Source organism: Weissella sp. ESL1156 (assembly GCF_058505625.1).
In genome coordinates, this window is the sequence record NZ_CP196372.1 from 1787816 (window position 1) to 1845486 (window position 57671).

The window sequence follows — 57671 nt, forward strand, 5'->3', positions numbered from 1 at the left end:
ATGCATCCTTTGAATAAATGAGATTTCATATAAAAAGGCTTGCAAACGATTATTGAAGCTGATATGATTATTTATGTTGTTGAAGCAACGAAGTAATCATTGTGGCTCATTGGTCAAGCGGTTAAGACTCCGGTTTTTCACACCGGCATCCAGGGTTCGACTCCCTGATGAGCTATTTTTTAAAGAACTGACAGAGATGCCAGTTCTTTTTTTTGCGACTAGCTCATAATTACTATCAATTTGTGTCAGGTCATTCTTTTTTATGAGCAGATCCTTAAGACAAAATAACGTTACATCAGACACTATGATAAAATAAGGTCAGATGGAATTTATTACTTAATTTATATTAAGAGATGTTTAAAAAGGGGATTTTGAATTTATGACAGAAGGACAGCGCTTGATAAATGTATTTCGGCCAACCCATTATGATATCTATTTAGATATTAATCGGGAAACCAAAGTTATTGCTGGTCAGACCACGATTAAGGGGACGGCAATGCAAACGGCAATTCGCTTAAATCAAAAGTTTATGTCAATTAATAATGTGACTGTTAATGGTCAAACAGTTATCGCGACGACTGATGATGATGCAGAAACATTGAATTTTATGGCACCACAAACGGGTGATTTAACAATTGTGGTTGATTATACAGCACCGTTAACTGATACGATGATGGGTATTTATCCGTCATATTATCAATTACATGGCCAAACAAAGCAATTGATTGGCACACAATTTGAAACAACAGCTGCTCGACAAGCCTTTCCTGGCATTGATGAGCCTGCAGCTAAAGCGACATTTTCATTAGCAATAAAATTTGATGAACAAGCGGGTGAAACGATTATTGCTAACATGCCTGAGAAAAAAGTGGTTGATGGTGTTCATTATTTTGATGAAACTGTAAAGATGTCAACATATCTTGTTGCTTTTGCATTTGGTGATATGCAGCGTAAACTGACCCAGACAAAAAGTGGTGTTCAAGTTGGTGTTTTTGCAACCAAGGCACATCAAGCGTCTGAACTTGATTTTGCGCTTGATATTGCGAAACGATCAATTGAATTTTATGAAGACTATTATCAAACACCATACCCATTACCACATTCATGGCAACTAGCATTACCTGATTTCTCAGCAGGAGCAATGGAAAATTGGGGCTTGGTGACTTATCGTGAAGCTTACCTAGCAATTGATGAAAACAATGCTTCTATTGAAATGAAGCAACAAGTGGCAACGGTGATTGCTCATGAATTAGCCCATCAATGGTTTGGTGATTTAGTCACGATGCAATGGTGGGATGATTTATGGCTTAATGAAAGTTTTGCCAACATGATGGAGTACGTGGCAATTGATGCGCTAGAACCCGATTGGCATATTTGGGAAACTTTCCAGACTTCAGAAGCGGCAGCTGCATTACAGCGTGATGCAACTGATGGCGTCCAACCGGTGCATGTTCAAGTAGAAAAACCCGCTGAAATTGATGCTATTTTTGATGCGGCTATCGTCTATGCGAAAGGGGCTCGCATGTTAGTGATGGTGCGAGCATTGATTGGTGATGATGCATTACGTCAAGGATTGAAGGATTATTTTGAAGCCCATAAATTTGCTAACGCAACTGGATCTGATTTATGGGCTGCTTTGGGCAAAGCGTCAGGTATTGATTTGACAGCAATGATGAATACTTGGTTAGAACAACCAGGTTACCCTGTTGTTAATGTGAAAGTTGTTGACGGTCATTTGACAATAATGCAAGAACAGTTCTTTATTGGAGATGGCGTTGATCAACAACGAAAGTGGCAAATACCGTTGCATAGTAATTATTCAGATTTACCAGAATTGTTAGTGACTAAAGAATTGAATTTGGGAGATTATGAGATTTTACGTCAAACAGCTGGGACACCATTCCGCTTGAATGTTGATAATACAGCTCACTTTATTGTTAATTATGAGCCAGCATTATTAGCAGATATTTTAGAGGATATTGATAATCTAAATCCAGTAACACAATTACAATTACTCCAAGATTTACGTTTATTAGCTGAAGGTCGTCATATATCTTATGCAATCGTCGTACCACTATTGAAAAAATTTGCGACAAGTCATTCAAGTGTTGTTAATACAGCACTTTATCAAGTCATTGAAAACTTGAAAAAGTTTATTGTGCCAGATACACTTGCAGAAAAACAGTTTAAGCACTTAGTGGCAACTTTGAGTGCAGAGCAATTTAATCGTTTGGGGTGGTATAAGCAGGCAAATGAAGATAACGATGATCAAGTCAGTCGACCAGTTATTGTTGATGCGGCATTATTTGCTGATAATACAGTTGCAGTGACATCCGCACACGAGTTAGTTGTTGCAAATCAACCTAATCTTATTAACTTACCTGCTGATATTCGCGCAAGTGTCTTAGCTAATGAAGTCAAGCACCATGGCAATGCTGTCTTGTTTGAGCAATTGTTAACAGATTATCGGACAACAGCTGATGGTGGTTATCAACGCGATATCATGAAGGCGTTAACGAAAATCTTGGACACGAATTTTATACAACAACTCATCAGTTATTTCAAAGATAGTCAAACGATTAAACCACAAGATTTACGTGGGTGGTACCAAGGTATTTTGGCAAATGAACGTGGTCAGCAAATGGCGTGGGATTGGCTAAGAACAGAATGGTCTTGGCTTGAACAAACAGTGGGTGGTGACATGGAGTTCACAACGTTCATTACAGTGACTGCGAAAGTCTTTAAAACGGCTGAGCGATTAGCAGAATTTAAAGCATTCTTTGAGCCAAAATTAGATACGCCAGGTTTGACTCGTGAGATTAAAATGGATATTAATGTGATTGCTGGCCGGGTTGCTTTAATTACTGATGAACAAACGGTTATTAACGAAGCTATTGCCACATCGTTGTAATAATTGATGGGATAAGGAGAAATCATATGACACGTTTATTCGTGACCGACTTAGATAAAACTTTTTTAAATTCAGAACGAGAATTTAATGTGCCACGTTTTACATCTATTTTAGATAAGTTAGATGAAAAACGAGATAAATTTGCCATTGCGACTGGTCGTGATGAAAATTGGGTGCGTAATAAGTTTGGCAAATTAGCAGATCGTGTTCATTTAGTAACGGGTAATGGTGCAACTTGGCGTGTGAATGGGTCTAATCACCTGCACATTCGTAATATTGATGCAACTGCATTACCTAAATTAGAGGAAATTCTAATTGATGATACTTTCGAAACAATTGGCGTGATTGCTTTTTCCGTAAATAATATGTACAATTTAGCAGGATTGCAAGACTTACCTGATAATATGCAAGATTATATGGCTCAAGTTTATCCAAATATGGCCACAGTTCAGCATTTAGCAGATATTCCAGAATTATTAACAAGTATCACGGGTATTTTTACACCATCGCATTCTGAAGAAGCCATTGCATTAATTGATGATAATCATTTACCATTACATGCAACAACGTCTGGTTATGGCACAGTTGATATTTTAGCGGCTGGTGTGAATAAAGCGACTAGTTTGGAAATGTTGATTGATGAAATTGATTTGGCACCTGAAGATTTAACTGTTTTTGGTGATGGCATGAACGATTTAGAAATGATGCAATTAGCGGGTAACGTCTATATCATGCCAAATTCTGACGAACGGTTATTTGGTCGAGGATATCATGTTGTCGCAAAGGATAGCGATCATGATGGTGTTTTAGAAACACTTGAAAAAATAATTTAAAATGTATACAACCTAATCAGGCCTAGCACCTAGCCATATTATTTTGGTCGTTGCTAGACCTTTTTATATGTAGTCAAATCATTATCTGATATAATTATTTATTTTTTATTGACTTTGAAATAGTGACAATAATACTATCCTTGACGGTGCTTGATGTAAAAGGTTAAACTAATTAAAATAAATTGCACTGAAAATAGGAAGCCGGAGGAGAGTTAATGGCATACTTAGAGTTACGAGACATTCATAAATCGTACTATCTTGGTAAAGAAGAATTTCCAGTACTAAAAGGGATTGATCTTGATTTTGAATTGGGGGAGTTTGTTTCAATTTTAGGAGAATCAGGTGGTGGTAAGTCAACCTTGATGAATATTATTGGTGGACTAGATCGTGAATTTGAAGGTTCGGTGACAATTGATGGTCAAGTTTTAGATCATAAACAAGAAAAACAACTCGATGAATATCGTCGGGGAACCATTGGTTACATTTATCAATCTTACAATTTGATCAGTCATTTGACCGTTCTTGAAAATGTTATGGTCTCACTTGAAATGACAGTTTTATCACAGTCGGAAAAAGTTGACCATGCGACAGCTTTGCTAGAGCGTGTCGGGTTAGCAGAACAAATTAAAAAACATCCGAATCAATTGTCTGGTGGTCAAAAGCAACGTGTTGCCATTGCGCGAGCATTAGCTTCTGATCCGCGCATTATTATTGCTGATGAGCCTACGGGGGCTTTAGATTCAGAAAACACAGCCGATGTTTTGAAAATTTTGGATGAAATTGCAGCTGAAGGCCGTTTGGTTATTGCAGTGACACATTCACAAGAAGTTGCTGACCACGGGACACGTATTGTGCATTTAGCAGATGGTCAAATTGATAATGATCAACGGTTACGAGAGGCTTATCCGGTCAATAAAAATGCTGAACATATGCAAGACCGACCACTACCAGCAACGGCTTCTTATCGAAATGCGTACAAACATTTAACTTTCAGCTTTTGGCGTAATTCATTGATTATGTTGGGAACCGCCATTGGTTTGTTTGCTGTGATGTTATTTACGGGTCTTGGAAATGGTGTCAAAGCCTATATTAATGATCAAGTGAATTCTCTTGCAAATCCAACTGCGATTACAGTTACTCGTTATCAGGATGAAGATAATGACAATTCTGGTATTGGTCAAACAACTGCCGGTGGTAGTGCCACTGATATTGCAAAAACGACCATTTCTGATAAACAAATGAAACAGATTAAGCATCTAAAAGGAGCTAAAGCTGTGCAGCCGGGCTATCAAATTGCTGGTGTGAAAGCGAAATTGCAAAACAAAGATTACAATCTGGGAACGGTGCAGACGTGGTCAGCAACTTATCAAAAGAAACTTGTTAAAGCCGGGCATTTGCCAGGTAAAAATGAAATTTTGGTTGATAAAAAGACGGTTGCAAAGAAATTTAATACCAAAAATTGGCAATCAGTCGTTGGCAAAACCATGACGGCAACTTGGACCACAGTGAAAGCAGATGGTCGAACACCAGTGACAATTACAAAAGATTTGAAAATTTCTGGTGTGATCGATGCAGGTAAGGCTGGAACAGCCAATGTCGTTAGTTATCAAACTGTACATGCAGCTAATAAAGAAGCCGGGGCTGTCACAAATGCCTTATTTGCCACTGTTCGAGTAGCAACACCAGATGATGTTAAACCTTTCCAAAAAGCAATTAATAAATTGAAGGATTCTGATAATAAGCGGTTATATACAGCGATTACGGTTGGGTCTATTTTGGATACCATTAATACCATCGTGACATTAGCAACAAATGTTTTGGCAGCGATTGCCGCTATTTCTCTAGTTGTGTCAGCACTGATGATTATTGTGACAATGTTTATGTCTGTTTCAGAACGAACAAAAGAAATTGGTATTTTACGTGCCTTAGGTGAAAGTAAAAAAGACGTTCGTCGTTTGTTTACATCAGAGTCACTACTGATTGGTATGGCAAGTTTTGTGTTGTCATTAGTACTAGCCTTTGGTATTGGTGCGATACTTAATTCGGCATTATACAAGATTGCAAAGTTTAATATGATTCAAATTTCAGTTGGTAACGTCATCACAACCCTTATTTTGGCGTTAGTGATTTCATTCCTTGCTGCACTATTACCAGCTCGTCGTGCCGCAAAGTTGAATCCAATCGATGCCTTGGCAGCTGATTAATTAATTGATAAAAGATATAAGAAAGCCAAAGATGACCGTTAATTAACGGCATAGTCTTTGGCTTTTTGTTTTTCAGGACATTTGTGTTAGATGTCTGACTAGAAAAATCGGTCTAGACCGTGTAAACTTGAAGACGATTAGAAATGAATGTCAAATGGTGGTTATCCACTTGTAACATTGAAAAAATAAGGGGAACATATCATGAGCAAAGTTTTAACGCACGCAACGATTTATACTGGTGAAGATGAACAACCGGAAATCAAGGACGCTTATATTCGATTTGATAAACAAATTGAAGCAATTGGACCAATGTCAGCCTTAAAAATTAAGGCAACAGATGATGTTATTCGTGCTGACCGTCAAGTCATTGTACCCGGATTTATTGATGTCCATACACATGGTGCGTATGGTTTTGATACAATGGATGGCCAAGCAACTGATATCGTTAAAATGGTCCATGGTCAAATTTCTGAAGGAATTACCTCTGTTTTTCCAACGACGATGACACAATCCGTTGATAATATTTCAAAAGCGATGGTTGCAGTCAATGAAGCTGCGCAACAAGAACCAGCGATTATGGGTGTTCATTTAGAGGGACCGTTTATTAATCCACATTTTAAGGGTGCGCAACCAGAACAATATATTATTGCTCCTAGTAAGGAATTAGTTCAAAAATGGCATGAGTTATCTGGCAATCGTGTCCGTTTAATTACGTATGCACCCGAACAAGCAGATAATGTCGCAGAATTTGAAGATTATTTAATTGAAAATCACATTGTTGGTTCAATTGGTCATTCAAATGCAACACGTGAATTTTTGCAAACGAATTCTAAAGCTAGTCACATTACGCATTTGTATAATGCACAACGGCCAATGGCCCATCGTGAACCTGGTGTCACTGGACATGCTATGTTAGAAGATAATATTCATACCGAATTAATTGTGGATGGTTTCCACGTGTATCCTGATATGGTCAATTTAGCTTATAAATTAAAGACTGCTCATCGAATTGATTTGATTACTGATTCAATGCGTGCAAAGGGTCTTGGTGATGGTGAATCTGAATTAGGTGGGCAAAAAGTTTGGGTAAAAGATAAGCAAGCTCGCTTAGCAGATGGCACATTGGCTGGTTCTGTTCTAGAATTCGATGATGCCTTTCGTAATATGATGGCCTTTACAGGTGCATCAATTCATGAAGCCATTCAAATGGCATCAGTTAATCAAGCCCTTGAATTTAATCTTGATCAAAAGGGGACGTTGACGGTCGGCAAAGATGCCGATCTGAATATCTTTAGTGCTGATTTAACAAGCTTAGAAGCGACCTATAGCTTGGGTCGTCGCTTTTCTAAGCAAGATGGCATTGAAACAAAGGAGTAAGGATGATGGGATCGCCAGTATATATTCAAATTCATGATGAGATTCACGAAGCAATTGCAGCTGGTCGGTGGGTTCCTGGTGATAGGATCCCAGCAGAACGCGAATTAGCTGAACAATTTGGTGTTTCCCGTATGACATTAAGACAAGCGATTATGTTGCTCGTTGATGAAGGTATTTTAGAGCGTCGCGTGGGTTCAGGCACGTTTGTATCTGAACAAAAAGTGCAAGAACATTTAAATGGTATTACTTCGTTTACAGATTTGATGGCGGATGCTGGTAAGAAAGCCACGTCCAAAACAGTTAGTTTTCATGTGGGTCGGGCGTCAAATTCAGAACAAGAACAATTACAACTCACGCCAGATGAGCGTGTATTGCGAATGGAACGTGTCAGATATGGGGATGGTGAACCAATTGCATTTGAAGTAGCAGCAATTCCGGAAACTTTAGTCACTGGGTTATCACGGCAGGCATTAACTGATTCTTTATATCGAACATTAGCAACAGAACGTGGTTTAAAAATAGGACGCGCACAACAAACAGTCACGGCAGCAGCGGTTAAAGAAAGGATTTCAGAATATTTAGCCATTAAACGTGGAGATCCTGTATTAGTATTACGTCAAATCACTTATGATACAAAAGGTGTCCCGTTTGAGTATGTGCAAACACAGTATGTTGGTGCAAGATTCGAATTTTATATGGAAAAGTCATAAACGTTAGTTCGATTAATGCTATGTTATGAGACGGTTAATGATAAATGCTTGTCTATTTACAAATATTTTGGTATGATATTCAAAGTGTTGAAAACTGCAGCGGATTGTCCGCAAGCTCGTCAACAATTTATCGACCTGTTTCAATGATGGCAGAGAACACGCTAGTAACTGCGCTGCAGCGGTGAACGTTTGGATAAAATGCACGAATGTGAGGCAATTCTCTAGAATTCAACAAAATAAAAATTCTGGAGGACATTTAAATATGTCACGTTATACTGGTCCTAAGTACCGTTTGTCACGTCGTCTGGGTGTTTCATTATCAGGTACTGGTAAGGAACTTGCTCGTCGTAATTATGCACCTGGTGATCACGGTGCCGGCCGTCGTTCAAAGCCATCAGATTATGGTATTCAACTAGCAGAAAAGCAAAAGGTGCGCTTCACTTACGGTATGACTGAACGTCAATTCCATAACTTGTTCTTGAAGGCAGGTAAGATTCGTAAGGGTACTCACGGTGATAACTTTATGTCATTACTAGAACGTCGTTTGGACAACATTGTTTACCGTCTAGGTTTGGCAACAACTCGTCAACAAGCACGTCAACTTGTTAACCATGGTCACATTTTAGTTGATGGTAAGCGTGTTGATATTCCTTCATACGAAGTTTCTGTTGGACAAGAAATCTCAGTTCGTGAGAAGTCACAAAAGAATGTTTACATCCAAGCTGCTGTAGAAGCACAAGCTGGTACGTTACCATTCGTTGAATTTGATAAAGATACATTAAAGGGAACTTTGGTTCACGAACCAGAGCGTGCAGAGTTAGATCATGAATATAACGAAGCCCTAATCGTTGAGTACTACAACCGTATTGGATAATTTTTTATTATTCAATGGAGTTTGTGGCACACAATGTCAAAAAGCCAAGACAATTGTCTTGGCTTTTTTTGCAGTTTTTTATATGAGAAAGACACGATAATAAGTTAAAAATTTTTAAAGAACGCCAAATAAACACTAAACAACATAAAAAAATTAGCATGATTGTAATTGACGTGGTACGCTAATCTTATTAGAATTCCCGATAGTTAGGAGTATGGTGAGTATCATTCACCAGATAAAAAGAGTATGACACAGATTGGACATATCGTTATTGGCTTAATTGTTGTTGTCGCAGCCATTTATTTGATTATCTTTGTCTCTCAACGGTTGACTGCACGAAAAGTTAATAAATTAGTCCAAAAGAAAAACGAGTTGGCTGAAATTCCGATGCGTGATCGGTTAGTAAAAGGACGCCAATTGAGTTTGACGGGACAATCTTTGAAGCAATTCCAATTGTTAGAAGCAAAATATAATCAGTTAGAAAAAAACGAATTTAATAACATTGATTTAAAAGCAAATACAGTGTTGTTTGATTCACAAGGATTAAATTTCGTAAAGACGGCGCAAGGATTAAAAAGTTTACAACAGCAAATACGTGATGCAAAAACAATTATTGACGTCGTTAATCAAGGATTAAATGATTTAGAACAGTTAGATGCTGCACATAAACAAGCGGTTAAAGATTTAGAAACGAAATATCAAGACTTACGTAAAGTGTTGCTTTCACAAAATTTTTCGTTCGGACCAGCTATTGATAAATTAGAAGAAATATTAGGCTCTCTTGAAGATGATTTTGCTGAATTTGCTCGTTTAACTGAGGCAGGCGATCACGCGACGGCTACTGGTATATATGAAACATTAAGTATGGAAACGAATCAATTAGAACAACGAATTGATCAAATACCTGGTATTTTTCATCAGTTGCATGATACAATTCCTGGGCAGTTGGCCGAATTACAAGAAGCATACGACAAAATGACAGCAGAAGGTTTTAAGTTTGAAACGAACGTTGATAAAGAATTAACAAATATTCAAGAAGAGTTACAAGAAGCGTTGACATTATTGCAAGAGTTGACACTTAAAAAGATTGCTGAATTAATTCAACGTATGGAAAGTCAAACGGAAGTTTTGTATGAAACTTTTGATAAAGAAGCAAAAGCAGCACAGACAGTTTGGGAAAATAATGAAAATCTAACAGGCTATCTTGCTCATAATAAACGACAAAACCACGAATTATACGCGAGATTAGATCGTTTAAATCAAGATTTTGTCTTCTCAAAGGATGAAACTGGTCAAATTCGTAGCTGGGAAATTCAATTGTCAAATAATACGGTTACTTTTGAAGAGTTAAAGCATCAAATTGCACGTCATGAGGTTGTCTTTTCTAATTTAATTGCTGAACAAACGGCCATTCGTAGAGATCTAGAGAGAATTGAACGTGAACAAATTGCGCAATGGAAAGCTTTCCAAGAATTACCAGGACAGTTAGAACAATCAAAAAAGCGTGTAGCACTGTTGGCAGACAAATTAAGATTAATTCAACGGTCATTCGAACGTCAGGGCTTACCAGGCTTACCAGAAACATACTTATCAATTTTCTATTCGGTTAGTGATGAATTAGAACGTGTTAAGCAGCAGATAGGTATGTCACGAGTTAATGTTGATGATGTCTTACGACAACTAAGTATTGTGACAGCTGATTTAGATACACTTCATGAAAGAACGGAAAGTCTCATTGAGGCAGCAACGGTTACTGAACGATTGGTACGTAAAGCATCAAGGTATCGTGATAATCCTGCAGTTGTTCAAGCAACTCAACAAGCACGATATTATTATGAAACAGGTTATGATTATGAGCAGTCTATGAAAACTTTGGGTGTTATTCTTGATCAAGTGGAACCTGGGCTAACGGATCGAATTGTGAAGCAGTATCGACAAGAATTGGCAACATTACAAGCAGAATTTTCAGAACAACAATGAATACCTTGTTTAGACAGATTTTAAAATCACATTACTAGTAGAAAAGAGCGTCAATCTACCAATTGAAGTGCCCCATAATTGTTAGACATAAAAATCTAACGATTATGGGGTATTTTTTATGACTAAATATTCAACTGATTTTTATTAATACTGGGCAAAGTGGTCGATAAAGAATTGTCAATGGTCGTATTAACAGCTACAAAATTGATTATGATAATATTTTAGATTAATATGCATACCTAAAATCGTAGAGAGATATTTTTGGTGGCAGGTCTTTGTCTTATTTTTTGCACGCTTAAAAAGTTACGATTTATAATAAATATTTACAAATTGTCGTAAATTTGTTAAAATTTAAACATAAGATAAATATTTTTTTGCGAAACAAAGGAGAGTTGTATGGAAGAAAATAGACAAAGAGATCATAGCCCGACAAATGTGCAACATGGATTATCAGAATTAGAAGTGCAACAATCTCGGCAAGAATATGGTGAAAATGTGTTCAAAGAAGCACCTAAGGAATCACTGTTCTCTAAAATAAAGCGGAGTTTAAGTGATGTTGCAACCATTATTTTGATTATTGCCGCAGTTATCTCTTTGATCACTTCGATTATGCAGAATAATGGTCACTATTTTGAAAGTGTCTTGATCATTGCAATCGTTATTATTAATTCAGTATTGGCTATCTATCAAGAGGGACGTGCGGAAGCAGCTTTAGACTCCTTAAAAGATTTAGAGCAAGCTGAGGCGACAGTCAGACGTGATGGACAAGTTGTGACCATACCCATTACTGAAATCGTTGTTGGTGATATCTTAATATTAGAAAATGGTAAGCGTATTTCTGCTGATGCCAGATTAATTGAAACAAGTGAATTAAGGGTTGAAGAATCAGCACTAACCGGTGAAAGTGAAGCCATCGAAAAAGATGAAACGAAACACTCAAAGCCAGAGGACTCGTTAGGGGATCGGTTAGATGTTGTCTATCGTGGCACAGTGATTGTTAATGGACGTGGAACCGCAGAAGTCACTGCTGTTGGTATGCAAACTGAAATGGGTAAAATTGCTGGTTTGCTGGGCAATGAACAACGTGAGAAGACCCCATTACAAAACCGGTTAACGAATTTAGGTAAACGATTAAGCATCATTGCCATTTTGTCAGCGCTGATTGTGATTGGATTGGGTATTGCTTATAACGAGCCGTTGTTAACACTGTTTATGACCGCCGTTTCTTTGGCGGTGGCAGTTGTGCCAGAAACATTAATGATTATTGTGACGATTACACTTGCCTTGGGTGTTCAAAAAATGGCCAAAAGACATGCCATTGTGCGTCGTCTACCAGCAGTTGAAACTTTAGGTGCTGCTACAGTGATTGCCTCGGATAAAACGGGGACATTGACGCAAAATAAAATGACAGTACGTCGTATTTGGGATGCACAAGCTAATCAAGTGTATGATGATAAACAAATTAAAAATCAATTGTCTGACGTTTTAAAGTTTGGTGCGTTGTCAACTAATGTGACAAACCCCAATCATCAAGTCACTGGTTTGCCAACTGAAGTTGCTATGGTCAACGCATTGGGACGATATGGTGACTACGAACAGTTACAGAAAGATTATCCAAAAGTATTTGAGATACCATTTAATTCAACAAGAAAAAGAATGACAACAGTTCATCAAATTGATGATGGCTATTTAGCAGTAACAAAGGGTGCTTTTGATGTCTTGTTGCCTAAATTTCCAGAAACAATGCATCAAGCAGCAAAACAAATTAATGAACAATTTGGTGCAGATGCATTACGCGTCATTGCAGTGGGAATTGTTAAGTTACCTGAAATCAGTGACGAACCAACTGAAGAAGAACTTGAATCACATATGACATTGTTAGGGTTGATTGGTATCATTGATCCACCACGACCTGAGTCAGCAGCTGCGGTAGCTGAAGCTAGAGCTGCGGGAATTAAACCAGTAATGATTACTGGTGATCATGTTGTTACAGCAAGTGCTATTGCACGTGAAATTGGTATTCTACAAGCAGATGATCTTGCACTTTCTGGTGCAGAACTACATGAAATGTCTGATGTAGAACTTGAGAAAAATGTGACACGGTATGCAGTGTATGCACGAGTCACACCAGAAGATAAAATTCGAATTGTCAAAGCTTGGCAAAGGCGTGGTGATGTGGTTGCCATGACTGGGGATGGCGTCAATGATGCACCAGCTTTACGGAGTGCCGATGTTGGGATTGCAATGGGGGAGACTGGAACCGATGTTGCGCGTGAAGCAGCTGCAATTGTTTTAACTGATGATAATTTTGCAACAATTGTACACGCTGTTGAAACGGGACGTGGCATTTACAATAATATCCGAAAGACAATTAATTTCTTGATTAGTGCTAATATTTCAGAAATTGTTATTATTGTCGCAGCAATGCTCTTTGGTTGGGGGTCACCATTAATTGCGACACAACTACTATTTATTAATTTGGTCGCTGATGGGTTACCTGGTTTTGCGTTAAGCCGGGAACCAATTCATGATAGTGTCATGAATCAAAAACCAGTTAGTCCGAAAGCAAGTATTTTTGCCAATGGGCTGGCAAGACAGATCGTTGTTAATGTATTGCTATTTGCAGTTGTCAGTTTATTGGCACAAGGATATGGTATCTATATTGGTCAACCAGAAATTGGTAACACGATGGCGTTTATTGTCTTATCAGCAACATCAATTCTACACGTGTTTAATATTCGTAGTGATCAGTCAATGTTTAAAATTAAATTCAATGCTAATCCAATGCTAGTCATTATGGCAATCATTGCCTTGGCATTATCACTATTATTGGTTATCTTACCAGTAACACAAACACTGTTTAGCTTTGTACCACTACCAGGAACAGCATGGTTGGTGACAATTGTGTTGGCATTAGTTCCGAATATTTATTGGGAAATTGTGAAAGCAATACGTCATAAAAAATAGATTTTATTGTGTAAGAAGTTCGCCTCTTACACTTTTTTTGTTTTTTAAAAAATATAAAGGTCGTTTTTTAATAGCGATATTTCGAATATATTGCTATAAAATTAACTAAAAGTCGAACTTTTATAGAATGAATATTGAAACAAGTAACGTTTGTTGATAAAATTAATTAGGTGTTGAAAATGTATATATAGTTCGTGTTAGAGCGAATTTTTAAAAATAGGAGGCCATTATGGCAGGGATTGTAGTTGTTGGTAGTCAGTGGGGAGACGAAGGAAAAGGTAAAATTACAAATTTCATCTCACAAAATTCAGATATGGTTGTTCGTTATCAAGGTGGTAACAATGCAGGTCACACCATCTATGTGGACGGTCAAAAATTTGAATTATCTTCAGTACCATCAGGTATCTTTAATCCTAATCGATTGGCAGTTATTGGTAATGGTACGGTGGTTAATCCAAAAGCTTTACTAAGTGAACTGCGTGATATCCAAAAAAAGGGTGTTACCACTAAAAATTTGCGAATTTCTGATCGGGCTCACGTTATTTTCCCGTATCATATGCTCATTGACCAATTGGCAGATGCTAAGAAGGGGGATGGCAAGATTGGTACAACTGGTCGTGGTATTGGTCCAACGTATATGGATAAAGCAGCGCGCGTCGGAATTCGCATGATTGATTTATTAGATAAAGAAGTTCTTCATGAACGTCTAGCAAATGTATTAGCTGAAAAAAATGAATTACTAGAAAAAATCTATGATCATGAACCATATGATCTTGAAAAATTAGTGGATGAATATTATGGATACGGTCAAAAGTTACGGCCATTTATTGTTGATACAACAGTCTTAATCAATGAATATATTGATGACCACAAGCGGGTGCTCTTTGAAGGGGCGCAAGGTGCTATGCTTGATATTGATCAGGGAACGTATCCCTATGTGACATCATCATCACCAGTTGGTGGTGGTGCAACAGTGGGTGCAGGTGTCGGACCAACAAAGATTACACGGGTTGTCGGTGTTGCGAAGGCTTATACATCACGTGTCGGAGATGGCCCATTCCCAACAGAATTATTTGATGAAGTTGGGGACCGTATTCGTGAAATTGGTCATGAATATGGCGTTGTGACAAAACGACCACGGCGTATTGGGTGGTTAGATACGGTTGTACTACGCCACGCTGCAAGGATTGGTGGCTTTACACATCTTTCATTGAATAGTTTAGATGTCTTATCAGGGCTTGATACAGTAAAGTTGGCAGTTGCTTACGAATTAGATGGTAAGCAAATTTCACATTATCCAGCCAGTTTAAAGGATGTCCAACGCGTCACGCCAATTTATGAGGAATTACCAGGATGGCAAGAAGATATTACTGGCGTTAAGTCACGCGATGAGCTACCCCAAAATGCTGAAAATTATTTGAAGCGTGTGGAAGAACTGATTGGTGTACCACTATATACTTTTGCTGTTGGACCTTCAAATGAACAAACAATCATCTTATTTGATATTTGGAATGAGGACTAAGGATGACCGAAATGAGATTAGCACGCACAATTTTATCTGTTAGTGACATTGCACAAATGGTGCAACGTGTTGCAGATGAATTAAATGAAGTACTAGTTGATGTTGAACGGCCAGTATTTATCGGTGTGATGAAGGGGGCTTACATGTGGATGGCCGATTTAATGAGAGCCATGCATCGTGAGGTTGAACTTGATTATATTGACGTTTCAAGTTATGTTGGCGATCAATCAACCGGACATATTACAATTCAACGTGATTTAAAAGTTAATTTGCAAGATCGGACAGTCGTCATATTGGATGAAGTCGTTGATTCCGGTTTGACATTACGTTATCTAAAAGCTGATTTTGAAGCACGAGGAGCTAAAAAAGTCTATGTAGCGGTTGCGACAGATAAAAGACAATCGGCATCTGCTGGTGGAATCACACCTGATTTTATTGGCACGCAGGTACCCGATGAATTTTTGGTTGGTTATGGTATGGATTATAATGAATATTATCGTGCCTTACCATATGTTGCAGTACTTGAACTAACTGAATAAAAAAGTTGCTGAATAAATGTCATCATAAGATTTCAAATTTTTGAAGCAAAAGCGGTGTCCAACTAATCGTGACGTTGGACACCGCTTATTTTTTATATTTTTATCATTAAATATCGTTACAAGGTTCATCGGGCATATTCCGTTCAAGCTGAATGGTTGTATGCTGAATGTGTAAGTCATCTTGTAACATATGACCCAGGTGAGATAGTAATACCATGTCACCTGGGTCATTAACAACGAGATGAACTGTTAATGCTGTCTCAGTTGTTGAAATTCCCCAAATGTGTAAATCGTGTAAACTGATAACTTGTGGATTATCTAAGATTGCCTGTTTAACGACTTCTTCATCGATATTTTCTGGTACACCATTGAAAATCAATAAGATTGATTGTTTAAAAATATCCCAAGATGAGATAATAATGACAAAGCCGATAATGATTGAAATCATTGGATCGATCCAATACCAATTTAATAGCATGGTTAATAATCCAGCAATAACGACACCCAGTGAAACACCTGCATCAGCCATTAAGTGAACATAGGCGCCCTTGGCATTAATATCATCTTTGTGATCGCCAGCCATCGCAAAAAACTTTGCAGCCAAAAAATTAATAAGGATACCAACAGCTGACACGATCATAATAAGATTTCCAGCTGGTTCCGTGCCACCATTAACGAGTTTCACAATGGCTTCATACCAAATAACAAAAACAGCCATTAACAAAAAGAGAGCATTAATGAAACTTGCCAAAATGGTTGCATTATGCCAGCCGTATGTGTGTGTCGATGTGGCACGCAACCCAAAAACGGCCACGGCTGCCCATGCTAAAATTAATGAAGCAACATCACTGATACTATGTAAAGCATCAGCAAAAAGGGCAGTTGAATGGGCATAGTGTGCAAATATCATTTCAACAATGATGAAGAGCGTATTGAGAATAATACCTGTTAGATAAGGTAATTGCCTTTTTGGAACGCCTGCATGCTCATGGTGATTATGCATATTATAATTTTTCCTCCAAGTGTTTTGTTGCTAAAGCAATAATTAACCGAATATGATCATCTTTTAAAGCATAAAAGACTTGCTTACCATGTTTATGAGAATCAACAATGTCGGCCTGTTTCAACATTTTTAATTGTTGCGATATATTTGATTGCGAATAGCCAGTTGCGTTAACGAAATCTGAGACGTTTTGTTCATGATTGACTAATATTTTTAGTATCTTCAATCGTAGAACATTCGAAAATAATTTAAAAAATTCTGATAATTGTTCATCCATAAATATATTATAAATCGTTAATATGTTTTTGAAAAGTCATTCTGTTATTAAATTTTAAATTAGTTGATTAGTCAATTTTTTATCAATATAGTTCATATGATGAAAGTATGTTGGTTGAAAAGTAATGATATAATGAAATTTTAATATATTAATTAGATAATAAAAAAGCACAAACAAAACGGAAGAAATCGTTTGTCTGTGACTGGATTGTATTTATATTTGCTGTAAGAAAATGACCATAATGGTGATAGTCTGTAGCACTGTAAAAAATATCATGCGATAACGTTGTTTCAAATTGAAATTAATCAGCACCATCCAAGTAAAGACGATAATGATTGTTGTTAGAATTGTCCAAAAATTCCAAGGTAATGCTAAAACATTCAACAATAAAATAAAACCAAATATTAAAGAAGTTAGTCGTTTATTGCGGCCTTCTGTCACAAATAGACTACTCATGAAATAGAGATAACTAAAAAATAGTGGCAATAAACTCAGGATAAAAGGCTCAGTTAAATACGTATTCTGTTGATAAAAAATGACCACAGGCATGACAAGGGTTGCAACACCAGAATATAATATTAGGCCAAGAATATTTTGCAAGTTTAATAATGGTATGTTGATTAATAGTAACGAGATTGGGAGTAACGCGAGCAACATGACCTGTTGTCCGGTAAATTGTTTATATAGAAAATATAAAAATAAGAGCGGAATTAAGATAACGATATAATTGATCCAACGAGAGAAACCATGGTTAAAAGTTAAAAAGATTGCAATAGCTAAGATAAGACTATAAGTCATTAGTAGCGGGTTGTGTTGCCATTGACCACCAGCAAGATTGTTTGAATAAATTAACGGGTATACCCACCAAACGATATTTTGAGCAATGACGCTGACAATTAAGGCAATCCATTGCATTTCTTTTAAACGCGATGATGTTTTTAGACGGCGTTGACGAGTCATTGGCTGATTATTAACAGGCGCCTCTTTAAGCTGGTTTAAACGAGATACATTATCATGAGAATCTATATTCATAAGAATGCCTTTCTAAAAAAATTGTAAGAACTCACTACATTATTGTAGCAAACTAACCGTTTACTTGGGAGTTTGATATAATATTTTGAGTATTATTTTGTCGAATTAGTGAAATGGAGTAATAACATGCAGACAATCATCGAATTAATAAACAAGTATCGAATGCAAATTATGTATTTGATATTTGGTGGTTTAACCACATTAGTCAGTATCATTGTGTATGCTGGTGCACGCTGGGCACATTTATCAATAAATGGCGCCTACCTTTTAGCCTGGCTACTGAGTGTATTGTTTGCTTATTTAACAAATCGAAAATGGGTATTTGATAGTCAAACATCAGGCTTTATTAATATTTTACTGGAAATGTTTAAATTTTTCTTTGCTCGAATAGCAACTGGTGTGATAGGATACATCATCTTGCAATTTGGTGTACAGATGTTGCATCAAAACGATATGCTTTGGAATATTATTCAGAATATTTTTGTGATAGTTTCCAATTATGTTTTAAGTAAAGTAATGATATTTAGGTTAAAGGAGAAGATTAAAAAATGACAATTAAATTAATTGCAACAGATATGGATGGTACATTATTACGAGATGATCGAACGTTTGATTACGCACGTATGGAAGATTTATTGGACGAATTAGATTCAAAAGGCATTCGTTTTGTTGCAGCAAGTGGTAACCAATATAAGCAATTACGTTCATATTTTAATCCGATTAATCCTGATCGTGTTACTTACGTTTCTGATAATGGTGCGTTAGTCATGAATCATGACGAAGTGATTGCTGAATCAAGTATTACTCGTGAACAAATTGATCGGGTCATCGATTGGAATAATAGTGTCAATCCTGATATGGCTAACCTGATTGTTTTATCAGGGCACAATGGCGCCTATGTCTCTAATCATGCGACACCTGAAATTATTAGTATGGTAAAACAATTTTATCCAGTTGTTCATCAAGTTGAAAAATTTAAAGATATTGATGATAATATTTTTCGTTTCACATTTGTTTGGGAACAAGGGATTGATGTGCATCAACATATTCAACAGTTACGAGCAGCATTTGGTGAGGAATTGCACACAACGGGGTCTGGCTTTGGTACGGTTGATATTTTAGCACCAGGTGTGAATAAACGAACAGGTCTTGAAGAATTAGGGGAAATATGGGGCATTAAACCTGAAGAAATGGCAGCGTTTGGTGATAATGGTAATGATTTAGAGATGTTAAGATATGTTAAATATCCATTTGTCATGCCAAATGCAGAAGATTTTATGAAGGTGCGTGTCAATAATCTTGCCGTTAATGATAATAATCATAATGGTGTGTTGGATACCATTGAGGCATTGTTAGCTGGTGCTTTTGATGATAATACAAACAAAATTTTTGATAAATAATGGCTAATGCCTAAATCTAAAGACACAAACTGGTATAATGTATAAGGTTATGATGTGGTTTATATTTTCATATTCATAGTGATTATTTGTCAAATAGCGGAGGAAAAATCGTGTTTTTTAATGATCGACATGAGGAAGATACTGATGAGCAAACCATTATGCTTAATCAGCAACAGATTCCAAATCATATTGCAATTATCATGGATGGTAACGGCCGATGGGCGAAACGTCGAAACTTACCACGAGTTGCTGGACATCAACGTGGTATGGAAGTTGTAAAAGATATAACAAAAGTTGCCAGTGATTTAGGCGTTAAAGTGCTCACATTGTACGCATTTTCAACTGAAAACTGGAAACGACCAGAAACTGAAGTGGGTTTTTTGATGAAGTTACCTGGTAAATTTTTTGACACATTTGTACCTGAGCTTGTGGCAAATAATGTTCGTGTAAATGTGATTGGCTATGTTGATCAGTTACCTAGTTTCACGCAAAAAGCAGTTAATAATGCAATTGCGCAGACTGCAAATAATACAGGCATGGTATTGAATTTTGCTCTTAACTATGGTGGACGCTCTGAAATTGTCTCGGGTGTGCAAAAAATTGCTAAACAAGTCGCCAGTGGTGCATTAGCACCTGATGCAATTGATGAAGACATGATGAGTCGAGCCATGATGACGGCAAGTTTAAAGGATTACGCTGATCCCGATTTATTGATTCGAACAAGTGGTGAAGAGCGTTTATCAAATTTCTTGTTATGGCAAGTTGCCTATGCTGAATTTGTTTTTGTTAATGAACATTGGCCTGATTTTACACCAACCGTATTCAAACGCGCGATTTTAACATATCAATCACGTCACCGTCGATTTGGTGGCTTGACAGAAAATAAGAGTGATAAAAAATAGGAGAAAAAGATCATGAAGACACGAGTCATTACGGCAGTGGTTGCGTTAGCCATTTTTGTTCCGATTTTGATTGCAGGTGGTATTTGGATTCAGATCGCAGCATCAGTACTAGCTGTCGTTGCCGCATCAGAAGTTGTTTTGATGCGCCGCACATTGTTAGTTGATTTTGGGGCGATCCTAACGATGTTAGGGGCCTTGATTATGACGTTACCAACAGGTATCTGGCAAAAAATTGAGTTACCAGTGACGTTACAACGGTCGTCAATGCTTTATATATTCGTTATATTAATGTTATTGCATACGGTTATTGCACGTAATAAATTTAATTTTGAAGATGCGGGCGTATTTACACTTACAATGATGTATGTTGGTATGGGCTTTGGTATGATGGTAACTGCCAGAGCTGCTGGGTTTGCTACGTTGATGTATGCTTTTTTAATCGTTTGGATTACCGATTCAGGTGCTTACCTAGTTGGTCGTAAACTTGGTAAACATAAATTAACGGCCATTTCCCCAAATAAAACATGGGAGGGTTCAATTGGCGGTAGTGTTATCGCCGTGGTTGTCGCTGCGATTTATACATACTTTTTCCCACAAACTTACAATTGGGGAATCATGCTAGTCATTAGTGTTATTTTGTCAGTCGCAGGTCAATTCGGTGACTTGATTGAATCAGCATTAAAACGTTTTTACCATGTGAAAGATTCTGGTACAGTATTGCCGGGACATGGTGGCATTTTAGATAGATTTGACTCAATGTTGATTGTGTTACCATTAATGTATTTGTTAGGTGTATTTTAATTATAAGGTCAAAGAGCGTGTGACAAAAGACGGTTTGAAGCCGATTGTTACAGTAAGACTTCAGTCTTTTGGAACATGTTTAAAGGCGCTAATCTATCAATCAAAATTGATAGATTAGCGCCTTTTTCAGCTGATCATAACGACTTATGTCTCAGCCCCTTACCAGTTTTAACCATAAATTATAGAACAAATTATCCTTTCGCCCTGTTTTTATTGTATACTAGCCCTACTTAGACTAGGGACGGAGAAAAGAATGACAGCGATTATTACATTTATTATTGTTTTTGGTGTTATCGTCATTGTTCACGAATTTGGCCATTTTTATTTTGCGAAGAAATCAGGTGTTCGTGTACGAGAATTTGCGATAGGAATGGGACCAAAATTACTACAGACGCAGCATAATGGGACAACTTATACTTGGCGAATTCTCCCAGTTGGTGGTTATGTGCGTATGGCTGGCCGTGGCGATACAGATGAAGAACCAATTCAACCAGGAATGTCAGTAACGGTTGTCGTTGTTGACGAAGTGATTACTCGTATTAATTTATCTGAGCAAGAAGAATTGGTCGGTGGTCGTACAATCACGGTCAATCGAGTTGATTTGGTAGATGATATGTTCATTGAAGGCTATTGGTCGGATAGTGATGAACTTGTTCGGGTACCTGTAGATCATGATGCGTCAATTATTGAGGCAGATGGCACGAAGGTATTGGTTGCGCCACGAGATACGCACATTGAATCCGCAAAATTATGGCAACGTGCTCTGATAAATTTTGCCGGACCAATGAATAATTTTATCTTGACATTATTGTTATTTATTGGATTAGCTTTCATGTTACCTGGTGTTTCAACAACAACAATTGATCAAGTTGCAAAAGATTCACCAGCTGCCATGGTTGGTTTACGTCATAATGATACGATTACTGAAATTAATGGTAAGCGGGTGACTTCATGGCAAAACATGCAGAATACCATTCAATTGTTACCAGATCAACGCGTGGTACTAACTTATGAACGTCAAGGACACACAAAACAAGCCATTCTAGAGCCACATGGTATTAAAAATGGGGGGATGGTCATTGGTCAAATTGGTGTGACTTCAAAACAAACAACAGCCATTAGTGCTCGGTTACGTTATGGGTTCCAAGCAACAGGCCAATCAATGACTCAAATTTTTAGAGCGATTAAAAATCTTGTACAAGGTTTCTCGTTAAATAAATTAGGCGGACCGGTGGCAATATATAAAAATACTTCTGAAGTAAGTCGGATGGGAATTTTAGCAATTATTTCATTTATGGCATGGTTATCAGTGAACCTTGGCATGATGAATTTACTACCAATTCCTGGCCTAGATGGTGGCAAGTTATTGTTAAATGCAGTTGAAGCAATCATTAGACGACCAGTACCAGAAAAAGCGGAATTGACAGTGACTTTGATTGGTGTTGGGTTATTGTTTATTTTAATGATTGCTGTGACAGGTAACGATATTTTGCGGTATTTTATTAAGTGACCCTGTGCTGGAAAATGCTGTTGGTAGACAAATGTGGTAAGATAGAAAAAGAATTTTAATGTGCTTTTAAGCACAAAGATTAGGAATGGGTATAATTCATGAAACAATCAAAAGTTTTTATTCCAACGTTACGTGAAACACCAGCTGATGCCGAAGTTATTTCACACCAAATGATGTTACGTGCCGGCTATGTACGTCAAGTAACTGCCGGTGTATATGCATATCTACCATTAGCACAGCGTGTACTAAATAAAATTAATACAATTATTCGTGAAGAAATGGCAAAAATTGATGCTGTTGAAATGACTGCACCAGTTCTTTTGCCTGCTGAATTGTGGCAAGAATCAGGCCGTTATGAAACTTATGGACCAAATTTATTTAAATTAAGGAATCGTCATGGTCGTGATATGATTTTAGGCCCAACACATGAAGAGACAATGACAACCTTGATTCGTGACGATATTAAATCTTATAAACGATTACCACTAACGTTATATCAAATTCAAACCAAATTGCGTGATGAGGATCGACCACGTTTTGGTGTTTTACGTGGTCGTGAGTTTATTATGAAGGATGCGTATTCATTTTCTATAGATGAAGCTGGTCTAGATGAAGCTTACAAGAAAATGGAATCTGCATATGTTAATATTTTTAATCGGGTTGGTTTAAATTATCGTGTTATTGTTGGTGATGCGGGTGCCATGGGTGGTTCTGATTCAAAAGAATTTTCTGCACCAGCAGCTGCTGGTGAAGATACAATTGCATATTCTGATGAATCAGATTATGCAGCTAATTTGGAAATGGCAAAAGATTTATATACACCTAATAAGTCACATGCACCATTAGCTGAATTACAAAAAATTGCAACGCCTGAAGTGGCAACGATTGCTGAATTAGCCAATTACTTACAGACGTCAGCTGACCAATTGGTTAAGACGTTGTTTATGATGGCTGATAATCAACCTGTTATGATTTTGGTACGTGGGGATTATGAAGTTAACGAAGTAAAGGTTCAAAATTATTTACATGCTAATGAGCTCCGCTTGGCAACAGAAGATGAAGCACAACAATATTTAGGCGCACCATTTGGCTCATTGGGTCCTGTTGGTGTTGGTGAAGATGTCAAAATCATTGCTGATGAGTGGGTAACTGATATGGTTAATCTGGTTGTTGGTGGTAATGAAGCTGGCTTCCATTATCTTAATGCAAATGTTGATCGAGATTTCCGAATAGATGAAGTTGCCGACGTGCGTATTGCACGTGAGGGTGATCCTGCAATTGATAACAAAGGTCATTTACAGTTTACTAAGGGAATTGAAATTGGACACATTTTTAAATTGGGTACACGGTACTCTAAAACAATGGGTGCACAAGTATTGGACGCAAATGGACGTCAAGCTGATATTATTATGGGATCATACGGTATAGGTGTTTCACGCTTGCTAGCGGCGATTGCTGAACAGAACGCTGATGAAAACGGTTTGTCATGGCCAGCAGCTGTTGCACCATGGGATGTGCATTTGGTACCAATTAAGTATAAAAATGAAGCGCAAGCACAATTAACGGATGAATTAAATGATCGTTTAACGGCTGCTGGTTATGAAGTGCTGTTAGATGACCGTAATGAACGTCCGGGAGTAAAATTTGCAGATTCAGATCTTATTGGTTTGCCAGTACGAGTAACAGTTGGTAAGAAAGCTAGTGAAGGTATCGTTGAAGTGAAACTTCGTCAAGCAGATGAGGCAATTGAAGTGCGAGCTGAAGAACTTGTACCAACGCTTCAAGTATTTTTGAATGGCCATAAAGATTAAATCAATTGAATGACTTTATATTTGTTTTAAGATTTTAGCTTTATAGTATAACTATCGATGAGGGATACAGAGATGTCCTATCGATGCCCATAATGATTACTCATAACCTAGCAGGAATGCCCGTTCCTGCAACTACTCCTTAAATTGGTATATGTGAGTATACCTTTTGATAATAAAGTTGGAAGCCCATCCAGTTTTATTAGTGATAATGACGCAGCATGATGTGTTGTTTATTATCTTAAGAGGAAGCAACTAGCCCGTTGCTTCCTCTTTTTTGTATTTGTCTAATCAATTAATCGTTTTGATATTTTCATGACGCCTGGACAATGTATAATAGCAATAGATTGTAAAAGTAACGAAAGGGGCTATAAGTGATGGCGTTGAACCCGCAAGAACAATTTCAAGTATTGTTACAACAGTTGCAATATGAGGAGGTGCCCAGCACTTTCCAAGCAGCAGCTTTAACGAAACTAACGATCCATAAGAAATCACGAATTTGGCAATTTCACCTATCATTACCAAAATTACCAGATGTGACAACTTTAGCAACGTTAATTAATAAACTACAAACGACATTTGCAAATATTGCAAGCATTCAATATGAGATTAATCTCGTAAAACAACCTGAATTGACCCAAATTGTTGATTATTGGCGTTGGATTTTACAACAACATCAAAATGAACCAGGTGCTTTCCAACGAGCATTTGATCAAATCATGCCAGAAATACATGATAATCAATTGATATTACGTTTTGATTCACAAGCTTGGGCTAATTATGCCCAACAAACTGGATTGACGTTAATTCAACAAAGTTATCAACAAATTGGTGTGAGCGGTCAACTACCATTTCAAATTCATGTTGATGATGAGTTGGTTGCTCAGTCACAAGCAGAAGCCATGGCACAACGGGCATCACAAGATGAACAATTAGCACAATTAGCCCAAGTGCAATTAGAGCAGGCTGCAAAGCATCGACAGACAAGTAATCACGGGCATACTAGTCATGGTGGTAATAATTTAGGCCGCAAGATTGCGAATGATGCTGAAATTACTGAGATGGTCGACATTATTGATGAAGAACGTTCAGTAATTGTCGAAGGCTATGTGTTTGATGCTGAAGTAAAAATTTTAAAATCTGAACGCCAATTACTAACGATGAAGGTCACGGACTATACGAGTTCATTTATCTTGAAAAAATTTTCACGTGATGAAAATGATGAAGCATTTTTTGCTAATATTAAAGCAGGCATGTGGATTCGTGCCCGTGGACCAGTGCAACAGGATGATTTTTTACACGACCTAACGATGATGGCGTACGATATTCAAATAGTTAGTCATGAACCACGTCATGAAAATTATGAAGGTGATCGTAAACGAATTGAATTACATACACATTCATTAATGTCGACGATGGATGCGACAAACGGCATTAAAGATTATGTAAAACAAGCTAGTGACTGGGGAATGGATGCAATTGCCATCACAGATACTGCTGGAGCTCAGGCTTTTCCAGAAGCAGCTTCATCTGCAGCAACGAATAATATTAAAATGATTTATGGTGTTGAAATAAATCTCGTTGAAGATGGTGAACCAATTATCTTTAACCCGGCACATATTGAGTTGGCTGATGCAGAATATGTGGTATTTGATGTGGAAACAACGGGTTTGTCAGCAGCATATGATAAAGTTATCGAATTATCAGCTGTTAAAATGGTAAAGGGTAACGTTACGGCTGAATTTTCAGAATTTATTGATCCAGGTTTTCCGTTGAGTGAAACAACGGTTAATTTGACATCAATTACTGATGATATGGTGCATGGTTCTAAATCAGAAAAGGACGTTTTTACGGCCTTTCGAGAGTTTTATGGTGATGCAATTTTAGTTGGTCACAATGTGACATTTGATATGGGCTTTATGAACGAAGGATATGAGCGTCATGGTATGGGGGTTATTACTAATCCTGTGATTGATACCCTGACATTAGCGCGTTTCTTATATCCAAATATGCGTTCATATCGTTTAAATACTCTGGCAAAGCATTTTGGGGTAGTACTAGAACAACATCACCGGGCGATTTTTGACTCTGAGACAACGGGGCATTTAAATCGGATATTTTTGGAAGAAGCTCGCAAGTCTTACGGTATTACGCATGCAGACCAATTAAATGATCATATGACAGATAATGATGCCTGGCGACACGGCCGGCCAAATCACGCTGTAATCTTGATTAAAAACCAAACTGGCGTTAAAAATTTATATAAATTAATTTCTGAATCTAATGTTCATTATCTTTATCGTAATCCACGAGTACCACGTTCTGTGTTAAATAAATATCGTGATGGGTTATTATTGGGAACTGGTGATAGTTCAGGAGAATTCTGGGAAGCCCTCATGCAAAAAGGGTATGCAGCAGCAAAAGCAAAAGCAAAGTATTACGATTATATTGAAATTCAGCCTTCACCTAATTACGCACCTCAAATTGAAGGTGAACTCATTAAGGATGAGGCGAGATTACGTGAATTAATGATGCAGGCTGTTAAAATTGGTAATGAGTTGAATAAGCCAGTTGTCGTCACGGGAGATGTGCACTATCTTAATCCAGAAGATGCCATTTATCGTAAAATTTTGGTAAGTTCACAAGGTGGTGCTAATCCATTAAATCGTTATGCTTTACCTGAACTACATTTTAGGACAACACAAGAAATCTTAGATGATTTTAGTTGGATGGACGCTGAACTTGCTAAGCAGTTGGTGATTGATAATACTCATGTTGTTGCGGATATGATTGATGATGTTGAAGCAATCAAAACAGGTAATTATCCACCTAATATGCCAACCGCTAATGATGAAATTCGTCAAAAATCTTACGAAACGGCTTATCGCATGTATGGTAATCCTTTACCAGAAATTGTTGAAGCAAGAATCGAGCAAGAACTTAATTCAATTATTAAAAACGGGTTCGCAGTTATTTATTTAGTTGCACAGCGATTAGTTGCGAAATCAAATAAAGATGGATATTTGGTAGGCTCTCGTGGGTCAGTTGGTTCATCTTTGATTGCTTTATTGATTGGGATTACTGAAGTTAATGCATTGCCGCCACACTACCGTAGTGTTAATGGTGATTATGTTGAATTTGTGAACCCACGTGATTATGAGTCGGGTTATGATTTGCCTGAAAAATATAGTCCAATTGATGGTACGAAGCTGATTGGGGACGGCCATAACATTCCGTTTGAAACTTTCTTAGGCTTTAAAGGAAACAAGGTGCCAGATATTGATCTGAATTTCTCAGGTGATTATCAGCCATTTGCGCATAATTATATGAAATCACTGTTTGGTGAAAATAACGTTTTTCGTGCTGGAACGATTGCGACGGTTGCAGATAAAACCGCTTTTGGCTATGTTAAGGCGTACGAACGTGATCATGATAAACAGTATCGAGGTGCAGAAGTTGAACGACTAGCAATGGGAGCGACTGGTGTTAAAAGAACAACTGGACAACATCCTGCTGGTATTTTGATTGTGCCTGATGATATGGAAATTTATGATTTCACGCCAATTCAATATCCGGCTGATGATTTATCAGCAACTTGGCGAACAACGCATTTCGATTTTCATTCTATTCACGATAATATTTTAAAGATGGACATCTTAGGGCATGATGATCCCACAATGATTCGTGCTTTGCAAGATATGTCAGGAATTGATCCAACGACCATTCCAATGAATGATCCGGGCGTGATGAGTTTATTTTCTTCACCAGAAATACTAGGTGTTACCGAGGAACAAATTTTTTCTAAAACAGGGACATTAGGTGTGCCAGAGTTTGGAACTGCGTTTGTTCGAGGAATGTTAGAAGAAACGCATCCTAAAAATTATTCAGAATTATTGCAAATTTCTGGTCTATCGCATGGAACTGATGTTTGGCGTGGAAATGCCGATGAATTGATTGAACGGGGTGTGGCAACAATTGGTACTGTTATTGGAACCCGTGATAAAATTATGACCGATTTAATCAATTATGGTGTTAATCCTGAGTCATCATTTCAGATTATGGAGAAAGTTCGAAAAGGTAAGGGAATTACGGATGAATATCAAGCGGAGATGCGTGCAGCAGGTGTTCCTGAATGGTATATTGACTCTGGCTTAAAGATTAAGTATATGTTTCCAAGGGCGCATGCGGCAGCATATGTTTTAATGGCATTACGGATTGCTTATTTTAAAGTTTACTTCCCGACTCTGTATTACGCAGCTTATTTTTCAGTGCGTGCTAGCAATTTTGATATCGTTGCGATGTCACGGGGACTAAATAGCACTAAAGCAAAAATTATGGAGATTAAACATCAAGGTAATGATGCTTCTGCAAAGGATAAGGATTTGTTAACAGTACTTGAGATCGCGAATGAAGCATTAGAGCGAGGAATTGATTTCAGTATGGTTGATCTTTATAAATCAGACTCTGATGCTTGGTTAATTGATGGCAACACGTTAATTGCACCATTCAATTCTGTACCTGGTTTAGGCGATAATGTTGCGAAACGGATTATTGCCGCCAGAGCAGAAGGAGAATTTTTGTCTAAAGAAGACCTTGCACAAAGAGGAGGTATTTCGAAAACATTATTACAGTTTTTGGATGAAAATGGTGTTTTGAATGGCATGCCTGATGAAAATCAATTGGCGCTTTTCTAAAATGGATTGTTAAACATAATTAGTGAAATAGGGTACGGCGTAAGGTTATTATTGTCTTTGACAACATATTTAAGAGGTTGTCAATCTACCAGTATTAAACAAGGTAGATTGACACCTCTTTTTTTATTTACCAAAAGTTACTTTTTGTCTAAAGTTTTCCTAGTATCATTCGCATGTATTCTTGTATCGATGCGATGAATTGATGAACGTTATTATTTTTAATAAAATTTAAAAAGTAGTGATATTTGGAAAAAATATTGACTTTATTTATTGAAGTGTGTAACATTAATCGAGTTGGCAGTTACAAGGTTCAAATTTATGGCATGAGTAAATATTATTTGGTAATATTAAAAGTGTTGACAAGTTGAATTTGTTTCTGTAACTTAGATTAAGTTGTCAGTAAGACAACGAAATGTTGATCATTGAAAACTGAATATCGTTTCGATGAAACAAATGTGTAGGGTCATCAAGCAATTTTCTTGATACAAAAACATTTGCGAAGTCAATTCGCTAATAAATTCGTTTAACTTCTGTTAAACAACAAAAAACAATTGAGTGATACTCAAACTTTTAAAATGAGAGTTTGATCCTGGCTCAGGATGAACGCTGGCGGCGTGCCTAATACATGCAAGTCGAACGCTTTGCCTTTAAATGAAATGACGAGCTTGCTCAGATTTGATTTTATCTGACAAAGAGTGGCGAACGGGTGAGTAACACGTGGGTAACCTACCTCTTAGCAGGGGATAACATTTGGAAACAAGTGCTAATACCGTATAATACCAACAACCGCATGGTTGTTGGTTGAAAGATGGTTCTGCTATCACTAAGAGATGGACCCGCGGTGCATTAGCTAGTTGGTAAGGTAAAGGCTTACCAAGGCCATGATGCATAGCCGAGTTGAGAGACTGATCGGCCACAATGGGACTGAGACACGGCCCATACTCCTACGGGAGGCAGCAGTAGGGAATCTTCCACAATGGGCGCAAGCCTGATGGAGCAACGCCGCGTGTGTGATGAAGGGTTTCGGCTCGTAAAACACTGTTATAAGAGAAGAACGGCACTGAGAGTAACTGTTCAGTGTGTGACGGTATCTTACCAGAAAGGAACGGCTAAATACGTGCCAGCAGCCGCGGTAATACGTATGTTCCAAGCGTTATCCGGATTTATTGGGCGTAAAGCGAGCGCAGACGGTTATTTAAGTCTGAAGTGAAAGCCCTCAGCTCAACTGAGGAATGGCTTTGGAAACTGGATGACTTGAGTGCAGTAGAGGAAAGTGGAACTCCATGTGTAGCGGTGAAATGCGTAGATATATGGAAGAACACCAGTGGCGAAGGCGGCTTTCTGGACTGTAACTGACGTTGAGGCTCGAAAGTGTGGGTAGCAAACAGGATTAGATACCCTGGTAGTCCACACCGTAAACGATGAGTGCTAGATGTTCGAGGGTTTCCGCCCTTGAGTGTCGTAGCTAACGCATTAAGCACTCCGCCTGGGGAGTACGACCGCAAGGTTGAAACTCAAAGGAATTGACGGGGACCCGCACAAGCGGTGGAGCATGTGGTTTAATTCGAAGCAACGCGAAGAACCTTACCAGGTCTTGACATCCCTTGCTAATCCTAGAAATAGGATGTTCCCTTCGGGGACAAGGTGACAGGTGGTGCATGGTTGTCGTCAGCTCGTGTCGTGAGATGTTGGGTTAAGTCCCGCAACGAGCGCAACCCTTATTATTAGTTGCCAGCATTCAGTTGGGCACTCTAGTGAGACTGCCGGTGACAAACCGGAGGAAGGTGGGGATGACGTCAAATCATCATGCCCCTTATGACCTGGGCTACACACGTGCTACAATGGCATATACAACGAGTCGCCAACCCGCGAGGGTGCGCTAATCTCTTAAAGTATGTCTCAGTTCGGATTGTAGGCTGCAACTCGCCTACATGAAGTCGGAATCGCTAGTAATCGCGGATCAGCACGCCGCGGTGAATACGTTCCCGGGTCTTGTACACACCGCCCGTCACACCATGAGAGTTTGTAACACCCAAAGCCGGTGGGGTAACCTTTTAGGAGCCAGCCGTCTAAGGTGGGACAGATGATTAGGGTGAAGTCGTAACAAGGTAGCCGTAGGAGAACCTGCGGCTGGATCACCTCCTTTCTAAGGAAAATCGGAAACCTACACAGTCAACGAAACGATATTTAGTTTTGAGTGATTAACACTCAATATTAGTTCTTTGAAAACTGAATCATAATTGTAAATTTTTAAATTCATTTCAATTGATATTAATCAATTAAATTGAGCCGAAAAAATACACCGCGTATTTTTTTGAGTTTTTTAAATCAGTTTAAAATCGCTTGTGACCATTGAGTCACAATACTCAAACGAAATCATCAACGAGAGTTGATCGGTTAAGTTATTAAGGGCGCATGGTGAATGCCTTGGCACTAGGAGCCGATGAAGGACGGGACTAACACCGATATGCCTCGGGGAGCTGTAAGTAAGCTATGATCCGGGGATTTCCGAATGGGGGAACCCAACTTGTGATGCAAGTTATCGTTCAATGAATACATAGTTGAACGAAGGTAGACGTTGTGAACTGAAACATCTCATTAGCAACAGGAGAAGAAAGAAAAATCGATTCCGTCAGTAGCGGCGAGCGAACGCGGAGGAGCCCAAACCAGTGTGCTTGCACACTGGGGTTGTAGGACTACCGTTGTGGAGTTACAAATTTGTTTATTAGCAGAAGCAGCTGGGAAGCTGAGCGAAACAGGGTGATAGCCCCGTATGCGAAAGTAAGCAAACTCCCGTGTAGGATCCTGAGTACGGCCGGACACGTGAAATCCGGTCGGAAACTGCGAGGACCATCTCGTAAGGCTAAATACTCCCTAGTGACCGATAGTGAACCAGTACCGTGAGGGAAAGGTGAAAAGCACCCCGGAAGGGGAGTGAAAAAGTTCCTGAAACCATGTGCCTACAACAAGTTAGAGCCCGTTAATGGGTGATAGCGTGCCTTTTGTAGAATGAACCGGCGAGTTACGATAACATGCAAGGTTAAGGTGGAAAGACCGGAGCCGTAGCGAAAGCGAGTCTGAAATGGGCGTTCGAGTATGTTGTTGTAGACCCGAAACCAGGTGACCTACCCATGTCCAGGGTGAAGGTGCGGTAAAACGCACTGGAGGCCCGAACCCGTACATGTTGAAAAATGTTGGGATGAGGTGTGGGTAGCGGTGAAATTCCAATCGAACTTGGAGATAGCTGGTTCTCTCCGAAATAGCTTTAGGGCTAGCCTCGGAAGATAGCGTGTTGGAGGTAGAGCACTGTTTTGGTGCGGGGCCCATCTCGGGTTACTAAATTAAGATAAACTCCGAATGCCAATCACGTATGTCCGGGAGTCAGACAGTGAGTGATAAGATCCATTGTCGAAAGGGGAACAGCCCAGATCGTCAGTTAAGGTCCCTAAGTGTGTGTTAAGTGGAAAAGGATGTGAAGTTGCATAGACAACTAGGATGTTGGCTCAGAAGCAGCCACCATTTAAAGAGTGCGTAATAGCTCACTAGTCGAGTGATTCTGCGCCGAAAATGTACCGGGGCTAAACACACCACCGAAACTACGGGTGCCACATCAGTGGCGCGATAGGAGAGCGTTCTAAGGGCGATGAAGTCAGACCGTGAGGACTGGTGGAGCGCTTAGAAGTGAGAATGCCGGTATGAGTAGCGAAAGACAGGTGAGAATCCTGTCCACCGTATGACTAAGGTTTCCTGGGGAAGGCTCGTCCTCCCAGGGTTAGTCGGGACCTAAGGCGAGGCCGAAAGGCGTAGTCGATGGCTAACAGGTTGAGATTCCTGTACCAGGTGAACATGTTTGAACAATGGAGGGACGCAGAAGGCTAACAGAACCCAGCAGTTGGAAAAGCTGGGTCAAGCAATGAGTCTGAGAGTGAGTCAAATGCTTGCTGTCATAAGGATAAGTTGTGATGAGGACCGAAATCAAGTAGGGAAGTCTGTGATGTCACGCTGCCGAGAAAAGCTTCTAGTTAGTGTTTACCTGCCCGTACCGCAAACCGACACAGGTAGTCGAGGAGAGCATCCTAAGGTGAGCGAGTGAACTCTCGTTAAGGAACTCGGCAAAATGACCCCGTAACTTCGGGAGAAGGGGTGCTCAGCGCAAGCTGAGCCGCAGTGAATAGGCCCAGGCGACTGTTTATCAAAAACACAGGTTTCTGCAAAATCGTAAGATGACGTATAGGGGCTGACGCCTGCCCGGTGCTGGAAGGTTAAAAGGAGTGCTTAGCTTTGGCGAAGGTACGAATTGAAGCCCCAGTAAACGGCGGCCGTAACTATAACGGTCCTAAGGTAGCGAAATTCCTTGTCGGGTAAGTTCCGACCCGCACGAAAGGCGTAACGATCTGGGCGCTGTCTCAACGAGAGACTCGGTGAAATTTAAAGACCCGTGAAGATGCGGGTTACCCGCGACAGGACGGAAAGACCCCATGGAGCTTTACTGTAGCTTGATATTGAGTGTTTGTGCAGCTTGTACAGCATAGGTAGGAGCCGTAGAAATCGGGACGCTAGTTTCGATGGAGGCAAACGTGGGATACTACCCTCGTTGTATGAACACTCTAACTCACACCACTAAGCGTGGTGGAAGACAGTGTCTGGCAGGCAGTTTGACTGGGGCGGTCGCCTCCTAAAAGGTAACGGAGGCGCCCAAAGGTTCCCTCAGAATGGTTGGAAATCATTCGTAGAGTGTAAAGGCACAAGGGAGCTTGACTGTGAGACTTACCAGTCGAGCAGGTACGAAAGTAGGGCTTAGTGATCCGGTGGTTCCGCATGGAAGGGCCATCGCTCAACGGACAAAAGCTACCCTGGGGATAACAGGCTTATCTCCCCCAAGAGTCCACATCGACGGGGAGGTTTGGCACCTCGATGTCGGCTCATCGCATCCTGGGGCTGTAGTCGGTCCCAAGGGTTGGGCTGTTCGCCCATTAAAGCGGTACGCGAGCTGGGTTCAGAACGTCGTGAGACAGTTCGGTCCCTATCCGTCGCGGGCGTAGGAAATTTGAGAGGAGCTGCCCTTAGTACGAGAGGACCGGGGTGGACGTACCACTGGTGTATCAGTTGTTCCGCCAGGAGCATCGCTGAGTAGCTATGTACGGATGAGATAAACGCTGAAAGCATCTAAGTGTGAAACTCGCCTCGAGATGAGATTTCCCATTCAGTAATGAAGTAAGACCCCTCAAAGATGATGAGGTAGATAGGCTAGAAGTGGACGTGCGGTGACGCATGGAGCGGACTAGTACTAATGGTTCGAGGACTTAACCAAGTAGCAAGTGGTGTAAGGCAAAAAAGTAATTATGATTCAGTTTTGAGGGAACTAAGTTCACTCAATTAGAAACGTGTCGTGATGATGGCACTGAGGTCACACCTGTTCCCATACCGAACACAGCAGTTAAGCTCAGTTACGCCGAAAGTAGTTGGAGGATCGCCTCCTGCGAGGATAGGACATTGCGATGCGAATAGAGAAGACTCACAATTAATTGTGAGTCTTTTTGCATATAATCAAACATTTTTTAACGAGCACTTTTAAGAAAGTAAACTAATACCTTAATTAGGTATAATCATTAATATAGATTAGTGAAATGAAAATAATATAGGGGATAAACAATGAGTCATATTAATTTACAAAACGGTATGGATTACCGTAATTTGGGAGCAAATTTTAAAGGGATGACTAATGATCAAATTATGCAAGCATTAGATCAGCGTCGTGGCGCAATGATTACAGTTTTACAGAATCTAACACATGATTTTAATAAAGCAACGGCGGTAAGAAATCATAATGCTTTTTCGGGAAGAGAAATTGTATTTTTAAATCCAGATAATCCAATGGATAAAGAAAATACAGAGGGTGCCAAAAAATGGAATAAAAAAGGTGCAGTTGGTACACAGCATTATGAACATATTAGCCATTACCGTATCTTAGATTATCAAAAATTATTTGCGCAATGGCACCGTGAAGGATATGTTATCTATGCAGTAGATAATACTGAAGGTTATGAATTACATAATGTCTTTGAAATAAAATTTCCAAAGAAGAGTGTTTTTTTATTTGGGGAGGAACAAATTGGTTTAGCTGATGAATTAATTGAAGCTGCTGATGAAATGATATATATTCCCCAAACAGGGTCAGTACGCTCGTTGAATGTATCGGTGGCTCATGGTATTATTGCAGCGTTGTATACTGCACAATATCCTGTTCCAATAGATAAGTAAATAAATGTAAATTTACTATACAAATTATAATTATGGAACCTATTGGTAAAAGGGTTATAAATAAATCAAAAACTGATTAAGTGAATTTTAGGCTAATTCTAAAATTTACTTGATCAGTTTTAAGATAAATAGATTATATATAATATTGGTGCATCTTTATAGTAGTAGTTCAAATTCTAAATTGTTATATTGATCACGTTCACGAATTTGATGATAACCAAATTCTTGTAAATTGCGTTCAAGAATATTTGTATGCCAAATGATTTTATCAGCAAAGTTTGCAAACATTTCTTCTTTTAGTTGATTAATCAACGACAAGAATGGTTGTGCTTCTTCAGCTGTCATTGATACATATAGACGTTCGTCGTTACCGTATTTTTTAGAAATACGCTTTAATTTAATATTCATTACCTGACGAGTGTAAGCAGGATTTCTGTTTAATCTAACACTAACGTTAATATGATTGTAATGAGAATTACGACTATATTGTAGTAATATTGCTAGAAAATTTTCAGGATTTATTTTATTATTTTTGTTTGACATATTGACATCCTTAATTTATTCAAGTTCTTTTAATAGTATAACACGTAATAATTATGTTTTTTTGAGTAATATTATCAAAAACTATTGCATTATATTTTGCATAGGGGTATTATATAAAAGTTGTCTTTTGCGGGAGAACAATTGGGGAAAAATGTAATTTATTTTTATATTATTGTGAACAATAATGGTATTATTTTAAAAGAAAATTATATTCAATTTATCAATGAGTTGTTAAAAAAATTATTGACAAATTATTCTTCTCTCTGTATTATAGATTAAGTTGTCAGTAAGACAACGAAATGTTGATCATTGAAAACTGAATATCGTTTCGATGAAACAAATGTGTAGGGTCATCAAGCAATTTGCTTGATACAAAAACATTTGCGAAGTCAATTCGCTAATAAATTCGTTTAACTTCTGTTAAACAACAAAAAACAATGAGTTATACTCAAGCTTTTAAAATGAGAGTTTGATCCTGGCTCAGGATGAACGCTGGCGGCGTGCCTAATACATGCAAGTCGAACGCTTTGTCTTTAAATGAAATGACGAGCTTGCTCAGATTTGATTTTATCTGACAAAGAGTGGCGAACGGGTGAGTAACACGTGGGTAACCTACCTCTTAGCAGGGGATAACATTTGGAAACAAGTGCTAATACCGTATAATACCAACAACCGCATGGTTGTTGGTTGAAAGATGGTTCTGCTATCACTAAGAGATGGACCCGCGGTGCATTAGCTAGTTGGTAAGGTAAAGGCTTACCAAGGCCATGATGCATAGCCGAGTTGAGAGACTGATCGGCCACAATGGGACTGAGACACGGCCCATACTCCTACGGGAGGCAGCAGTAGGGAATCTTCCACAATGGGCGCAAGCCTGATGGAGCAACGCCGCGTGTGTGATGAAGGGTTTCGGCTCGTAAAACACTGTTATAAGAGAAGAACGGCACTGAGAGTAACTGTTCAGTGTGTGACGGTATCTTACCAGAAAGGAACGGCTAAATACGTGCCAGCAGCCGCGGTAATACGTATGTTCCAAGCGTTATCCGGATTTATTGGGCGTAAAGCGAGCGCAGACGGTTATTTAAGTCTGAAGTGAAAGCCCTCAGCTCAACTGAGGAATGGCTTTGGAAACTGGATGACTTGAGTGCAGTAGAGGAAAGTGGAACTCCATGTGTAGCGGTGAAATGCGTAGATATATGGAAGAACACCAGTGGCGAAGGCGGCTTTCTGGACTGTAACTGACGTTGAGGCTCGAAAGTGTGGGTAGCAAACAGGATTAGATACCCTGGTAGTCCACACCGTAAACGATGAGTGCTAGATGTTCGAGGGTTTCCGCCCTTGAGTGTCGTAGCTAACGCATTAAGCACTCCGCCTGGGGAGTACGACCGCAAGGTTGAAACTCAAAGGAATTGACGGGGACCCGCACAAGCGGTGGAGCATGTGGTTTAATTCGAAGCAACGCGAAGAACCTTACCAGGTCTTGACATCCCTTGCTAATCCTAGAAATAGGACGTTCCCTTCGGGGACAAGGTGACAGGTGGTGCATGGTTGTCGTCAGCTCGTGTCGTGAGATGTTGGGTTAAGTCCCGCAACGAGCGCAACCCTTATTATTAGTTGCCAGCATTCAGTTGGGCACTCTAGTGAGACTGCCGGTGACAAACCGGAGGAAGGTGGGGATGACGTCAAATCATCATGCCCCTTATGACCTGGGCTACACACGTGCTACAATGGCATATACAACGAGTCGCCAACCTGCGAGGGTGCGCTAATCTCTTAAAGTATGTCTCAGTTCGGATTGTAGGCTGCAACTCGCCTACATGAAGTCGGAATCGCTAGTAATCGCGGATCAGCACGCCGCGGTGAATACGTTCCCGGGTCTTGTACACACCGCCCGTCACACCATGAGAGTTTGTAACACCCAAAGCCGGTGGGGTAACCTTTTAGGAGCCAGCCGTCTAAGGTGGGACAGATGATTAGGGTGAAGTCGTAACAAGGTAGCCGTAGGAGAACCTGCGGCTGGATCACCTCCTTTCTAAGGAAAATCGGAAACCTACACAGTCAACGAAACGATATTTAGTTTTGAGTGATTAACACTCATAAGATTCGACCTGGGACTGTAGCTCAGCTGGTTAGAGCGCACCCCTGATAAGGGTGAGGTCGGAGGTTCGAGTCCTCTCAGTCCCATGATATGGGGAATTAGCTCAGCTGGGAGAGCGCCTGCTTTGCAAGCAGGAGGTCATCGGTTCGATCCCGATATTCTCCATTGCAACCAAACGGTTGCTTATTAGTTCTTTGAAAACTGAATCATAATTGTAAATTTTTAAATTCATTTCAATTGATATTAATCAATTAAATTGAGCCGAAAAAATACACCGCGTATTTTTTTGAGTTTTTTAAATCAGTTTAAAATCGCTTGTGACCATTGAGTCACAATACTCAAACGAAATCATCAACGAGAGTTGATCGGTTAAGTTATTAAGGGCGCATGGTGAATGCCTTGGCACTAGGAGCCGATGAAGGACGGGACTAACACCGATATGCCTCGGGGAGCTGTAAGTAAGCTATGATCCGGGGATTTCCGAATGGGGGAACCCAACTTGTGATGCAAGTTATCGTTCAATGAATACATAGTTGAACGAAGGTAGACGTTGTGAACTGAAACATCTCATTAGCAACAGGAGAAGAAAGAAAAATCGATTCCGTCAGTAGCGGCGAGCGAACGCGGAGGAGCCCAAACCAGTGTGCTTGCACACTGGGGTTGTAGGACTACCGTTGTGGAGTTACAAATTTGTTTATTAGCAGAAGCAGCTGGGAAGCTGAGCGAAACAGGGTGATAGCCCCGTATGCGAAAGTAAGCAAACTCCCGTGTAGGATCCTGAGTACGGCCGGACACGTGAAATCCGGTCGGAAACTGCGAGGACCATCTCGTAAGGCTAAATACTCCCTAGTGACCGATAGTGAACCAGTACCGTGAGGGAAAGGTGAAAAGCACCCCGGAAGGGGAGTGAAAAAGTTCCTGAAACCATGTGCCTACAACAAGTTAGAGCCCGTTAATGGGTGATAGCGTGCCTTTTGTAGAATGAACCGGCGAGTTACGATAACATGCAAGGTTAAGGTGGAAAGACCGGAGCCGTAGCGAAAGCGAGTCTGAAATGGGCGTTCGAGTATGTTGTTGTAGACCCGAAACCAGGTGACCTACCCATGTCCAGGGTGAAGGTGCGGTAAAACGCACTGGAGGCCCGAACCCGTACATGTTGAAAAATGTTGGGATGAGGTGTGGGTAGCGGTGAAATTCCAATCGAACTTGGAGATAGCTGGTTCTCTCCGAAATAGCTTTAGGGCTAGCCTCGGAAGATAGCGTGTTGGAGGTAGAGCACTGTTTTGGTGCGGGGCCCATCTCGGGTTACTAAATTAAGATAAACTCCGAATGCCAATCACGTATGTCCGGGAGTCAGACAGTGAGTGATAAGATCCATTGTCGAAAGGGGAACAGCCCAGATCGTCAGTTAAGGTCCCTAAGTGTGTGTTAAGTGGAAAAGGATGTGAAGTTGCATAGACAACTAGGATGTTGGCTCAGAAGCAGCCACCATTTAAAGAGTGCGTAATAGCTCACTAGTCGAGTGATTCTGCGCCGAAAATGTACCGGGGCTAAACACACCACCGAAACTACGGGTGCCACATCAGTGGCGCGATAGGAGAGCGTTCTAAGGGCGATGAAGTCAGACCGTGAGGACTGGTGGAGCGCTTAGAAGTGAGAATGCCGGTATGAGTAGCGAAAGACAGGTGAGAATCCTGTCCACCGTATGACTAAGGTTTCCTGGGGAAGGCTCGTCCTCCCAGGGTTAGTCGGGACCTAAGGCGAGGCCGAAAGGCGTAGTCGATGGCTAACAGGTTGAGATTCCTGTACCAGGTGAACATGTTTGAACAATGGAGGGACGCAGAAGGCTAACAGAACCCAGCAGTTGGAAAAGCTGGGTCAAGCAATGAGTCTGAGAGTGAGTCAAATGCTTGCTGTCATAAGGATAAGTTGTGATGAGGACCGAAATCAAGTAGGGAAGTCTGTGATGTCACGCTGCCGAGAAAAGCTTCTAGTTAGTGTTTACCTGCCCGTACCGCAAACCGACACAGGTAGTCGAGGAGAGCATCCTAAGGTGAGCGAGTGAACTCTCGTTAAGGAACTCGGCAAAATGACCCCGTAACTTCGGGAGAAGGGGTGCTCAGCGCAAGCTGAGCCGCAGTGAATAGGCCCAGGCGACTGTTTATCAAAAACACAGGTTTCTGCAAAATCGTAAGATGACGTATAGGGGCTGACGCCTGCCCGGTGCTGGAAGGTTAAAAGGAGTGCTTAGCTTTGGCGAAGGTACGAATTGAAGCCCCAGTAAACGGCGGCCGTAACTATAACGGTCCTAAGGTAGCGAAATTCCTTGTCGGGTAAGTTCCGACCCGCACGAAAGGCGTAACGATCTGGGCGCTGTCTCAACGAGAGACTCGGTGAAATTTAAAGACCCGTGAAGATGCGGGTTACCCGCGACAGGACGGAAAGACCCCATGGAGCTTTACTGTAGCTTGATATTGAGTGTTTGTGCAGCTTGTACAGCATAGGTAGGAGCCGTAGAAATCGGGACGCTAGTTTCGATGGAGGCAAACGTGGGATACTACCCTCGTTGTATGAACACTCTAACTCACACCACTAAGCGTGGTGGAAGACAGTGTCTGGCAGGCAGTTTGACTGGGGCGGTCGCCTCCTAAAAGGTAACGGAGGCGCCCAAAGGTTCCCTCAGAATGGTTGGAAATCATTCGTAGAGTGTAAAGGCACAAGGGAGCTTGACTGTGAGACTTACCAGTCGAGCAGGTACGAAAGTAGGGCTTAGTGATCCGGTGGTTCCGCATGGAAGGGCCATCGCTCAACGGACAAAAGCTACCCTGGGGATAACAGGCTTATCTCCCCCAAGAGTCCACATCGACGGGGAGGTTTGGCACCTCGATGTCGGCTCATCGCATCCTGGGGTTGTAGTCGGTCCCAAGGGTTGGGCTGTTCGCCCATTAAAGCGGTACGCGAGCTGGGTTCAGAACGTCGTGAGACAGTTCGGTCCCTATCCGTCGCGGGCGTAGGAAATTTGAGAGGAGCTGCCCTTAGTACGAGAGGACCGGGGTGGACGTACCACTGGTGTATCAGTTGTTCCGCCAGGAGCATCGCTGAGTAGCTATGTACGGATGAGATAAACGCTGAAAGCATCTAAGTGTGAAACTCGCCTCGAGATGAGATTTCCCATTCAGTAATGAAGTAAGACCCCTCAAAGATGATGAGGTAGATAGGCTAGAAGTGGACGTGCGGTGACGCATGGAGCGGACTAGTACTAATGGTTCGAGGACTTAACCAAGTAGCAAGTGGTGTAAGGCAAAAAAGTAATTATGATTCAGTTTTGAGGGAACTAAGTTCACTCAATTAGAAACGTGTCGTGATGATGGCACTGAGGTCACACCTGTTCCCATACCGAACACAGCAGTTAAGCTCAGTTACGCCGAAAGTAGTTGGAGGATCGCCTCCTGCGAGGATAGGACATTGCGATGCGAATAGAGAAGACTCACAATTAATTGTGAGTCTTTTTTTATGTTTTATAAATAGTACTAGGCAGAATGATGGTAATCAGTCATTTTGCAAAGAATATCAAAATTTTTGAACATTATTGGTTTATTACCGTCCTTATTAATTGGGTGGTAATAATGAAAAAATATGATGAATCTTTACTATATGGTCGTCTAATAACTTGTACAGAAAACAAATTGAGTCAATTACCCAAAAAGGTGAACATAGAACCAGCAATTCATAAAAATCAATGTGGTCGGTGTCATAGTTTCATATTGAATGAATGGCAATTACCAGATAATGTTTTATATTGTTGGCAATGTGCAAAGTTAGGTAGAATAACTTCACAAGATTATTTGGTTACGATTCCAGAACCAAATGATTTTGTAATACCAGAAAGTCCGTGCATATGGTCTGGAAAATTAACTAGCTTGCAACAACGGATTGCTAGTCAACAAATTGAGTCATTGATAGATAATCGATCACACCTAACTTATGCGGTAACCGGAGCTGGTAAAACAGAAATGCTTTTCCCAATGTTATCTTTAGCAATAAAACAAGGAAAGCGAATTGCAATCGTTTCGCCTCGTGTAGATGTTGTTTTGGAGTTGAGAAAAAGAATAAAGCAAAGCTTTCAATTATCATTTATAACTTTATATGGTGGAACAGAAGACACATATCAATATACACAATTGGTATTAGCCACGACACATCAATTATTCAAATTTAAAGCTGCTTTTGATTTAATTGTTATTGATGAGGTTGATGCATTCCCGTATGCCAATAATCCGTTTTTGATAGGAGCGGTTAAGCAAGCTAAAAAAAATAATGGGATTATATTTTATTTAACAGCTACTTTGAATATTGCATTAAAAAAAATGATTAATAAAAAGCAAGTGAAGTTATCAATGTTGCCTAGACGATTTCATGGTTATTGTTTGCCAAATATTCAATTAGAGAGAGTGGGAGCTTGGCGTAAAAAGATACCTCATAAGTTAATCAAACAAATGAATAAATTAAAACAATTAGGTATAAAATTTCTATTATTTGTACCAGAAGTGATTGATGTTACTAATATATTAATGCAGTTAAAGAATACGGCATTAAAAATTAAAAGTATTAAAATAATGGGCACATATGCGACCGATAAAGACCGGTTAGAAAAGGTTCAAAAAATGCGTGATGGTCAGTTAGATGGACTAATAACAACAACCATTTTAGAACGTGGCGTTACCTTTCCGGGAATTGATGTCCTTATTTTAGGTGGTGACGAATTAATCTTTTCAACAGCAACCTTAATTCAGATAGCTGGTAGATGTGGCCGTAGTACGCAACGACCAGACGGATTAGTAAAAGTATATGTACAAGAAAAAACAAGTGCATTGAGTAATGCAATAATGGAAATCAACTACTTAAACACATTAGGAAAATTGTATGAAATGTGAACTATGCGGCATGATATTTAATGGTGAGTGGCAACTTAATGATTTTTTTAACTTTTCAGTGCGTCAGCAATCTATGATTTGTGGAACCTGTCAAGATGGATTTCAACGAATAATGCCCAATACAGGATGTTTTGGATGCCAGTCTGAAACTAATGAAAAATATTGTTCAGATTGTACTTGGTGGCTTCGATTAGGCTATCCAAATATTAATAACCAAGCACTATTTAAATATAATAATCAAATGCAGTCATATTTTAAAGCTTATAAATTTCAAGGTGGATATCATTTGAGAAATATTTTTAAATATGAACTACAACAAAGGTTATTTAAAGTAAATGTAGATAAAATAGTCCCTATTCCTATTACAGATGACACTTTATGTCACCGAGGATACAATCAGGTAGTTGGTTGGCTAGAGGGTTTAACGTTTGAACCATTGTTACGCTGTCGAGAAACAAAAAAAATGACACAATCTCATAAAACACGACAGGCAAGATTATTAACAAATCAACCATTTAGTATAGCTTCGTCAACAGAAGATATTTCAGAAAAAAGTATCTGCATTGTGGATGATATTTATACAACGGGACAAACTTTAAGACATGCTGCACAATGCTTAGTCGCAGCTGGTGCGACTAAGATTATTTCGTTAACGCTCGCGCGATAATGATGGTTGTTGAATGTTAACGCTTTCTTTTTTTATTATCAATATGTTACAATATACTTACCGATAGGATACAGAAATGATTATATCGGGACGTGTAAGATATAATTTTTTGGGATATATCTTATAAATATAGTCAGACAGGAGACAGGATTATGCTAGAATTTAAAGTACGTGGTGAGAATATTGAAATCACTGATGCCATGTCAGAATACATTGAGAAGCGTATTTCTCGACTAGAGCGTTATTTAAATACTGAAGCTAGTTATATCGCTCGCGTGAATGTACGATCATACAAAGAAGGTACATTTAAAACTGAGGTAACTATTCAATTGCCATATTTGTTACTTCGTGCAGAGGATACGCAAACAGATATGTACCAAACAGTTGATTTTGTTTCTGATAAATTAGAGCGTCAAATTCGCAAGTATAAGACTAAAGTTAATCGTAAGTCCCGTGAAAAGGGTTACAAGGGTATTGAAAATACTGATTTCATGGTTGATCCTGCAGCACCATCAACTGATGACGAAGCAGAAGATGGTTTAAAGATTGTGCGAACAAAGCACGTTGATTTGAAACCAATGGATGCTGAAGAGGCAGTTCTTCAAATGGAACTTTTGGGTCATGAATTCTTTATTTTCCAAGATGCTGAAACAGATTTGCCAGCAGTGGTTTATAAGCGACGTGATGGCAAATATGCATTACTTGACACTGTAAACTAGTGTCATGGCATCTTGTAGGCAAATGGGAAATTGCCATACAAGCTAATTGAATTTGAAATTTGAAAGACTGGGAAACTTTCCTGGTCTTTTTATCTTTAATAATTAAATTGATAAGCGATAATAATTTGAAATGAGGAAAATAAATGGCGAAAAGTAAGTATATGACAAATCAACGCTATAGATTATTATTGAGTGAAATGTTTGAAACGATTCAAGAAGCAGGAAATCAAGTTGCTCCTTTTTTTGAAAAAATTGATAACGCTCTAAAAAAAGAAGAACTAGATAAAATGTCAGTGGTAGAGTTTAAAGAGATTGCAACAGCATTTGAAAATACTGTTGATATTTATCAAGATGTTTCAAAAAAATTTAATCAAATTATAGCACCGGTACGCTTAATAGGCCTACATAAAAATCTGCAACAAATATTTACAGATTATACTACCGCAACAAAACAGATGGCTGATGCTTTAGATGTGGCAACACAAGATGTTAATATTGCTAATTTTAGGGATTCTGAAGCAAAACAAGATAAATATATGAATAAATTCTTAACACAAATTCGACGTATTTTTACATCGATTGCGTCTTAAAAAATAAAGGTAATTAAAATGACTGATGTATTAGAAATTAATATTGCACAACAGATTGGGAAAAATTTAAACATACCTACTAATAAGGTAGCAGCGGTTAATAATCTACTAGATGAAGGAAATACAGTACCTTTTATAGCGCGTTATCGTAAAGAAGTAACCGGTAATTTAGATGAGGTTCAAATCAGAGATATTCAAACACATACAAAGCAATTGATGGATTTACAGGCTCGTAAGCATTCTGTTTTTAAAGCAATTACTGAACAACATATGATGACTGAAAATTTACAACGGGCAATTGTAACAGCTGATACTTTGCAAAAAGTAGAAGATATTTATTTACCGTTTAAGAAAAAGAGACAAACAAAAGCAACGTTGGCTAAAGAGGCAGGATTAATGCCATTTGCACAGCTTATTCAAACTTTTCCTGATATTGATTTACAAGTGGAAGCAGAAAAGTATGTGAATTCAGGAAAAGGATTACCAGATACGGCATCTGTTTTTACAGGAGTGCATGAAATTTTTGCAGAGGTCATTGGTGAAAATGCAGGGCTACGTGATTGGGTACGTCAATTTACATTAAAAAATGGGCGTTTTGTTGCAAAACTAAAACGTGGTGCTAATAAGAAAGATGAACAGGGTGTTTTTGAATTATATTATGATTTCAATGTTGCCATTAAGAATATTCAAAACCATCAAATTTTAGCAATTAATCGTGGTGAAAATGAGGGTGTCTTAACGGTTAATATTATTGCGGATGAGGATGCAATTGCACGTTATTTAAAATTTAGATTAGTAGGTCATCGTGAAGGCCCAATAGCGGATATTTTGATTACTGCTGCAATTGATGCTTATAGGCGCTTTATCGGTCCTGCAATTGCGCGAGAAATTAGGAAAACATTATTTAATCGAGCAAGCGGGGATGCAATTAAGATATTTGGTACAAATCTATATCATTTATTAATGGCAGCGCCATTACATGGACAAATTGTTTTAGGATTTGATCCTGGTATTCGTACCGGATCTAAGTTAGCCGTCGTTAATGAAGCCGGTCAATTTTTAGATAAAGCTGTAATTTACCCACATAAAGCAGCAAAATATGATCCGCAAGGCGCACGTGAAAAAGTAATTGCATTGGTTAAAAAATATCATGTATCATTGGTTGCAATTGGAAATGGTACTGCTTCACGTGAATCACAAAAATTTATTGCAGACATTATTAAAAATGATTTACCAGAGTTGAGATATGTTGTCACCAATGAAGCCGGGGCATCGGTTTATTCAGCTAGTGATGTTGCACGTGCTGAGTTTCCTGATTTACCGGTTGAACAGCGTTCTGCCATTTCAATTGCTCGCAGGTTACAAGATCCAATGGCTGAATTAATTAAAATTGACCCACAAGCAGTTGGTGTGGGTCAATATCAGCATGATTTACCAGTGAAAGAATTGTCTTTAGAATTAGATCATGTTCTTGAAACAGCGGTTAATCAAGTTGGCGTTAATTTGAATACAGCATCACCACAATTATTAACCCACATTGCAGGGTTGAATATGATAACGGCCCAAAATATTGTGGTTTATCGCAATGAAAATGGGCGCTTTGAGTCGCGGACTGAGATAAAGAAAGTACCAAAATTAGGACCGAAAGCATTTGAACAAGCGGCCGGATTTTTACGTATATCAGATGGAAAAAATCAATTAGATAATACAGATATCCACCCAGAGTCATACGGAGTTGCCAAAAAAATTTTGAAAGCTGCTAATGTGGACCAACTGGGTTCAGAAATAAAGTCAAAATTGCAAAAATTCGATACACCAAACTTTGCGAATGAATTAAATATTGGCTATCCAACTTTACATGACATTATTGTGTCATTAGAAACACCAGGTCGTGATTTACGAGATGCTGCACCAGCGGCAACATTAAGATCAGATGTATTAACAATAGATGATTTACGTATTGGTATGCAATTGCAGGGTACAGTCCGTAATGTTGTTGATTTTGGAGCTTTCGTCGATATTGGTGTTCATGAAGATGGGCTGGTCCATATTTCCAAATTATCAGTACAACGCGTTACTAATCCACATGATATCATTGCCGTTGGTGATATTGTGGTTGTTTGGGTGACTGAAATTGATAAGAAACGACAACGGATTGGATTAACGATGGTCGCACCAAAAAATGAAGTAAATCATTAAGAACGAATTTCAAAATAGTCGTTTTTAGAAATGTTGCAAGTTTTAACTATCTTTGATAACATTAGCTATGTTAGCATTGAGCAACATGGTATGCGATCGTGGCGGAATTGGCAGACGCGCAGGACTAAGGATCCTGTGGTAGAAATACCGTGAGGGTTCGACCCCCTCCGTTCGCATTTTAATGATTTTATAGAGTTCCTGATATAACAGTAAAACGTTGTTATGTCAGGCTTTTTGTTTACTTTGATATGGTCATTATTCTTATAATTAACTATTAGATAGTATTATTTACTAAAACATTTGCGACAAATTTACGACAAAATCTTTCGAAAATAATTTCTACTCGCAAAATGACACATAAAAAAACAACCAAACTGATGGCAAGTTCAGTTGTTTAATAGTTAAACTATTCAACGAAATAATAATGTTATTAGAATGATTTGACCAACAATCAAATTGAATAGATTAGTGAAATTTTCTGTTTAATGTGATATTAATTGAGATGACTTTTTATCAAATTTTACTAGTATATTTATAAATATAAAATAACAAAGTAAAAGTAACCAGCTACAATCAGAAATTATGATTATCAAATTAAACATATGACTAGTTTTATAGTGTAACGTCAGAACATTTTTACCTTTAACACCATTAAGATTCAATGTTCCGATGGATGTTTTAGAAATAGTGGCGTTATTTAGCTTTTTGTTATTAAGGTAAGTATTTGTATTTTTATATATAAAAGCAGGCACTTCAATTTGATGAGTTTTATTTTGATGCCAAGAAATATGCAAGACACCGTTTGATTGCACATCTTTATTAAATGTATGATGTCTTGCTAAAACATGCTCAGTATATAGGCCATAATAATCTGTGTTATTATCAACTTTAATAATTGGTAAGTAGTCTGGTGTTGTTCGATCTACTGTATTTATAAGTTGACTTAAATCGGGGCTACTCCAAGCTGGTCTTAAGTCAGTTGTTGTATTTACTGGATGACCATCTAGGGGGTTGGACCTTAAATCTTTTGGATTAATTGCGGCACTTTGTGCAACAGTAGTGGTCTGTTTATCGTTTGAAATAACGTTGTTTGAAACCGAGGTTGCTAGACTGATAACACTAATGATAGCCATTGTAATCGTTGCGAATTCTAGTAATTTATTAAAATTAAGATTGGCGTTATTTATTAATTCTTTAATAGCCAATAATGTGCCAATTAAAATAAATACTTCACCAACGAGTGTAAATCGAAATGAAAATTGTAAAAAATTGCTAATTTCAGGTAAATTTCGTTGGATAATTGACCATGGCATTAAATTACTACCTAAGACAAAATAGGTAAGTCCTGAAATAATTAAAATTTTACTTAAAATAGATGTTCTTTTCCAGAACATCATAATTAAAGCAATTCCTAGTACTGCTAAAAGGGCCAATATGTTTTCAGATACTGATATGTGGTTGCCTAACAAGGGAATACCATTTGTTGAAAAAATATCAAATGGATTAAAGATACTATCTGTGACATCTATGCGCGTTGGTGGTACTAACACGTTATGTGTTGATACCTGTAGATAAGGCAAAATAGTATTTAAGCATAATATAATCGAAGTAATAACTGCTATAACTAGATATCTAATCATTGACCATTTCTCAGGTGTTTGAATGAACCCAACAATAAATGCAGAAATCAATACAGGTATTGCAAATGCGGCACTTAGTAAATGTCCTTGAACTTGTAAACTGACGGTTAATGCGAGTAAAAGAGCATGTTTTAGGCCAAAATGGCCCTTTAACATGTCCATGATAGGTAAAATCATTAAGGGCAGAAATGCTAAGCCTATTGAACGCCATCCAGAAACTATTAAGAATGATGCAACGGCATTAGTGCTTAAATAAATAGTTCCTAATCCCATACTCATGGTTTGGCTAAATCCTATTTTTCTTGAGACAAAATAAGTGGTAAAACCTGCTGTAAAGATAACTAAAATATTTAATATGATTTGAAATCTTAGCCAAGAGCCGGCAATCAATAATAATAATCCGAAAAGATAGGTAAAGAAGGGACTATATAGTGCATTTACAATGCGTCCAGATTGTTGAAATGAATATAAATTTAGCATTGAAAAATTTAAGTGTTTGATCTGCATTGCAGCTTCATATATTCTGTTGTAGTGAAAATAGCCATCAACTCCTAACACAGGTGTTTTGTTAAGGATAATCGGACTAGAAACAAATATTGCAATAATAAAAAATATGATAATTGGTTGAATATACTTTTTCATGATATGCCTCAATAATATTAATCTTCCCAAAAGATAACATATAACATGGCATATATATTGTATTATTGAACAATGTTTAAAAAATTAAATAAATATAAAATAATTGTTTCATTTTATTTTGTTTCCAATAAAAAATATGATAGATATTGAGAACCTAACAATATATTTATTGGACAAAACAATTGTTTTAAAATTTGCGACAAAATATTTATAAACGTTAGTATAATAGTCTGATGATGTCTTTTGCGTGCAATCAAAACAGCGCCATTGCATTAGTAATGGTGCTGTTTTGATATATTATATATGAATGGCATGATAAATTAGGATTATTGTGCCAATGATGAATAGTAAGCTACCCCAACAGATTTGATAAATGACACTTTTATCACCAAAAAATAACCGTATGAGTGGTGCTGTTTGACCAAGTATTGTCAATAAGATACCAAATATAATAGTCACTAAACCAATTAATCCAATCATTTTTCCTCCGTTAATGGTTTTGGATAATTTTGAATATAAGATAAAACGATAGTATATTTGCTTTTTGTCTTTAGCTTAATGTGGTATCATAATACCCAAATTAATGTATACTGTAAATAGGATGCTTGTCCTATTTTTTGTTGTTAAAAAAATAATACGTAACTGAGTTATTTATAATTGGAATAGTTTTTCTTGACATGCCTGCAATAAAGAGGTATGATATCTTTTGTGGTTATTGTGTTAACTATGAACACATATGGAGATATACCCAAGTCTGGCTGAAGGGAACGGTCTTGAAAACCGTCAGGTCGGGAAACCGGCGCGAGGGTTCGAATCCCCCTATCTCCTTTGATATCCATTGTGATGTTATAATTTTATATTATCGCGGGTTGGAGCAGTCTGGTAGCTCGTCGGGCCCATAACCCGAAGGTCGTAGGTTCAAATCCTACACCCGCAATTAATGGAGATGTACCCAAGTCTGGCTGAAGGGAACGGTCTTGAAAACCGTCAGGTCGGGAAACCGGCGCGAGGGTTCGAATCCCTCCATCTCCTTTATAAATAACCGTGTCCCGTGGACACGGTTATTTTTGTATCAATATCATTCTGAATATGTGAGGAGTTTAAGATATGCCGATACGTCAAATTCGATATTTTCAATATGCAGTGTTGATGGTTGTTTTAGCAATATTTTCTGCGATATTCTTACCAACATTAATTGGAACATCTGCACTAATTACAGCGCATATTTCAAATATGACATTGACCGTTTTTGGAATTGTTGCTGTTATGATTGTTTATTTAGATGATCGTATAATTAAACAAGCTTTGTATCAACAAAAGCAAATGAAAATAGTGACACTGTGGTTACCAGTTTTGGGTCAGACAGTTTGGTATCTTGTTGTACTGTGGATTTATTTAACTAATGCAAACGGTCGTATGATCGTCACAATGACATTGCCGATATTGTGTTTGGGTGTGGCACTATTATTGGTTTCTTTAGGCTTGTTGCAGAAAGAGACATTATCTATTATTCTAAATCAGCCCATGAAACGTACGGCACATCGCTTGAATATCGCTACCATGTTTTTATCAGTATATGCCTTGTTGTTTTTTGGCTTAACTACAAATTGGATTTATGGTTTAACAACCATGGTATCTGTTTTAATCATCACCGATGCTAATTGGCCTGCTTTGTGGTCAGGATGGCATAGAGAGCAAAGTCTTGAAAAACTAGCAACAAATGGGGTTAATTTTAGAAATGCACGTGTGATTGAATCATTACCCGATGTCACAACGATTATTACTGAAAAAAGCGGTATTTTAACTGATAATCGAATCACAGTACATTCAATTATGTCATTAGATAAGCGGTATAGCGATTTTGATATATTGGGTATTGCAACAGGATTGCTAGCAATGAATGATTCATCAGTGTTATCACAAGCAATTATGCAGTATGCTGAAAAGCATGGTGTGTTTCCATCAACGGCGTCAGAACCAGAAATTATTGATGGTGCAGGGGTAAGAGGGGTCATCTTAAATGAGCGCTTTGCAGTATTATCTGCTGCTGAAGTGTTAGCTGAAAATTACGTTGTTGATTTAGAAGCTTTAGAGACCTATAAAATGTTAGGTAATTCAGTCAGCTATATTGTGGATAGTTTGCAGGTTATTGGTGTGATTACCTTTGGTGACACTCTAAATAAAACGCTTATTTCATTAGATCGATTCTTTACGAAAAGACATTTGGATGTAAAAATTGCTTCTGGTGATACGATTGGGGCAACAATGCAACTAACAAATATCATGACCTCTTTAGGCGAGGTACAATCTGATTTGACGCCAAGTGAAAAGGCAGCACAACGTACTGCTTGGGCAGCTGCGCCACATACAATGATCGTGACGAATCAAGATAATTTGCCAGCGGAAACAAAAGCAATTACAGTGGCCGTGAATCGTCCAGATATTAATGCAGATATTCATGTGGCAAGTGTTGCTGATTTAGAACGCTTATGGGCAACAGCAGATCGTTTAATGCAGATTGATAAAAAAATGTTGACGTTAACTAGTTTACCAATTATTATTTTGTTATTATTGGCTGCTGGATTAGGGATTTTTATCTCTTCATGGTTATATGTTGCACCAATCGTAGCAATTACTGTACGCTGCATAATGAGTTATATTTTACGAGTACGTGTTAAAAATTAAATGCTTGGTAAAATATCAAGGTAAAAGACCGTTATATCATCAAAATGTTGATATAACGGTCTTTTGTAACTTACATCAGTTGTTCATCTCATTGACTTATTTTAAATAAAAGCCTAAAATTAAACATGTGTTATTAAGCGCAAAAAAACACTATTGATTTGACATAAACGTCAATTCTTTAGACAGGAGAAACAAGATGAACATATTATTGATCATCCTGTTGTTGCTTGTCGCAATCGTAATAAGTTGTGGAATTGGTTACACAGTGGCTAAGACAAAAATTAACCATACATTAACTATTTCACATCAAACTGCTACAGATATAACGAATCAAGCTGCCACTGATGCTGAGCGATTAAAGAAAAATGCTCTAGTTGAGGCACGAGATGAAAGCCAACGTTACCAACAACGTATCGAAAGTGAATTACAGGAACGTCGTTCTGAGGTTAAGTCACAAGAAGAACGTTTGGTAAGTCGTGAATCTGTGTTGGATCGAAAAGATGCTTCATTGCAAAAACGTGAAGAAGTTATTTCGGGTAAAGAAACAAAGTTAGATCATCAACGGCAAAGTGTTAATGATAAGCAAAAACGAGCAGAAGAACTTGTGGCTGAACGTGAGAATAAGTTGGTTGAAGTTGCTAACTTAACACGTGAAGATGCTCGAAATCAAATTTTATCAGAAACTCAAGAAGCGCTTGTAGCTGAGCGTGCTGTCATGATTAAAGATAGTGAGGAAAGTGCAGCTGCAGAAGCGGATAAACGTGCTAAGGATCTTGTTGTTGGTGCGATTCAAAGATCAGCTGCCGATATGGTAGCTGAATCAACCGTTTCTGTTGTTACACTGCCTAATGACGATATGAAGGGTCGGATTATTGGACGTGAAGGTCGTAATATTCGAGCACTTGAGACAGTTACTGGTATTGATTTAATTATTGATGATACACCGGAAGCTGTTGTCTTAAGTGGTTTCGATCCAATTCGTCGAGAAATCGCTAAGAACACATTGGAGAAATTGATTGCGGATGGTCGGATTCATCCAGCTCGCATTGAAGAAATGGTTGAGAAATCGCGTAAAGAGATGGACGAACATATTCGTGAAGTTGGTGAACAGACAATTTTTGATTTAGGAATCCATAATATGCATCCAGATCTAGTGAAAACTGTTGGTCGGATGAACTATCGAACAAGTTACGGACAAAATGTGCTTGTTCATTCAATAGAAGTCGCAAAACTAACTGGCTTGTTGGCAGCTGAGTTAGGGGAAGACATTACGCTTGCCAAGCGCGCAGGACTGTTACACGATATTGGTAAGGCTGTAGATCATGAAGTAGATGGTTCTCATGTGGAACTTGGTGTAGAATTGACAACCAAGTACAAAGAACGTCCGGTCGTGATTAATTCGATTGCTTCACACCATGGGGATGTTGAACCAGATTCTGTTATTGCTGTGCTTGTTGCTGCTGCTGATTCCATTTCAGCGGCACGTCCAGGTGCAAGATCGGAATCGTTAGAAAACTACGTTCAACGTTTGCAACAACTTGAAGCGATTGCAAATGAATTTAACGGTGTTGAAAAGTCGTATGCTATTCAAGCTGGCCGAGAAGTACGTGTTATTGTAGAACCAGCGGCTGTTTCAGATATTGAAGCAACTGTCTTAGCTCGGGATATTCGAAATCAAATTGAAAATGATCTAGATTATCCGGGGCATATTAAGGTCACGGTTATTCGCGAATCTCGTGCAATCGAGTATGCAAAATAAGCTGATAACTAATATTAACAGGCAAGAGCCAGTATGAAAATACTGGCTCTTTTACTTTAAATAAAGATGCATTTGATAGAATTTAATTACAAATACATATAATTCATGGGATTCATACAAAGAAAATAAAAAAAATTTAATGAAAAGGTTTACAAATACACTGAAAACGCTTACAATGATAAATGTGTTAAGGATACGGGGGAACGTATACGAAACTATCAAAGATTTTGAAACACCAGTGGTATGGGGATCATTGGGATGTTATTGTCGCATTTCACTCTTACTGTTCGAATAATCGTTTGATCTTAAAAACTTGCTGAAAACTCTTCTCCTTCAGAAAAAATTAGAACGATATTTGTTTAAAATAATTCGAGCAGTAAGAGGGTGATGAGACGACTCTTAATCAACATCAACGCTTTCACAATCAAAAAATATTTGTGGGTCGTCATCCACGCCATATCGCCTTGCGGTTACGCAGAGCGATTTTTTTATTTCGTAAATTTGTTAAAATTTAATGATAATCAAATTATTCGCTTATTTTGCAACATCAAGATATACTATAGATATTCCCCGTGGTAGTTAAATTCATAACTATCTAGTGCATTTATGTGCTAAACGTCGTAGACATACGGCGTTATTTTTGTTTATTTTATTAAAAACCATTGACAAATATGAAAAATAAATTAGAATTAGAGTTATCAATTAAGTAGAGGAGCAAAAATGATGGCAAATATAACGTTGACAACTAAAACGGTGTATTACTTTTGGTTTTTTAGGTGACTATCCGAAATGACCAAAAGCATTTTTGCTAGGTTTCGGATAAAAAAATATCCGGAACCAAAATAATACGGCTTAATGACCACCATAAGACGTATTAGGAACTGGGTATTTTTTATAAATACTCAGTTCTTTTTTTGTGGTGGTATGTATTAGGAGAATTAGGCGTTATCAAAAATAAAGTTGTGCTGCATGTATAACTATTAAAAATTTTAAGAGGTGGGAAGTATGGATGTTCATAAAATAAGTAAAAGAGAATTTGGTTTCGCGATCTTAAATGGTAATGCTAGTGGTATTATTGTTGCACTAATTCCAGCAGCAATTATTAGTCAACTATTAGCAGCAATGCCACAGGTTGAAATCGTTAAGACGTTAACAATGATGGTAACCTTAGCACAAAGTACTTTACCAATTATTGCAGCGTTTGCTGTAGGAGCTTTACTAAAATTTGGTACAGTTGAAAGTGCGTCAATGGCGTTAGCAACTTTTATATCTTCAGGTGTTGTCACGATACATAATAGTCAATTTATCATAAGCGGATCGGGCGTTATTTTAAATATCATGTTAACTACATTCATGGCTAGTATTGTAACAATTATCTTTCATAAGTTATTAGGACAGTTGAGGGCGGTCTTTGAACCATTAGCTGTCTTAGTAGTTGGTGGTGGACTTGGTTTAATGACCCTACCAATGATGGTTGCTATTCAAAATACTATTGGTCAGGTGGTAGAAGCCGCCACACAAACGGCACCATTAGTCATGGGTATATTACTAGGTGTTATCTTTGCAGTTTTAATTGTTTCACCACTTTCTTCAGTAGGTATTGCAACTGCGATTGGTTTAGCTGGCGTTGGTTCTGGATCAGCGAATGCAGGAATTGTTACAGCTTCTTTGGTCTTAGCTATTATGGGCATGAAAGAGAATTCATGGGGACTATTTATTGCCCATTTCATGGGTTCTCCTAAGATTCAAATGGCAAATATGCTGTCAAAACCAAAATTATTTATTCCAGTTATTATTGCTTCAGCAATTACTGGTGGTATTTCAAGTTTGTTAAAGATGTCTGGCACCCCATTTTCTGCCGGCTTTGGTATGTCAGGTTTCATTGGACCAATTACAGCATTGAATGAATCAGCTGGTACTGGTATTGGCACACGAGTTATAATTGTATTCTTTGTTATACCAATTGCATTGGCATTTTTGATGAAGTACATTTTTATTGATAAATTACAACTCATTGAAGCAAAAGACTTAAAGTTACCAGAAGTATAAAAACAACAAAAGCATAAAAAATGTTTTGAAGATAATTGTAACAATAGTTAGAGGATTTGGGTTTGAAGCAAAAGCAGACTTATAATGACATAATTATTATGACAGTAAACCTTCAATCTGTGGTTAAAGGGCCGTGAATCAACCAGTTTAAAATGGTTAGATTCGCGGCCTTAATTGTAGGACAAAATTATGGTCCAACCATGTTTTTCTTTTTAAATTAAAAAAATGATTTGACAATCCAATATTAGATTGTGTATAGTATTGCTTGTAACACAAATGAAATAATGATTAGGAGAAGAAATATGACTGAATCAGTATTAGTTGCAAATCAGTTGAATAAGAGTTACTTAAGTGCGGCCGGTGTACAACAAGATGTGCTACACAATCTTTCATTATCAGTAAGTAAGGGTGAATTCGTTGCAATCATGGGACCTTCTGGCTCAGGGAAATCAACATTATTGAACATCGTATCGACATTGATGAAACCAACATCAGGTTCGGTCTCGATTAATGGTAAAGATATTTTAAATATGAATGATAACGCCATTTCAAAATTTCGTGGTCAAGATATGGGTTTTATTTTTCAGAATTATAATTTGATTGATAGTTTAACCGTTAGAGAAAACATTAGTTTACCGTTAACCTTACAAAAGGTAAATCATAAAACAATTAAAACATCTGTTCAAAAAGTTGCACAATTATTGCATATTGAAGATTATCTTGATAAATATCCAACAGAATTATCAGGTGGTCAGCAACAACGTGTTGGTGCAGCACGGGCACTTGTGCACAATCCGACACTAATTTTTGGGGACGAGCCAACGGGTGCTTTGGATTCAGAAAATGCCCGTGAAATGATGAATTACTTGACGAGCATTAATGAAGCAGAGGGCATTTCGATTGTTATGGTAACTCATGATGCATTTTCGGCCTCATTTGCTTCACGCATTTTATTTTTGACAGATGGACAAATAACCAAAACAATTACTCGTGATGGTGAATCGCGAGAAATATTCTATCAGCGTGTGTTGTCTGAATTAGGAAATTTTAATTAGGAGGCGCATAGTAGTATGTTTGGAATTGCTTTAAAATCGTTACGGTCTAAATGGCGAGATTATATTGTACTATTTGTTGGGTTAATTATATCAGCAGCAATCTTTTATATGTTTAGTGCAATGGCAACCAATAAGGCTTTTCTAGAAGCTAATTCGATGATTTCACAAATAACGGTTATCTTCATTATTGGTGAAGTTTTATTAGGAATCATTACATTTGTGTATCTGAATTTTGCAAATGGCTTCCTGTTACGATTGCGTCAATCAGAATATGGTTTGATGTCAATGTTGGGTGCTAATAAAAAACAAATTGGTTCCTTGTTGATGAGGGAGACACTAAGCATTGGTGTCATTGCAACAATCATTGGAATTGTTTTTGGGATTGGCTTAACGAGTGTTAGTAGTTACTATTTAATGAATTTATTAGGGGTACAGCTAGATCATTGGGCATCATTTTCAATGAAATCTGTGTTGACGACATTAATT

General features: G+C 38.4%; 35 protein-coding genes, 7 tRNA genes and 6 rRNA genes (2 of these 48 running past the window's edge). 42 read left to right on the top strand and 6 right to left on the bottom strand.

What is annotated here, in order from left to right; translation table 11 throughout:
- From proC to ACSKY2_RS09000, 12 genes are all read left to right on the top strand, one after another.
- Positions 1 to 17, top strand: partial view of a pyrroline-5-carboxylate reductase gene (gene proC / locus ACSKY2_RS08945; RefSeq protein ID WP_489877515.1) — the 3' portion only. The gene continues 775 nt to the left of window position 1, outside the view; only the last 17 of its 792 coding nucleotides appear in the window; the start codon falls outside the window, past its left edge; its stop codon occupies positions 15 to 17.
- A gap of 86 nt (positions 18 to 103) precedes the next feature.
- Positions 104 to 175: transfer RNA gene (locus tag ACSKY2_RS08950), tRNA-Glu, on the top strand.
- Between the two features lie 204 nt (positions 176 to 379).
- Positions 380 to 2911 (top strand): M1 family metallopeptidase, encoded by a 2532-nt coding sequence (locus ACSKY2_RS08955; protein WP_489877516.1) that lies wholly within the window; start codon positions 380 to 382, stop codon positions 2909 to 2911.
- Positions 2912 to 2937: 26 nt separating this feature from the next.
- A complete protein-coding gene (locus ACSKY2_RS08960) occupies positions 2938 to 3744 on the top strand; it encodes an HAD-IIB family hydrolase (RefSeq protein WP_489877517.1) in 807 nt (268 codons plus the stop codon).
- Positions 3745 to 3959: 215 nt separating this feature from the next.
- The gene (locus ACSKY2_RS08965; protein WP_489877518.1) at positions 3960 to 5948 is read left to right on the top strand and encodes an ABC transporter ATP-binding protein/permease; all 1989 of its coding nucleotides are present in this window, start codon (positions 3960 to 3962) and stop codon (positions 5946 to 5948) included.
- Positions 5949 to 6149: 201 nt separating this feature from the next.
- A complete protein-coding gene (gene nagA, locus ACSKY2_RS08970; RefSeq protein ID WP_489877519.1) occupies positions 6150 to 7325 on the top strand; it encodes an N-acetylglucosamine-6-phosphate deacetylase in 1176 nt (391 codons plus the stop codon).
- Positions 7326 to 7330: 5 nt separating this feature from the next.
- Complete coding sequence (locus tag ACSKY2_RS08975; protein WP_489878250.1) at positions 7331 to 8035, top strand: GntR family transcriptional regulator; 705 nt, start codon at positions 7331 to 7333, stop codon at positions 8033 to 8035.
- 262 nt (positions 8036 to 8297) lie between these two features.
- Complete coding sequence (rpsD, locus tag ACSKY2_RS08980) at positions 8298 to 8909, top strand: 30S ribosomal protein S4 (protein ID WP_489840081.1); 612 nt, start codon at positions 8298 to 8300, stop codon at positions 8907 to 8909.
- A 246-nt stretch (positions 8910 to 9155) separates the two neighbouring features.
- Positions 9156 to 10889, top strand: a complete 1734-nt coding sequence (locus ACSKY2_RS08985; protein WP_489877520.1) for a septation ring formation regulator EzrA — start codon at positions 9156 to 9158, stop codon at positions 10887 to 10889.
- Positions 10890 to 11285: 396 nt separating this feature from the next.
- Positions 11286 to 13856, top strand: a complete 2571-nt coding sequence (locus ACSKY2_RS08990) for a cation-translocating P-type ATPase (protein ID WP_489877521.1) — start codon at positions 11286 to 11288, stop codon at positions 13854 to 13856.
- A 229-nt stretch (positions 13857 to 14085) separates the two neighbouring features.
- On the top strand, positions 14086 to 15378 hold the full coding sequence (locus tag ACSKY2_RS08995) for an adenylosuccinate synthase (RefSeq protein ID WP_489877522.1): 1293 nt from the start codon (positions 14086 to 14088) through the stop codon (positions 15376 to 15378).
- 11 nt (positions 15379 to 15389) lie between these two features.
- The gene (locus ACSKY2_RS09000; protein ID WP_489840077.1) at positions 15390 to 15917 is read left to right on the top strand and encodes a phosphoribosyltransferase; all 528 of its coding nucleotides are present in this window, start codon (positions 15390 to 15392) and stop codon (positions 15915 to 15917) included.
- Between the two features lie 106 nt (positions 15918 to 16023).
- Here the strand turns inward: ACSKY2_RS09000 and ACSKY2_RS09005 are convergent, their stop codons facing one another.
- The 3 genes from ACSKY2_RS09005 to ACSKY2_RS09015 all read right to left on the bottom strand — a co-directional run bounded on the left by ACSKY2_RS09005 (position 16024) and on the right by ACSKY2_RS09015 (position 18229).
- Positions 16024 to 16920 (bottom strand): cation diffusion facilitator family transporter, encoded by an 897-nt coding sequence (locus tag ACSKY2_RS09005; protein ID WP_489877524.1) that lies wholly within the window; start codon positions 16918 to 16920, stop codon positions 16024 to 16026.
- Position 16921: 1 nt separating this feature from the next.
- The gene (locus ACSKY2_RS09010; protein WP_489840075.1) at positions 16922 to 17197 is read right to left on the bottom strand and encodes an ArsR/SmtB family transcription factor; all 276 of its coding nucleotides are present in this window, start codon (positions 17195 to 17197) and stop codon (positions 16922 to 16924) included.
- Positions 17198 to 17410: 213 nt separating this feature from the next.
- On the bottom strand, positions 17411 to 18229 hold the full coding sequence (locus ACSKY2_RS09015; RefSeq protein WP_489877525.1) for a hypothetical protein: 819 nt from the start codon (positions 18227 to 18229) through the stop codon (positions 17411 to 17413).
- 126 nt (positions 18230 to 18355) lie between these two features.
- On the opposite strand from ACSKY2_RS09015, the gene ACSKY2_RS09020 reads away from it, so the two are divergent.
- The 11 genes from ACSKY2_RS09020 to ACSKY2_RS09070 all read left to right on the top strand — a co-directional run bounded on the left by ACSKY2_RS09020 (position 18356) and on the right by ACSKY2_RS09070 (position 35605).
- Positions 18356 to 18781: a GtrA family protein gene (locus tag ACSKY2_RS09020; protein WP_489840073.1), complete on the top strand. Its 426-nt coding sequence runs from the start codon at positions 18356 to 18358 to the stop codon at positions 18779 to 18781.
- A complete protein-coding gene (locus ACSKY2_RS09025) occupies positions 18778 to 19629 on the top strand; it encodes a Cof-type HAD-IIB family hydrolase (protein ID WP_489877526.1) in 852 nt (283 codons plus the stop codon). The genes ACSKY2_RS09020 and ACSKY2_RS09025 overlap by 4 nt, the downstream gene beginning before the upstream one ends.
- A gap of 110 nt (positions 19630 to 19739) precedes the next feature.
- The gene (gene uppS / locus ACSKY2_RS09030) at positions 19740 to 20531 is read left to right on the top strand and encodes an undecaprenyl pyrophosphate synthase (RefSeq protein WP_489840071.1); all 792 of its coding nucleotides are present in this window, start codon (positions 19740 to 19742) and stop codon (positions 20529 to 20531) included.
- Between the two features lie 12 nt (positions 20532 to 20543).
- Positions 20544 to 21332: a phosphatidate cytidylyltransferase gene (locus ACSKY2_RS09035; protein ID WP_489877527.1), complete on the top strand. Its 789-nt coding sequence runs from the start codon at positions 20544 to 20546 to the stop codon at positions 21330 to 21332.
- Between the two features lie 253 nt (positions 21333 to 21585).
- The gene (gene rseP, locus ACSKY2_RS09040; RefSeq protein ID WP_489840069.1) at positions 21586 to 22842 is read left to right on the top strand and encodes an RIP metalloprotease RseP; all 1257 of its coding nucleotides are present in this window, start codon (positions 21586 to 21588) and stop codon (positions 22840 to 22842) included.
- Between the two features lie 98 nt (positions 22843 to 22940).
- Positions 22941 to 24653 carry a proline--tRNA ligase gene (locus ACSKY2_RS09045; protein ID WP_489877528.1) on the top strand — a complete coding sequence of 571 codons (1713 nt, stop codon included), beginning with the start codon at positions 22941 to 22943 and terminating at the stop codon, positions 24651 to 24653.
- Positions 24654 to 25027: 374 nt separating this feature from the next.
- Entirely contained in the window at positions 25028 to 29344 is a 4317-nt protein-coding gene (locus ACSKY2_RS09050; RefSeq protein ID WP_489877529.1) for a PolC-type DNA polymerase III, read from the top strand.
- A 571-nt stretch (positions 29345 to 29915) separates the two neighbouring features.
- Positions 29916 to 31490 (top strand): 16S ribosomal RNA (locus ACSKY2_RS09055).
- Between the two features lie 249 nt (positions 31491 to 31739).
- Positions 31740 to 34655, top strand: a 23S ribosomal RNA gene (locus tag ACSKY2_RS09060).
- Positions 34656 to 34729: 74 nt separating this feature from the next.
- Positions 34730 to 34846 (top strand): 5S ribosomal RNA (rrf, locus tag ACSKY2_RS09065).
- Between the two features lie 150 nt (positions 34847 to 34996).
- Positions 34997 to 35605: a TrmH family RNA methyltransferase gene (locus ACSKY2_RS09070; RefSeq protein ID WP_489840066.1), complete on the top strand. Its 609-nt coding sequence runs from the start codon at positions 34997 to 34999 to the stop codon at positions 35603 to 35605.
- Between the two features lie 156 nt (positions 35606 to 35761).
- On the opposite strand, the gene ACSKY2_RS09075 is transcribed toward ACSKY2_RS09070, so the two are convergent.
- Complete coding sequence (locus ACSKY2_RS09075; protein WP_489877530.1) at positions 35762 to 36148, bottom strand: hypothetical protein; 387 nt, start codon at positions 36146 to 36148, stop codon at positions 35762 to 35764.
- Positions 36149 to 36605: 457 nt separating this feature from the next.
- Here ACSKY2_RS09075 and ACSKY2_RS09080 point away from each other — a divergent pair.
- The 11 genes from ACSKY2_RS09080 (at position 36606) to ACSKY2_RS09130 (ending at position 47531) form a co-directional block, all read left to right on the top strand.
- A 16S ribosomal RNA gene (locus tag ACSKY2_RS09080) occupies positions 36606 to 38180 on the top strand.
- Positions 38181 to 38258: 78 nt separating this feature from the next.
- Positions 38259 to 38332: transfer RNA gene (locus ACSKY2_RS09085), tRNA-Ile, on the top strand.
- 6 nt (positions 38333 to 38338) lie between these two features.
- A tRNA-Ala gene (locus ACSKY2_RS09090) sits at positions 38339 to 38411 on the top strand.
- 202 nt (positions 38412 to 38613) lie between these two features.
- Positions 38614 to 41529: ribosomal RNA gene (locus tag ACSKY2_RS09095) — 23S ribosomal RNA — on the top strand.
- Positions 41530 to 41603: 74 nt separating this feature from the next.
- Positions 41604 to 41720, top strand: a 5S ribosomal RNA gene (rrf, locus tag ACSKY2_RS09100).
- The 16S, 23S and 5S rRNA genes sit together here with 2 tRNA genes alongside, the layout of an rRNA operon.
- A 152-nt stretch (positions 41721 to 41872) precedes the next feature.
- The gene (locus ACSKY2_RS09105) at positions 41873 to 43180 is read left to right on the top strand and encodes a helicase-related protein (RefSeq protein ID WP_489877531.1); all 1308 of its coding nucleotides are present in this window, start codon (positions 41873 to 41875) and stop codon (positions 43178 to 43180) included.
- A gap of 10 nt (positions 43181 to 43190) precedes the next feature.
- Complete coding sequence (locus tag ACSKY2_RS09110) at positions 43191 to 43847, top strand: ComF family protein (RefSeq protein WP_489877532.1); 657 nt, start codon at positions 43191 to 43193, stop codon at positions 43845 to 43847.
- A 152-nt stretch (positions 43848 to 43999) separates the two neighbouring features.
- On the top strand, positions 44000 to 44566 hold the full coding sequence (gene hpf / locus ACSKY2_RS09115) for a ribosome hibernation-promoting factor, HPF/YfiA family (protein ID WP_489877533.1): 567 nt from the start codon (positions 44000 to 44002) through the stop codon (positions 44564 to 44566).
- A gap of 143 nt (positions 44567 to 44709) precedes the next feature.
- Entirely contained in the window at positions 44710 to 45156 is a 447-nt protein-coding gene (locus tag ACSKY2_RS09120; RefSeq protein ID WP_489877534.1) for a hypothetical protein, read from the top strand.
- Positions 45157 to 45174: 18 nt separating this feature from the next.
- Positions 45175 to 47355, top strand: a complete 2181-nt coding sequence (locus ACSKY2_RS09125; RefSeq protein ID WP_489877535.1) for a Tex family protein — start codon at positions 45175 to 45177, stop codon at positions 47353 to 47355.
- A gap of 92 nt (positions 47356 to 47447) precedes the next feature.
- Positions 47448 to 47531: transfer RNA gene (locus ACSKY2_RS09130), tRNA-Leu, on the top strand.
- Positions 47532 to 47837: 306 nt separating this feature from the next.
- Here ACSKY2_RS09130 and ACSKY2_RS09135 read toward each other — a convergent pair.
- Complete coding sequence (locus ACSKY2_RS09135; RefSeq protein ID WP_489877536.1) at positions 47838 to 49637, bottom strand: hypothetical protein; 1800 nt, start codon at positions 49635 to 49637, stop codon at positions 47838 to 47840.
- A gap of 297 nt (positions 49638 to 49934) precedes the next feature.
- The gene (locus tag ACSKY2_RS09140; protein ID WP_489877537.1) at positions 49935 to 50117 is read right to left on the bottom strand and encodes a hypothetical protein; all 183 of its coding nucleotides are present in this window, start codon (positions 50115 to 50117) and stop codon (positions 49935 to 49937) included.
- A 258-nt stretch (positions 50118 to 50375) separates the two neighbouring features.
- On the opposite strand from ACSKY2_RS09140, the gene ACSKY2_RS09145 reads away from it, so the two are divergent.
- The 8 genes from ACSKY2_RS09145 to ACSKY2_RS09180 form a co-directional block, all read left to right on the top strand.
- Positions 50376 to 50465: transfer RNA gene (locus ACSKY2_RS09145), tRNA-Ser, on the top strand.
- A 35-nt stretch (positions 50466 to 50500) separates the two neighbouring features.
- Positions 50501 to 50574, top strand: a tRNA-Met gene (locus ACSKY2_RS09150).
- 5 nt (positions 50575 to 50579) lie between these two features.
- Positions 50580 to 50669, top strand: a tRNA-Ser gene (locus ACSKY2_RS09155).
- Positions 50670 to 50744: 75 nt separating this feature from the next.
- Positions 50745 to 52322 (top strand): HAD family hydrolase, encoded by a 1578-nt coding sequence (locus ACSKY2_RS09160; RefSeq protein WP_489877538.1) that lies wholly within the window; start codon positions 50745 to 50747, stop codon positions 52320 to 52322.
- Between the two features lie 196 nt (positions 52323 to 52518).
- Positions 52519 to 54081 (top strand): ribonuclease Y, encoded by a 1563-nt coding sequence (gene rny / locus ACSKY2_RS09165; RefSeq protein WP_489840057.1) that lies wholly within the window; start codon positions 52519 to 52521, stop codon positions 54079 to 54081.
- A 1005-nt stretch (positions 54082 to 55086) separates the two neighbouring features.
- Positions 55087 to 56130 carry a PTS sugar transporter subunit IIC gene (locus tag ACSKY2_RS09170; protein WP_489877539.1) on the top strand — a complete coding sequence of 348 codons (1044 nt, stop codon included), beginning with the start codon at positions 55087 to 55089 and terminating at the stop codon, positions 56128 to 56130.
- A 302-nt stretch (positions 56131 to 56432) separates the two neighbouring features.
- The gene (locus ACSKY2_RS09175) at positions 56433 to 57185 is read left to right on the top strand and encodes an ABC transporter ATP-binding protein (protein ID WP_489840055.1); all 753 of its coding nucleotides are present in this window, start codon (positions 56433 to 56435) and stop codon (positions 57183 to 57185) included.
- A gap of 15 nt (positions 57186 to 57200) precedes the next feature.
- On the top strand, positions 57201 to 57671 hold the 5' end (the start) of the coding sequence (locus tag ACSKY2_RS09180; RefSeq protein ID WP_489877540.1) for an FtsX-like permease family protein. 1320 nt of this gene lie beyond the right edge of the window; 471 of the gene's 1791 nt are visible here — the first part of the coding sequence; its start codon is at positions 57201 to 57203; its stop codon lies off the right edge, out of view.

Coding starts and splice junctions, on each gene's coding strand:
- ACSKY2_RS09015 (WP_489877525.1), bottom strand. CDS start 18,229: ATGAATATAGATTCTCATGATAATGTATCTCGTTTAAACCAGCTTAAA.
- ACSKY2_RS09005 (WP_489877524.1), bottom strand. CDS start 16,920: ATGCATAATCACCATGAGCATGCAGGCGTTCCAAAAAGGCAATTACCT.
- ACSKY2_RS09050 (WP_489877529.1), top strand. CDS start 25,028: ATGGCGTTGAACCCGCAAGAACAATTTCAAGTATTGTTACAACAGTTG.
- hpf (WP_489877533.1), top strand. CDS start 44,000: ATGCTAGAATTTAAAGTACGTGGTGAGAATATTGAAATCACTGATGCC.
- ACSKY2_RS08955 (WP_489877516.1), top strand. CDS start 380: ATGACAGAAGGACAGCGCTTGATAAATGTATTTCGGCCAACCCATTAT.
- ACSKY2_RS08995 (WP_489877522.1), top strand. CDS start 14,086: ATGGCAGGGATTGTAGTTGTTGGTAGTCAGTGGGGAGACGAAGGAAAA.
- ACSKY2_RS09175 (WP_489840055.1), top strand. CDS start 56,433: ATGACTGAATCAGTATTAGTTGCAAATCAGTTGAATAAGAGTTACTTA.
- ACSKY2_RS09035 (WP_489877527.1), top strand. CDS start 20,544: ATGAAGACACGAGTCATTACGGCAGTGGTTGCGTTAGCCATTTTTGTT.
- ACSKY2_RS09020 (WP_489840073.1), top strand. CDS start 18,356: ATGCAGACAATCATCGAATTAATAAACAAGTATCGAATGCAAATTATG.
- ACSKY2_RS08975 (WP_489878250.1), top strand. CDS start 7,331: ATGGGATCGCCAGTATATATTCAAATTCATGATGAGATTCACGAAGCA.
- ACSKY2_RS09105 (WP_489877531.1), top strand. CDS start 41,873: ATGAAAAAATATGATGAATCTTTACTATATGGTCGTCTAATAACTTGT.
- ACSKY2_RS09125 (WP_489877535.1), top strand. CDS start 45,175: ATGACTGATGTATTAGAAATTAATATTGCACAACAGATTGGGAAAAAT.
- nagA (WP_489877519.1), top strand. CDS start 6,150: ATGAGCAAAGTTTTAACGCACGCAACGATTTATACTGGTGAAGATGAA.
- rpsD (WP_489840081.1), top strand. CDS start 8,298: ATGTCACGTTATACTGGTCCTAAGTACCGTTTGTCACGTCGTCTGGGT.
- ACSKY2_RS09170 (WP_489877539.1), top strand. CDS start 55,087: ATGGATGTTCATAAAATAAGTAAAAGAGAATTTGGTTTCGCGATCTTA.
- ACSKY2_RS09045 (WP_489877528.1), top strand. CDS start 22,941: ATGAAACAATCAAAAGTTTTTATTCCAACGTTACGTGAAACACCAGCT.
- ACSKY2_RS09160 (WP_489877538.1), top strand. CDS start 50,745: ATGCCGATACGTCAAATTCGATATTTTCAATATGCAGTGTTGATGGTT.
- ACSKY2_RS08985 (WP_489877520.1), top strand. CDS start 9,156: ATGACACAGATTGGACATATCGTTATTGGCTTAATTGTTGTTGTCGCA.
- ACSKY2_RS09135 (WP_489877536.1), bottom strand. CDS start 49,637: ATGAAAAAGTATATTCAACCAATTATCATATTTTTTATTATTGCAATA.
- ACSKY2_RS09120 (WP_489877534.1), top strand. CDS start 44,710: ATGGCGAAAAGTAAGTATATGACAAATCAACGCTATAGATTATTATTG.
- ACSKY2_RS09110 (WP_489877532.1), top strand. CDS start 43,191: ATGATATTTAATGGTGAGTGGCAACTTAATGATTTTTTTAACTTTTCA.
- rseP (WP_489840069.1), top strand. CDS start 21,586: ATGACAGCGATTATTACATTTATTATTGTTTTTGGTGTTATCGTCATT.
- ACSKY2_RS09000 (WP_489840077.1), top strand. CDS start 15,390: ATGAGATTAGCACGCACAATTTTATCTGTTAGTGACATTGCACAAATG.
- ACSKY2_RS09025 (WP_489877526.1), top strand. CDS start 18,778: ATGACAATTAAATTAATTGCAACAGATATGGATGGTACATTATTACGA.
- ACSKY2_RS08990 (WP_489877521.1), top strand. CDS start 11,286: ATGGAAGAAAATAGACAAAGAGATCATAGCCCGACAAATGTGCAACAT.
- ACSKY2_RS09075 (WP_489877530.1), bottom strand. CDS start 36,148: ATGTCAAACAAAAATAATAAAATAAATCCTGAAAATTTTCTAGCAATA.
- ACSKY2_RS09010 (WP_489840075.1), bottom strand. CDS start 17,197: ATGGATGAACAATTATCAGAATTTTTTAAATTATTTTCGAATGTTCTA.
- ACSKY2_RS08960 (WP_489877517.1), top strand. CDS start 2,938: ATGACACGTTTATTCGTGACCGACTTAGATAAAACTTTTTTAAATTCA.
- ACSKY2_RS09140 (WP_489877537.1), bottom strand. CDS start 50,117: ATGATTGGATTAATTGGTTTAGTGACTATTATATTTGGTATCTTATTG.
- rny (WP_489840057.1), top strand. CDS start 52,519: ATGAACATATTATTGATCATCCTGTTGTTGCTTGTCGCAATCGTAATA.
- ACSKY2_RS08965 (WP_489877518.1), top strand. CDS start 3,960: ATGGCATACTTAGAGTTACGAGACATTCATAAATCGTACTATCTTGGT.
- ACSKY2_RS09070 (WP_489840066.1), top strand. CDS start 34,997: ATGAGTCATATTAATTTACAAAACGGTATGGATTACCGTAATTTGGGA.